Source organism: Streptomyces sp. NPDC029526 (assembly GCF_040637405.1).
Classification (GTDB): domain Bacteria; phylum Actinomycetota; class Actinomycetes; order Streptomycetales; family Streptomycetaceae; genus Streptomyces.
In genome coordinates, this window is the sequence record NZ_JBEZWE010000008.1 from 1 (window position 1) to 57,290 (window position 57,290).

General features: G+C 73.5%; 48 protein-coding genes and 1 pseudogene (1 of these 49 running past the window's edge). 29 read left to right on the forward strand and 20 right to left on the reverse strand.

Translation table 11 applies throughout. The features are described 5' to 3' along the window. Positions 1-260: 260 nt before the first annotated feature. The 4 genes from AB0F01_RS18875 (at position 261) to AB0F01_RS18890 (ending at position 4,639) form a co-directional block, all read left to right on the forward strand. The gene (locus tag AB0F01_RS18875; RefSeq protein WP_362096669.1) at positions 261-1,613 is read left to right on the forward strand and encodes a GAF domain-containing protein; all 1,353 of its coding nucleotides are present in this window, start codon (positions 261-263) and stop codon (positions 1,611-1,613) included. 194 nt (positions 1,614-1,807) lie between these two features. Further along, on the forward strand, positions 1,808-3,331 hold the full coding sequence (locus AB0F01_RS18880) for an aldehyde dehydrogenase family protein (RefSeq protein ID WP_362096672.1): 1,524 nt from the start codon (positions 1,808-1,810) through the stop codon (positions 3,329-3,331). Between the two features lie 557 nt (positions 3,332-3,888). Beyond that, the gene (locus AB0F01_RS18885) at positions 3,889-4,098 is read left to right on the forward strand and encodes a DUF2945 domain-containing protein (protein ID WP_362096675.1); all 210 of its coding nucleotides are present in this window, start codon (positions 3,889-3,891) and stop codon (positions 4,096-4,098) included. Between the two features lie 13 nt (positions 4,099-4,111). Then, positions 4,112-4,639, forward strand: coding sequence for a DUF488 domain-containing protein (locus AB0F01_RS18890; protein WP_362096677.1), 528 nt, complete (start codon positions 4,112-4,114; stop codon positions 4,637-4,639). A 43-nt stretch (positions 4,640-4,682) separates the two neighbouring features. Here the strand turns inward: AB0F01_RS18890 and AB0F01_RS18895 are convergent, their stop codons facing one another. Beyond that, complete coding sequence (locus AB0F01_RS18895; RefSeq protein ID WP_362096680.1) at positions 4,683-5,471, reverse strand: alpha/beta hydrolase; 789 nt, start codon at positions 5,469-5,471, stop codon at positions 4,683-4,685. Positions 5,472-5,639: 168 nt separating this feature from the next. Next, on the reverse strand, positions 5,640-6,623 hold the full coding sequence (locus AB0F01_RS18900; protein ID WP_362096683.1) for a peptidase: 984 nt from the start codon (positions 6,621-6,623) through the stop codon (positions 5,640-5,642). A gap of 242 nt (positions 6,624-6,865) precedes the next feature. On the opposite strand from AB0F01_RS18900, the gene AB0F01_RS18905 reads away from it, so the two are divergent. After that, positions 6,866-7,534, forward strand: coding sequence for a class I SAM-dependent methyltransferase (locus AB0F01_RS18905; protein WP_362096686.1), 669 nt, complete (start codon positions 6,866-6,868; stop codon positions 7,532-7,534). 409 nt (positions 7,535-7,943) lie between these two features. Here AB0F01_RS18905 and AB0F01_RS18910 read toward each other — a convergent pair whose 3' ends face one another. From AB0F01_RS18910 to trkA, 9 genes are all read right to left on the reverse strand, one after another. Next, positions 7,944-8,342, reverse strand: a complete 399-nt coding sequence (locus AB0F01_RS18910) for an ASCH domain-containing protein (RefSeq protein ID WP_362096689.1) — start codon at positions 8,340-8,342, stop codon at positions 7,944-7,946. Between the two features lie 330 nt (positions 8,343-8,672). Then, positions 8,673-9,236, reverse strand: coding sequence for a hypothetical protein (locus AB0F01_RS18915; protein ID WP_362096692.1), 564 nt, complete (start codon positions 9,234-9,236; stop codon positions 8,673-8,675). After that, entirely contained in the window at positions 9,233-10,345 is a 1,113-nt protein-coding gene (locus AB0F01_RS18920; protein ID WP_362096695.1) for an NAD(+)/NADH kinase, read from the reverse strand. The genes AB0F01_RS18915 and AB0F01_RS18920 overlap by 4 nt, the downstream gene beginning before the upstream one ends. A gap of 262 nt (positions 10,346-10,607) precedes the next feature. Continuing rightward, positions 10,608-10,730, reverse strand: a complete 123-nt coding sequence (gene ykgO / locus AB0F01_RS18925) for a type B 50S ribosomal protein L36 (RefSeq protein ID WP_362096698.1) — start codon at positions 10,728-10,730, stop codon at positions 10,608-10,610. A gap of 74 nt (positions 10,731-10,804) precedes the next feature. Continuing rightward, entirely contained in the window at positions 10,805-10,969 is a 165-nt protein-coding gene (gene rpmG / locus AB0F01_RS18930; RefSeq protein WP_164334076.1) for a 50S ribosomal protein L33, read from the reverse strand. A 444-nt stretch (positions 10,970-11,413) separates the two neighbouring features. After that, on the reverse strand, positions 11,414-14,989 hold the full coding sequence (gene putP / locus AB0F01_RS18935) for a sodium/proline symporter PutP (protein ID WP_362096701.1): 3,576 nt from the start codon (positions 14,987-14,989) through the stop codon (positions 11,414-11,416). A gap of 503 nt (positions 14,990-15,492) precedes the next feature. Beyond that, the gene (locus AB0F01_RS18940) at positions 15,493-16,149 is read right to left on the reverse strand and encodes an alpha/beta fold hydrolase (RefSeq protein ID WP_362096704.1); all 657 of its coding nucleotides are present in this window, start codon (positions 16,147-16,149) and stop codon (positions 15,493-15,495) included. Positions 16,150-16,412: 263 nt separating this feature from the next. After that, complete coding sequence (locus AB0F01_RS18945) at positions 16,413-17,894, reverse strand: TrkH family potassium uptake protein (protein WP_362096706.1); 1,482 nt, start codon at positions 17,892-17,894, stop codon at positions 16,413-16,415. Positions 17,895-17,941: 47 nt separating this feature from the next. Beyond that, a complete protein-coding gene (gene trkA / locus AB0F01_RS18950) occupies positions 17,942-19,255 on the reverse strand; it encodes a Trk system potassium transporter TrkA (RefSeq protein ID WP_362096708.1) in 1,314 nt (437 codons plus the stop codon). Between the two features lie 264 nt (positions 19,256-19,519). On the opposite strand from trkA, the gene AB0F01_RS18955 reads away from it, so the two are divergent. From AB0F01_RS18955 to AB0F01_RS18985, 7 genes are all read left to right on the forward strand, one after another. Continuing rightward, entirely contained in the window at positions 19,520-19,954 is a 435-nt protein-coding gene (locus tag AB0F01_RS18955) for a hypothetical protein (protein WP_362096711.1), read from the forward strand. Positions 19,955-20,788: 834 nt separating this feature from the next. Further along, a complete protein-coding gene (locus tag AB0F01_RS18960) occupies positions 20,789-21,151 on the forward strand; it encodes a VOC family protein (protein WP_362096713.1) in 363 nt (120 codons plus the stop codon). A 163-nt stretch (positions 21,152-21,314) separates the two neighbouring features. Continuing rightward, positions 21,315-21,884: a YdeI/OmpD-associated family protein gene (locus tag AB0F01_RS18965; protein ID WP_362096715.1), complete on the forward strand. Its 570-nt coding sequence runs from the start codon at positions 21,315-21,317 to the stop codon at positions 21,882-21,884. A gap of 157 nt (positions 21,885-22,041) precedes the next feature. Then, entirely contained in the window at positions 22,042-24,213 is a 2,172-nt protein-coding gene (locus AB0F01_RS18970; RefSeq protein ID WP_362096718.1) for a hypothetical protein, read from the forward strand. Between the two features lie 227 nt (positions 24,214-24,440). Then, on the forward strand, positions 24,441-26,183 hold the full coding sequence (locus AB0F01_RS18975; protein WP_362096721.1) for an FAD-dependent monooxygenase: 1,743 nt from the start codon (positions 24,441-24,443) through the stop codon (positions 26,181-26,183). Positions 26,184-26,513: 330 nt separating this feature from the next. After that, on the forward strand, positions 26,514-26,966 hold the full coding sequence (locus tag AB0F01_RS18980) for a DoxX family protein (protein WP_362096724.1): 453 nt from the start codon (positions 26,514-26,516) through the stop codon (positions 26,964-26,966). Positions 26,967-27,315: 349 nt separating this feature from the next. Beyond that, complete coding sequence (locus AB0F01_RS18985; RefSeq protein ID WP_362096727.1) at positions 27,316-27,798, forward strand: GNAT family N-acetyltransferase; 483 nt, start codon at positions 27,316-27,318, stop codon at positions 27,796-27,798. 75 nt (positions 27,799-27,873) lie between these two features. On the opposite strand, the gene AB0F01_RS18990 is transcribed toward AB0F01_RS18985, so the two are convergent. The 3 genes from AB0F01_RS18990 to AB0F01_RS19000 form a co-directional block, all read right to left on the reverse strand. Next, positions 27,874-28,350, reverse strand: coding sequence for a VOC family protein (locus AB0F01_RS18990; protein WP_362096730.1), 477 nt, complete (start codon positions 28,348-28,350; stop codon positions 27,874-27,876). 130 nt (positions 28,351-28,480) lie between these two features. Beyond that, positions 28,481-29,674 carry a GDSL-type esterase/lipase family protein gene (locus tag AB0F01_RS18995; protein ID WP_362096733.1) on the reverse strand — a complete coding sequence of 398 codons (1,194 nt, stop codon included), beginning with the start codon at positions 29,672-29,674 and terminating at the stop codon, positions 28,481-28,483. Positions 29,675-29,767: 93 nt separating this feature from the next. Next, on the reverse strand, positions 29,768-30,340 hold the full coding sequence (locus AB0F01_RS19000) for a WHG domain-containing protein (protein ID WP_362096736.1): 573 nt from the start codon (positions 30,338-30,340) through the stop codon (positions 29,768-29,770). Positions 30,341-30,951: 611 nt separating this feature from the next. Between AB0F01_RS19000 and AB0F01_RS19005 the strand changes: the two genes are divergently transcribed. Together AB0F01_RS19005 and AB0F01_RS19010 are read left to right on the forward strand one after the other, a co-directional pair. After that, positions 30,952-32,703, forward strand: coding sequence for a sodium:solute symporter family protein (locus AB0F01_RS19005; protein ID WP_362097190.1), 1,752 nt, complete (start codon positions 30,952-30,954; stop codon positions 32,701-32,703). 17 nt (positions 32,704-32,720) lie between these two features. After that, positions 32,721-32,852 carry a putative transporter small subunit gene (locus AB0F01_RS19010; RefSeq protein ID WP_362096739.1) on the forward strand — a complete coding sequence of 44 codons (132 nt, stop codon included), beginning with the start codon at positions 32,721-32,723 and terminating at the stop codon, positions 32,850-32,852. A gap of 179 nt (positions 32,853-33,031) precedes the next feature. Here AB0F01_RS19010 and AB0F01_RS19015 read toward each other — a convergent pair whose 3' ends face one another. Together AB0F01_RS19015 and AB0F01_RS19020 are read right to left on the reverse strand one after the other, a co-directional pair. Continuing rightward, the gene (locus AB0F01_RS19015; protein ID WP_362096741.1) at positions 33,032-34,237 is read right to left on the reverse strand and encodes a cysteine desulfurase-like protein; all 1,206 of its coding nucleotides are present in this window, start codon (positions 34,235-34,237) and stop codon (positions 33,032-33,034) included. Positions 34,238-34,557: 320 nt separating this feature from the next. After that, complete coding sequence (locus AB0F01_RS19020; RefSeq protein WP_362096744.1) at positions 34,558-35,535, reverse strand: nitrilase-related carbon-nitrogen hydrolase; 978 nt, start codon at positions 35,533-35,535, stop codon at positions 34,558-34,560. 49 nt (positions 35,536-35,584) lie between these two features. On the opposite strand from AB0F01_RS19020, the gene AB0F01_RS19025 reads away from it, so the two are divergent. Both AB0F01_RS19025 and AB0F01_RS19030 read left to right on the forward strand, forming a co-directional pair. Next, entirely contained in the window at positions 35,585-36,511 is a 927-nt protein-coding gene (locus AB0F01_RS19025; RefSeq protein WP_362096746.1) for a LysR family transcriptional regulator, read from the forward strand. Between the two features lie 490 nt (positions 36,512-37,001). Further along, entirely contained in the window at positions 37,002-38,726 is a 1,725-nt protein-coding gene (locus AB0F01_RS19030) for an ATP-binding cassette domain-containing protein (RefSeq protein ID WP_362096749.1), read from the forward strand. A 60-nt stretch (positions 38,727-38,786) separates the two neighbouring features. On the opposite strand, the gene AB0F01_RS19035 is transcribed toward AB0F01_RS19030, so the two are convergent. After that, entirely contained in the window at positions 38,787-39,224 is a 438-nt protein-coding gene (locus AB0F01_RS19035) for an OsmC family protein (RefSeq protein ID WP_362096752.1), read from the reverse strand. 751 nt (positions 39,225-39,975) lie between these two features. Here AB0F01_RS19035 and AB0F01_RS19040 point away from each other — a divergent pair. The 7 genes and pseudogenes from AB0F01_RS19040 (at position 39,976) to AB0F01_RS19070 (ending at position 45,958) form a co-directional block, all read left to right on the forward strand. Beyond that, positions 39,976-41,400, forward strand: coding sequence for an ATP-binding protein (locus tag AB0F01_RS19040; protein ID WP_362096755.1), 1,425 nt, complete (start codon positions 39,976-39,978; stop codon positions 41,398-41,400). A 2-nt stretch (positions 41,401-41,402) separates the two neighbouring features. After that, the gene (locus AB0F01_RS19045) at positions 41,403-41,825 is read left to right on the forward strand and encodes a roadblock/LC7 domain-containing protein (RefSeq protein ID WP_362096758.1); all 423 of its coding nucleotides are present in this window, start codon (positions 41,403-41,405) and stop codon (positions 41,823-41,825) included. After that, complete coding sequence (locus AB0F01_RS19050; protein ID WP_362096761.1) at positions 41,822-42,175, forward strand: DUF742 domain-containing protein; 354 nt, start codon at positions 41,822-41,824, stop codon at positions 42,173-42,175. Before AB0F01_RS19045 ends, AB0F01_RS19050 begins: the two co-directional genes overlap by 4 nt. Beyond that, entirely contained in the window at positions 42,153-42,773 is a 621-nt protein-coding gene (locus tag AB0F01_RS19055; RefSeq protein ID WP_362096763.1) for an ATP/GTP-binding protein, read from the forward strand. The genes AB0F01_RS19050 and AB0F01_RS19055 overlap by 23 nt, the downstream gene beginning before the upstream one ends. Beyond that, positions 42,770-43,990, forward strand: coding sequence for a cytochrome P450 (locus AB0F01_RS19060; RefSeq protein ID WP_362096766.1), 1,221 nt, complete (start codon positions 42,770-42,772; stop codon positions 43,988-43,990). The genes AB0F01_RS19055 and AB0F01_RS19060 overlap by 4 nt, the downstream gene beginning before the upstream one ends. 10 nt (positions 43,991-44,000) lie before the next feature. Then, positions 44,001-45,231, forward strand: a pseudogene (locus AB0F01_RS19065) (cytochrome P450). A 334-nt stretch (positions 45,232-45,565) separates the two neighbouring features. After that, positions 45,566-45,958 (forward strand): hypothetical protein, encoded by a 393-nt coding sequence (locus tag AB0F01_RS19070; protein ID WP_362096769.1) that lies wholly within the window; start codon positions 45,566-45,568, stop codon positions 45,956-45,958. Positions 45,959-46,014: 56 nt separating this feature from the next. On the opposite strand, the gene AB0F01_RS19075 is transcribed toward AB0F01_RS19070, so the two are convergent. Further along, positions 46,015-47,163, reverse strand: coding sequence for a PP2C family protein-serine/threonine phosphatase (locus AB0F01_RS19075; protein WP_362096772.1), 1,149 nt, complete (start codon positions 47,161-47,163; stop codon positions 46,015-46,017). Positions 47,164-47,538: 375 nt separating this feature from the next. On the opposite strand from AB0F01_RS19075, the gene AB0F01_RS19080 reads away from it, so the two are divergent. After that, positions 47,539-48,114: a transferase gene (locus AB0F01_RS19080; RefSeq protein WP_362096774.1), complete on the forward strand. Its 576-nt coding sequence runs from the start codon at positions 47,539-47,541 to the stop codon at positions 48,112-48,114. Positions 48,115-48,145: 31 nt separating this feature from the next. On the opposite strand, the gene AB0F01_RS19085 is transcribed toward AB0F01_RS19080, so the two are convergent. Then, positions 48,146-49,510: an MFS transporter gene (locus AB0F01_RS19085; RefSeq protein ID WP_362096777.1), complete on the reverse strand. Its 1,365-nt coding sequence runs from the start codon at positions 49,508-49,510 to the stop codon at positions 48,146-48,148. A 219-nt stretch (positions 49,511-49,729) separates the two neighbouring features. On the opposite strand from AB0F01_RS19085, the gene AB0F01_RS19090 reads away from it, so the two are divergent. From AB0F01_RS19090 to AB0F01_RS19105, 4 genes are all read left to right on the forward strand, one after another. Beyond that, positions 49,730-50,362: an HAD-IA family hydrolase gene (locus AB0F01_RS19090; protein WP_362096779.1), complete on the forward strand. Its 633-nt coding sequence runs from the start codon at positions 49,730-49,732 to the stop codon at positions 50,360-50,362. A 216-nt stretch (positions 50,363-50,578) separates the two neighbouring features. Further along, on the forward strand, positions 50,579-51,331 hold the full coding sequence (locus tag AB0F01_RS19095) for a TetR family transcriptional regulator (protein ID WP_362096781.1): 753 nt from the start codon (positions 50,579-50,581) through the stop codon (positions 51,329-51,331). A 272-nt stretch (positions 51,332-51,603) separates the two neighbouring features. Next, positions 51,604-53,211 (forward strand): MDR family MFS transporter, encoded by a 1,608-nt coding sequence (locus AB0F01_RS19100; protein WP_362096783.1) that lies wholly within the window; start codon positions 51,604-51,606, stop codon positions 53,209-53,211. 402 nt (positions 53,212-53,613) lie between these two features. Next, a complete protein-coding gene (locus AB0F01_RS19105; protein ID WP_362096785.1) occupies positions 53,614-54,831 on the forward strand; it encodes a 4-hydroxybenzoate 3-monooxygenase in 1,218 nt (405 codons plus the stop codon). Positions 54,832-54,960: 129 nt separating this feature from the next. Here the strand turns inward: AB0F01_RS19105 and AB0F01_RS19110 are convergent, their stop codons facing one another. Next, positions 54,961-55,506 (reverse strand): DoxX family protein, encoded by a 546-nt coding sequence (locus AB0F01_RS19110; protein WP_362096786.1) that lies wholly within the window; start codon positions 55,504-55,506, stop codon positions 54,961-54,963. 384 nt (positions 55,507-55,890) lie between these two features. Between AB0F01_RS19110 and AB0F01_RS19115 the strand changes: the two genes are divergently transcribed. Then, on the forward strand, positions 55,891-57,290 hold the 5' portion of the coding sequence (locus tag AB0F01_RS19115) for an MFS transporter (protein WP_362097193.1). It continues 82 nt past the right edge of the window; 1,400 of the gene's 1,482 nt are visible here — the first part of the coding sequence; it begins with the start codon at positions 55,891-55,893; its stop codon lies off the right edge, out of view.

The window sequence follows — 57,290 nt, forward strand, 5'->3', positions numbered from 1 at the left end:
CCACCCCCCAGGTCATCCCATCGACAGGGGGACACAGTCATGCCGGGCCCGGAGGCCAGCGGCCCTCTTGCAGGACCGCGGAAAACATAACGGGGGCACACGACCTCGTTCCGTCCTCCGCCGCCTCCGCCGTGACGCGCGGCCCCCGCCGCCGCCCGAGGTGGCAGCGGCCGTGGAGGCCACCACGCGTCGGGACGGTTGTCGCCGAGCCGTCCCCGGGCCACGATGTCCCCAGCACGTCGCCCCCACGGGAGGCCAAGGTGACCGATTCCTGGGTGGCCCTCGAACCGGGGGCCGACCCCGCCGAGCGTGTCCGCGCGCTGCACCGGGCGCACGCGGCCTTCACCGAGGCCGGGACGGTGCCGCGCCCGGTACGCGGAGTGGTCGCCGAGTCCTGGCGGCGGTCGGCACGCGCGGGGGTCCAGCCGGACGGCGGTGCCGCCATCGAACTGGCCGACGGCGACCTCGGGACCTACCGTGCCGAGCATCCTCTGGCCCATGTCATGCCGCTCATGCGGGAGTTGCTCGGATCGTTCGCCTCCGACGGGCGTCATCTGCTGGCGGTGTGCGACGCGCACGGGCGGCTGCTGTGGGTGGAGGGCCACGCGACGACGCTGCGGCAGGCGGAGCGGATGAACTTCGTGGCGGGCGCCCGGTGGTCGGAGAGCGCGGTGGGCACCAACGCGCCGGGCACGGCGGTCGCCGTGGGGCGTCCGGTGCAGGTCTTCGCGGCCGAGCACTTCGTGCGGCGCGCGCAGCCGTGGACGTGCGCGGCGGCGCCCGTGCACGATCCGCGGACGGGACGGCTGCTCGGTGCCGTGGACATCACCGGCGGGGACGGGTTGGCGCATCCGCACAGCCTGGGCTTCGTGCAGGCGGTGGCGCGGGCCGCGGAGTCCCAGCTCGCGCTGCTGGCACCCCGGCGTCCGTCGACGGGTGGCCCGGAGCTGGCGGTGCTGGGCCGTGACCGGGCCGTGCTGACGACGGGCGGGCGCACCCTGCGGCTCAGCCGCCGGCACAGCGAGATCCTCGTCCTCCTCGCCACGCACCCCGGCGGTCTCACCGGCGACGAACTGCTCTGCGCCCTGTACGAGGACGAGTCGGTGACCCCCGTGACGCTGCGGGTGGAGCTGGCACGGCTGCGCCACGTGCTGGACTCCCACGGCGTCGGCCACGGCGGCTCCGGGGCTCCGGAAGGGCTGCTCGCCTCGCGTCCCTACCGGCTCACCGCGCGTCCGGAGTCGGATCTCGCCGTCGTGGAACGCCGACTCGCGTCGGGTGCGGTCACCGGAGCCCTGACCGCCTACCCGGGCCCCCTGCTGCCTGCGTCCCGGGCACCGGCGGTCGTACGGCTCAGGCGGCGCCTGCACGACGGACTGCGAGCCGCTCTGGTCAGCGGCGCCGACCCCGATCTGCTGGCCGACTGGGTCCACGCCCCCTGGGGTGCGGACGACCTGGACGTGTGGCGGGCGCTGGCGACGGCCCGCCCCACGGCGGCGCACCGGGCCCGACTCGCCGCTCTGGAAGCGGAGTTGGCCGCACCGAGCGGTCCGTACCGCTCACGGTCCGATGCGGGCGGTCGGTACCGCTCGCGGTTCGAGGGGAGAGGGTGAGCGGGCCCGGTCGGGTGCGGTCGTCGGCCGGGGGTCGCGCCCCGGAGCGGGGTGGGGTCCCCTCCGTTCCTGCCCGTGGACACGCTGCGGTGTGAGGCTCCCGCCACGCAACGTGCCTGCAACGTCCGTCTCCCTACGCTCCGGCGCAGAGCTGTCCAACGGCGGGCAGCGCTGCTGAAGGAGGCCAGTTCCGCATGACCCGATACGCGGCGCCCGGGAGTGAGGGCGCGATCGTCTCCTACCAGTCCCGTTACGACCACTACATCGGCGGGGAGTACGTGCCGCCGGTGCGGGGCCAGTACTTCGAGAACCCGAGTCCCGTCAACGGGCAGCCGTTCGCCGAGGTGGCGCGCGGCACCGCCGAGGACGTCGAGGCGGCCCTGGACGCGGCCCACGCGGCGGCGCCCGGCTGGGGCCGCACGGCGGCGACCGAGCGGTCGGACATCCTGCTGAAGATCGCCGACCGCATGGAGGCCAACCTGGAGGCGCTCGCGGTCGCGGAGAGCTGGGAGAACGGCAAACCCGTACGGGAGACGCTGGCGGCCGACATCCCGCTGGCCATCGACCACTTCCGCTACTTCGCCGGCGCGGTGCGCGCTCAGGAGGGCTCGCTCAGCGAGGTCGACGACGACACGGTGGCCTACCACTTCCACGAGCCTCTGGGTGTGGTGGCGCAGATCATCCCGTGGAACTTCCCCATCCTGATGGCGACCTGGAAGCTGGCGCCCGCGCTGGCGGCGGGCAACGCGGTCGTTCTGAAGCCGGCGGAGCAGACGCCGGTCTCCATCCACTTCTGGCTGAGCCTCGTGGCCGACCTGTTGCCGCCGGGCGTGCTGAACATCGTCAACGGCTTCGGCCCGGAGGCGGGCAAGCCGCTCGCGTCGAGCCCGCGGGTGGCCAAGATCGCTTTCACGGGTGAGACGTCCACGGGCCGGCTGATCATGCAGTACGCGGCCGAGAACCTGAAGCCGGTCACGCTGGAGCTCGGCGGAAAGTCGCCGAACATCTTCTTCGACGACATCTGGGAGAAGGACGACGACCTGCGCGACAAGGCCCTCGAAGGGTTCACCATGTTCGCCCTCAACCAGGGCGAGGTGTGCACCTGCCCGTCGCGGGGGCTGATCCAGCGCGGCAACTACCCCGACTTCATCGCGGCGGCCGTCGCCCGTACGGAACTGATCAAGCCGGGCCACCCGCTGGACACCGACACGATGATCGGTGCCCAGGCGTCCAGCGAACAGCTGGCCAAGATCCTCTCCTACATCGACATCGGCCGCGACGAAGGGGCCAAGGTGCTCACCGGGGGTGAACGCGCCGAGTACGACGGCGACTTGAAGGGCGGCTACTACGTGCAGCCGACCATCTTCGAGGGTGACAACCGGATGCGGGTCTTCCAGGAGGAGATCTTCGGCCCCGTCGTCTCGGTGGCCTCGTTCGACGACTTCGACGACGCCATCAAGATCGCCAACGACACCTCGTACGGTCTCGGCGCGGGCGTGTGGACCCGCGACATCAACACCGCCTACCGCGCCGGCCGCGCCATCCAGGCGGGCCGGGTCTGGACGAACTGCTACCACGCCTACCCCGCGCACGCGGCGTTCGGGGGCTACAAGCAGTCCGGGATCGGCCGGGAGACGCACAAGATGATGCTGGACCACTACCAGCAGACGAAGAACCTGCTGGTGTCGTACTCGCCGAAGAAGCTGGGCTTCTTCTAGAGCCGCAGCAGGCACCGTCTGCCCCGTCGCGGCACGGGACACGAGGGGCGGGCGCCCGACCGGTACTCCACCCGTCAGGCGCCCTGCGCCCTGTGCCGCCGGCAGCCAACCGTGGCGGTGGCGCACGGGTCCTTGGCACCGCCCGCCCCCGTCCGGGGCCGGCCGGCCGCCGACCGGTCACGGATGTCCGGCCGCCTGACGGATTCCCTGAGCCGAGGCTGCCGCTGACGCACCGACGCACCGACGCACCGCGCACCGACGCACCGACGAGGCGACGAGGCGACGCGGGTCCGGTGCAGCGGGAGGAGGAACGCCTGGCGGCGGCACGGACGGGCCACCCGGGCATCGCCGTCCCCTGACCGGGCCGGGCGGGCCGGTGGCGCACGGTGGTCCGAAGGGCCACGCGCCGTACGGCGGGCCGGGCCGGGCTCCACCCTGAGGCAGAGCGGTGGCTGCCCTGCTCAGGAGTATCCCGCCGCTCGGAGGGGTACTCGCCCGGTTCTCGACCGGACCCGGTGCGCCGGCGCACGCGACGACCCGAGGAAGGGGAGCACACCATGCCGCAGCACTTCTCCGTCGGTGATCATGTGCGGTGGAACTCCGAGGCGGGTCATGTCGAGGGCGTCATCGTCAAGAAGCACACCCGCGACGTGACGTTCAAGGGGCGCACCCGGCGCTGTTCGGAGGAGAATCCGCAGTACGAGATCAAGAGCGACAAGACCGACCACGTCGCGATGCACAAGGGTGACGCGCTGACGAAGGTGTAGGGGGTGCGGGTGGATGACGCATCCCGTACACACCGTGGGGCACTCCACGCGGACGTTCGACGAGGTGCTGGAGATGTTGCGCGCCCATGACATCACCTGTCTGGTGGACGTGCGCTCGTTCCCGGCGTCCCGGAAGCACCCCCAGTGGAACCAGGCGGCCCTGACCGAGGCCCTGCCGTCCGACATCGGGTACCGGTGGATCCGGCGGCTCGGCGGCCGGAGGCACACTCCGAAGGGTGTCCCCACCGAGAACGGCGGCTGGCGGGTCAAGGCGTTCCGCGACTACGCCGACTACATGGCGGGTGAGGAGTTCGCCGCGGGGCTGCGCGAGCTGATGGAGCTGGCGGAGGCCGGCAGGCCGGCGATCATGTGCAGTGAGGCGGTGCCGTGGCGGTGCCACCGGCGGCTCATCACCGACGCGCTGCTCGTCGCGGGAGTGGAGGTCGTGCACATCATGTCGCGCACGGCGTCCAGGCCGGCCTCCCTCAACGAACTGGCGCGGGTGCGTGACGGGCGGCTCACGTATCCGCCCCCCGACTGACATCCGGCGTGGCCGGCCCGAGCACGGCTGCCGGGCGTCGTGCTCAGATCACGGTGGTGGCCCGTCGCACGGGGAGCATGGTCTCCACCGGGGTGTTCGCGAGGTGGTCGAGGACGAGCCGGTTCAGCAGGGCCGGCTTCTCGAGCGGGACGGTGTGGGAGCTCCCGGGGACGACGGCCAACTGTGAGCCGGGGATCGCGCGGTAGAGGGCGATGGTGTGCTCCAGGGTGACCAGGTCGTCGTCGCCGACCAGGACGAGCGTCGGCGCCGTGATGCGGGCCAGGTCGCCGGCGGTGAGCAGGGGCTGGGTGCGCCACATGTCGAGGACCTTGCGGGCCACCTCCGGCCAGTGGTCGGGGCCGTCCGGGCTCACGGCCTCGTAGAGCTCCCGGAAGAAGGCAACGTCCGGGCTCTCGGGGCGCATCCGGTCCAGCATGCCGGGGTCCGCCCAGCACTCGCCGCCGGGACGGAAGTTCGCCCCGACGACCACCATGGTGCGGACCAGGTCGGGCCGCGCGAGGGCGACCAGCAGGGCGACGATGCCGCCGTCGCTCCAGCCGACCAGGTGCGCGGGCCCGCCGACGACCGTCTCGACGAAGGAGACCGTGTCGTCGGCCATGTCCTGGTACGACAGGGGCCCCGGCACGTCGGGGGTGTGCCCGTGGCCCCGGCGTTCGGGGAGGTAGAGGCGGTGGACGGCGGCCAGGTCGGCGCGCTGGGCGCCCCAGGTCTCGTTGGTGCAGAACCCGCCGTGCAGCAGGACGAGCGGTTCGCCGCTCCCCTCCGTCTCGTACCAGGTCCTGACACCGGGAAGCCGGACGTATTCGCCCATCGCAGACCCTTCCGACGTGGTGCGTGCCCGCGTCGTCAAGTCTCCGCCGTGGGTCCGGCCTCCCGCAACGCGAGCGGCTGGCGGTGGCGCGCCCGGCCGTGCGGGCGGACGCGTCACCGCTGCCCTGCCGCGCCGCGCCCCGGGTGTGCTCCCGGGGTGCGGTCTCGCCTACGAGGTCTGGGCCCTGTCGTAGAGGGCGCGTGCCACGTCCCCGAAGTAGGGGCCGAACATCCGGTTGGGCAGGAAGGTGTAGCCGAAGCTGTTCACCGACACCTGCAGACCGGTCCCGGTCGCCTCGTCGAAGCCGGTGAACCAGGGGCCGCCACTGGAGCCGCCGGTCATGTTGCAGCCGAGGCTGTGGTCCTGGGAGAAGAGGAAGTCCCGGGAGCTGTTGCCGCTGCAGTGGATGAGTTCCGAGCCGTCGTACGGGGAGGCCGCGGGGAAGCCGAAGGCGTACATCGGCTTGTTGTAGCCTCCGTTGAACTGGAGGCCTTGGGCGCCGACCACCGAGGTGAGGGTGCGCCCGTCCAGCGGGGCGACGACGGCGGCTCCGACGTCGTGGTTGATGTCCTCGCTCGCTTCCCACTGCGGGGTGGTCAGCGTCTTCGTGGCGGTCCACCGACCGTACGGCGCCTCACCGTTGTCGTAGCCGGGCACGAAGACCCAGTTGGTGTGCCAGCTGCCCTGGTACTTCACACAGTGGCCGGCCGTGATGACCGTGCTGGCGTTCTGGCTGGTGACGGCGTTGCCGGAGCAGGAGGCCGTGCGCCCCTGGAAGGTGAAGAACACCCGCCCGGACGTCCGGACCACCGCTCCCCCGCCCGTCCAGGGTGCTCCGGCCTGCGGGAAGGCGGCGGGGGCGGCGCCGGGCACGACGGTGGTGGTCCCGCCGCGGGGCGCGGGCTTCAGGCTCTTGGCCGCGTCGGGCGTGAGGTGGAGGTCGAGCGGAGCGGCGTCGCGCATGCGCTCCGGCGTCCAGTAGGAGCGCGACGCCTGCTGCTGGGCGAGCGGGACGGAGTGGGTGACGGCGGACGGCGGTGCCTCGGCCGGGTGCGGGGCTGCGGCACCCGCGGCGCCGGCGCCGGAGAGTCCGGCGGCCAACAGGGCCCCGAGGGCCACCAGGATGCCCGCGGCGGTGCGGTTGCGTCTCACGCATGCCTCCTTCTGCCGTGCCGGAATCCGTGCGGGCTCCGGCCGGGTGGGGGAACGAAGAGCGGTGCGGATGGACGTGCGTGTCGCAGAGTGCCACGGAACGGCCCACTTGTCAGGGTCGCGACAATCAGCTGTCCGATTGTGAACCACCCGGTTCCGAGCGCGAGTTGACTTTCACCGCTCGTCCGAGGCGGTCTTGCCGTACGGCCTCCCGCGTCCGTGGCGCCCTCTATCGTGGGGCGATGCCCACACGACCCATCGAACGGCCGGCCGACCTCGACGCGGTGCGCGACTCCTACGACCGGGCGGCCGACAACTACGCCCACATGGTGCTGACTACAGGCATCGGCGACATCCGCACGCATCCTTGGCTCAAGGCGTCGATCGACGCCTTCGCCGACAGCGTGGACGGCCTCGGCCCCGTCCTGGACGTCGGGTGCGGCCCCGGAACCGTCACCGCCTACCTCGACGGACGCGGGCTCGACGTGACCGGGGTGGACCTCTCACCACGCATGATCGAGAACGCCCGGCGGCTGCACCCGCAGTGCCGCTTCGCCGTCGCCTCGGCGACCGAACTCGACCTCGCCGAGGCGTCGCTCGGGGGCGTGCTCGGGTGGTGGTCGCTGTTCAACCTCCCGCGCCACGTGCTCCCGCAGGTCCTCGACCGTTTCGCCCATGCCCTCGTACCGGGCGGCTGCTTCATCATCGCCACCCACGTCGGGGACGAGGACGTGGTGCGCACCGAGGCCTACGGCGGGGTGCCCGTCCGCTGGACGACCCACAAGTGGCGGCCGGAACCCCTGGCGGAGCTGATCGAGCAGGCCGGCCTCCGCCCCGTGGCCGAACTGCGGCTCCCGGCCGACGAACACACCGGGCCGGGCGTGGTCGTGATGGCGCGGCGCCCCGGCTGAGGAACCGGGGATCCGAACGCCCGGGGCGGCGGACCGCGTCCCGGGTGAGGCCCTGCCTCCGGGAAGCCACGCGCCGGAACCGCGCCCGCGGCGAGAAGCCTGCCGCCCCGGAGTGACGTCCCGGTACCGCGTCCGGGCGCGGGCGCTGCCGCCCCGGGCGACGTGCGGACCGTGCCCGGCGGTACTGCCACCCGGGGGCGACGTTCGGCGACCCGCGTCTCCGGCGGGGCCTGCCCGGCGGCAAGCCCGCCCGGGAGCCTGCCGGCCGGGGCGCGCGGCGCTCGGCCGTGTCCTGGCGGGACGGAACGCGCGGCGGCCCCGAGTCCTGGCCTGTGACCCGACGCGGGCCGTCCCGCCGAGCCCGGTCCTCCGGGCCCGCCCGGCCGGAACGTCGCCTCCGACCGCAGGGCTACGCGACCGCCACCACGCGGAACGCGATGCACACGACCGGGGTGTCGTCCTCCACGGGTGTGCCCTCGTCGTCCCAGAAGCGGCGGTGGACGGTGCGCCAGTCCTCCAGCGACGTGTCGCCCTCGCCCTCGGCCCGGGCGTGCTCCCAGGGGACGTCGGCGAAGGAGCACCGGGTCACCGAGGTGACCTCCAGCGTGGCGACGGCCCTGCCGTCGTTGCTGAGCAGGGCCAGGCGCTCCCCGGTGTACTCCAGGCCCTCGGCCTCCTCGGCGTACTCCGCCATCAGTCCGGTGGTGGCGGTCTTGCGCCCCTCCAGGACCAGGGAGTTGAGCCGGTCGCGCATCCCACCGGGTGTGCCGAGCTCCAGGGCCCGCATGCCGTCGACCCGTGGCCACATGGCCCTCACCTCACTCCTCGTCCGCGCGTCGGCGCGGGTTGACGGACTCCGACGGATCATGGTGACACGCGGTCGTCGCGGTGCCCGACCGGCCGGCCTCACCGTCCGCAGCACGTCCACGGGTTCGTCGACTCCGGGCACGCAGGTCACCATGGCCATGGACTCCAGCACACACCAGGGGGCCTGCCGCCCGCACCCTCCTTTCGGCTCGGTGCCTGCCAGGACCGACGCCGGAAACCCCGGTCCCGGGAAGGGTGGGCCGTCGGCCGGGGCCCGGTGAAGCCTCCGGGCCGGTGCCTCAGTGGCCGGTGCAGCCTCCGGGCCGGCACCTCAGTGGCCGGCCGCCGCCTTCACCAGGGCGATGGCCACGCCGAGGGCGGCGTCGACCAGGCCGGCGAGGAGGGCCGGGACGGGGCCCGCTCCCATCCGCAGCCCTCCGACGCAGCCCCAGAGGAACAGGGAGGCGACGCCCACGCCCGCCGCCGTGAGCAGCGCGGCGTCCAGCGACATGACGTCCAGGGACGCCAGGGCGATGGTGACGGCCGGACCGACCGCGCAGGACAGCAGCGGGCTGCTGACGTAGAGCATGCGGCGCAGTTCGCCACCGGTGGCGTAGCCGCGGTGGACGGTGCGGTGGGCCTGCTGGTCCGCGACGAACGCCGCGAGCCACAGGGCGAGGGCCGTGGTCAGGACGGTGGCGATGGCGCCCCTGGGGCCGGCGTCGCTGACGGACAGGCCGATCACGACCGCGATCATGGTGATCGTCGCGTAGATGCGTTCCTTGAGGCGGCCGGTGACGGCCGCCACGTCGGTGACGGCCGCCTTCTCCGCCGCTCCGGCCGTTCCGTGACCCGCGGCCGGCCGCGGGTCCTCCGGGCGCTCGTCGTCGGTCATCCGCCGGCCCCGCTCCGCGCTCCGGGAGGGGGTGTCCCTCCGTCCGGGCCGGCTGCGGCGGCTGCCCGGGGCATGGCGAGGTGGGCCAGGTCTCCGGGGGGCGGGCTCTCGTGCGGCCAGAGGGGTGCGGGCATGCCGTCGGCGACCGCGGCGGGGGCGTCGGTGAGGTTCATCCGCTCACGGAGGCGCCCGTAGAAGTCCGTCGGACCGAGGCGGGCGACCCGCAGGCGGCGGGGGGCCGCGTACACGCCGATCCAGTCGCCGGGGCCGAGCACGCCGCGGAGCTGGCCGTCGATGCTGACGGCGGCCGGCCCCGAGCGTTCCAGGACCCGCAGGCCGACGGGCTCGTCCGGGGCGGCCAGCACCGAGCGGTTGAAGGTCATGTGGGCGGCGACCGGGGTGAAGACCAGCATCTCGGCGCGCGGGGAGACCACCGGCCCGCCGGCGGCGAAGCTGTACGCGGTCGAGCCCGTGGGGGTGGCCACCAGGAGCGCGTCCGCGGAGTACGAGGCCAGCAGCCGGCCGGCGATGTAGACGCCGACGGAGACCTGCCGGTCCCGGGCGAGTTTCTCCAGGACCACGTCGTTGAGCGCCGCCACGTCGAGCGGAACGCCCCACTCCCCGCTCGTCTCGCAGTCGGGGCGGACGCCGGTCGGCGGCAGCAGCGGGCCCCGGCCGTACCTCATGAGGGCCCCGATGTCCGAGGGCACCTCCAGGCGGCGGGAGGCGCGCATGGTCAGCAGCATGCGGTGTTCCACGTCGACGTGACCGCCGTGCACGGCGTCCAGGGCCTCCCGCACGGCCGTCATCGGCACCTCGGTCAGGAAGCCCACGCGGCCGAGGTCGACGCCGAGCACCAGCGCGTCGATGGCGGCGGCGAGGCGCGCCCCGCGCAGGAAGGTGCCGTCGCCGCCCAGGGTGACGACGAGGTCGGGGTCGCCCGCCGTGGCGACCTCCTCACGGGCGCTGTGGCGTGCGCCCTCGGTCCACACGTCGATGTCCGTGCAGTCGACGCCGTGCGCGGCGCACCAGGCGCGGACCGTGCGGGCCGCCTCGGCGGCCTCGGGGCGTCCGCCGTGGACGACCATGCCGACCCGGGTCACCGTCATCTCGCCTCCCGTACGTACCGCGCGACGCGGCTCCGTCCGCCGTACCGCCGTCCGGTGCGGAGCCCGCGGGACTCGCCGGACGGGCCGGGTGCCGTCCGGCGCCGTGGCGCCTCACCGTGCGTGCGCCATCCTGGTCGGCAGGGGACGGGCGGGAGCGTGCGCCACGCCGCCGGGCGTCCTGGTCACCCGCTGCCGGCGCACATGCGGGACGGCCCGGTACCGCGCGTGCGGTACCGGGCCGTCCGGTGGGCGGAGCGGCCGGTCAGCCCTGGCGGGCCTTGAAGCGCGGCTCCTTCTTGTCGATGACGTACGTGACGCCCCGGCGGCGCACCACCTGGGCTCCGGGCCTGGACTTCAGTGAACGCAGGGATGCGCGCACCTTCATGGTGACTCCTCGACGAGCGGTCGGGCGGTCTCCGTCACGGGGCGGTGACGGAGACCGCGTGGGGGGGTGGGTCGTCACCGCTCCTCGCGGAAGAGGACGTGCCCGCCCGCGACCGGGTCGTACTTGCGCAGGACGAGCCGGTCCGGGTCGTTCAGCCGGTTCTTGCGGGTCACGTAGGTGACGCCGGTGCCGGCGGTCGACCTCAGCTTGACGACCGGCCGTGTGGTGCTGCGTGCCATGGGTGCTCCTTCCGCCACCGCCCGAGCGCATTGACTCGAACATGTCAGGCATGGTGGACCACGGCGTCGGCGGACGCCGTGTTCCGCTGGTGCGCGGCCGTGGAGGGCGGTCGCCTGCGCGGCGAACGGCTCTGCGGGGCTTCAGCCGGACGATCGTCCCCGCAGGCAAGGGGTGAGGCCCGGGGACACTGTCCCCTCCACGGCCACGCTCTCCCCAACACGCCACCGGTCGCCGTTGTTCCCGGTGGGGTCGGGGCGCTGCGAGGGCCCGGGGCGGCCGGGGCCGAGGACCCGGACCCGGCGGGACCGGGCGGCGCGGGACGGCAGGGAGCGGGGCGCCCGAAGCCCCCCAGGACGGAGCGGACAGGCATGTCCCCCTCGCGGGTCGCGCCTCCCCCTTCGGCCTGCCGCATGCCGCCGAAGGCACCGGAATCCGGCCACGTACTACCACTCGGGCGTGCCGAGGGGCTGCTCGGTCCAGATGATCTTTCCCTGGGGTGTGTAGCGGGTGCCCCAGCGCCCGGCGATCTGGGCCACGATCATCAGTCCCCGGCCGCCCTCGTCGGTGGTGCGGGCGTGGCGCGGGCGCGGGGAGGCGTTGCCGGTGTCGGAGACCTCGCAGATGAGGGTGTCGTCGCGGATCAGCCGGAGGGAGACGGGCGGGGCGGCGTAGCGGATGGCGTTGGTGACGAGTTCGCTGACGATGAGTTCCGTGGTGAACGCCAGGTGGTCCAGGTTCCAGTCGGACAGCTGGCGGACGACGAGACCGCGGGCGTCGGCGACGGCGGCCGGGTCGCTGGGCAGGTCCCAGGAGACGACCCGGTCCGGGGCCAGCGCCCGGGTGCGGGCCAGGAGCAGGGCGGCGTCGTCCGACGGCTGACCGGTCAGCAGGGCGTCGACGGCTCCCCGGCCGATCTCCTCCAGTTCCGGTCCGGGCGCGGTGAGGGCCTCGCTCAGGCGGGCGAGGCCGGCGTCGACGTCGCGGTCGCGGGTGCCGACCAGGCCGTCCGTGAAGAAGGCCAGGAGGGTGCCCTCCGCCAGGCACAGCTCGGTCGACTCGAAGGGCAGGTATCCGAGGCCGAGCGGCGGGCCGGCGGGCAGGTCCATGATCCCGGCGGTGCCGTCCGGAGCGACGACGAGGGGCGGGAGGTGGCCGGCCCGGGCCGCGGTGCAGCTCCGGCTGACCGGGTCGTACACGGCGTAGAGGCAGGTGGCGCCCATGAAGGCGGCTCCCGCGTCCGGATCGGGACCGTCCGCGGTGGTCTTCCCGCCGTCCGGGCGCATCAGCCCGTCGACGAGGTCGTCGAGGTGGGCGAGCAGTTCGTCGGGGGCGAGGTCGAGGTTGGCGAGCGTGCGCACCGCGGTGCGCAGCTGTCCCATGGTGGCCGCCGCGTTCAGGCCGTGGCCGACGACGTCCCCGACGACGAGGGCGACCCGGGTCCCGGAGAGCGGGATGACGTCGAACCAGTCACCGCCGACCCCGCTGGGCGCGTCGGCCGGCTGGTACCAGGAGGCGACCGTGAGGGCGGATCCGCCGGTGAGGCCGCGCGGGAGCAGGGAGCGCTGCATGGAGCGGGCCGCGGTGCGTTCGCGGGTGAAGCGGCGGGCGTTGTCGACGCAGAGGGCGGCACGGGAGACGAGTTCCTCCGCGAGGCGGATGTCGTCGTCCTGGAAGGTGCCGGAGCGGCTGGACCGCGCGAAGGTCGCGACGCCCAGGGTGGTGCCGCGGGCGCGCAGCGGGATCACCATGAGGGAGCGGAAGTCGAACTTGATGAGGGACGCCCCGAGGGTGGGGTCCTGGGTCACCCAGGGACTGCCGACCCGGTCGAGGCTGCGTTCCACCAGGGTCCTGCCGTCCAGCAGGCACCGGGTCACCGGGGAGATCCGGGCCCGCCGGACCGCCTCTCCCACGGCCAGGGTGGCCTCCGGGCAGCCCTCGCGCACCGACGCCTGGCCGGCCCGGCGGATGACGGGTGTCATGCCCACCGGTCCGGGCGCGGGTTCCTCGCCGCGCATCACCGAGTCGAGCAGGTCGACGGCGACGAAGTCGGCGATGGCCGGCACGGCCTCGTCGGCCAGCTCCTGCGCGGTGCGGGTCACGTCCAGGGTGCTGCCGATGCGGGCGCCCGCGTGGTTGAGGAGGGCGAGGCGTTCCTGGGCGCGGTGCCGTTCGGTGGCGTCGATGACCATGTAGAGGATGCCGACGGTGCGGCCGTGGCGGTCCCGCATGGGGAAGAACGACACCGAGGAGGCGCGTTCCCGGCCGGAGTCGTCGGTCCTGGCCCGGATCTCGTAGTCCGTGACGGGGTGGCCGGTGTGCATGACCCGGCGCATCCGCTCTTCCAGGGGTGCGGCCTCCTCGGACGGGAGGATGTCGGCGGCCCGCCGCCCCAGGCGCCGGTCCAGGGGGATCACCCGGTCGAGGGCGGTATTGACCCAGACGTAGCGCAGGTCGGTGTCCAGGACGGCCATGCCGATGGGCGCGTGCATGACGAAGGGGTTGGCCATCAGCTGGCTCACCCCGCCGCCGGGCACGCGCCAGAAGGCCCGTCCGGGCGGTCTGCCGACGTAACGGCCGAAGAGGAGGGCGGCGAGGGTGGCGACGAGGACACCGGGCACCATCTCGTACAGACCCGATTCGAGCGGCCCGAGCAGCGGGTTGACCGACTCCCACAGCAGCACGGTGGTGGCCCCGGCGACGATGCCCGCCATGGCGCCCGCCCAGGTCATGCGGGGCCAGTACAGGGAGAGCAGCACGACCGGCCCGAACGCGGCACCGAACCCGGCCCAGGCGTGGGCGACGATGCTCAGCACCCCGTCGCCGCGCAGCGCGACGAGGTAGGCGACGAGGATCACCAGGACGACGGCACCGCGCCCGATGCGGACCAGGGACCGGTCGGAGGCGCGCCGGTCGAGGAACGCCCGGTAGAAGTCCTCGGTCAGGGCCACGGACGACACCAGGAGCTGGCTGTCGGCGGTGGAGATGATCGCGGCGAGGACGGCGATCAGCATGATCCCGGCGACCCAGGGGTCCAGCAGGGCGCGGCACAGGGCGATGTAGACGGTTTCGGGGTCGGTGAGCGGCACGCCGAGTTCCCCGATGCCCGCGAGGCCCACGAGGGTGGCCGCGGCGAGCACGACGACGACCCAGCCGGTGCCGATGCGCCGGGCCGCCGGGATGTCCCGCACGCTGCGGATGCCCATGAAGCGGGCCAGGATGTGCGGTTGGCCGAAGTAGCCGAGGCCCCAGGCGAGCAGCGAGACGATCGCCAGCGCGCCGAGGGTCCCGTCGGAGGTCCACTGGCCGCCGTCGTAGGCCACGCGGACGCCCAGTCGGGTCAGGCCGGGTTCCGCGCGGTCGAGGTCGTCGCCGAGTTCGCCGAAGCCGCCGAGGGAGGCGACGGCGGTCAGGGAGACCACGACCAGGGCGACGGCCATGAGTGTGGCCTGCAGGACGTGCGTGAGGCTGATCGCGAGGAAGCCGCCGAGGCAGGAGTAGAGGACGATGAGCAGAGCGGTCAGGGTCACGCCGACGCCGAAGCGGACGTCGAAGATGGTCTCGAAGAGCAGTCCCCCCGCGACCAGGCCACTGGCGACGTACACGGTGAAGAACACCAGGATGACGGCGGCCGAGACCATGCGGAGCATGCGGGTGCGGTCCTCGAACCGCTCCTCCAGGTAGGCGGGCAGGCTGACGGCGTTCTCCGCGCGCTCGGTGTAGGTGCGGAGCCGGGGGGCGACGAAGAGCCAGTTCAGGTAGGTGCCCAGGACCAGGCCGACCGCCAGCCAGACGGCGCCGACGCCCGCCGCGTACACGGCGCCCGGAAGGGCGAGGAACAGCCAGCCGGACATGTCGCTGGCCCCGGCCGACAGGGCCGAGACGAAGGGTCCGAGGCGACGCCCGCCGATGGCGAAGTCGGGGAAGGTGCGGGTGCGGTGGTAGGCCCAGAGGCCGGTGCCGATCAGCGCGCCCGCGTACAGCACGAACACCGTGACCGTCGGAGCACTCGTGGGGAACATGAACGTCCTCGTCGGCGAGGTTGACGATCAGGGGTGCGCCGTCTGCTCCACCCGATCAATCGGACTCGGCACCTTGTCCCAAATGTACTCACGCATGTCGCTCCCCAGCATCCGGCCGCACGGTGGCCGCGTCGTGCGGAGCGCGGCGAAGCCCCGAGGGCGCCGCGCTCCCGGCCCGGGGCGCGGCCCGACCGGCCGGGGCCCGGCGAACGACCGGCCGGGTCCCGGCGAACGACTGGCCGGGTCCCGGCGACCGACTGCCCGGCCCGTGCAGCGGGGGTCGTGTGAGTCCTGTGCCGGGGGCGCGGGGAGGGAGGGAGGAAGGGGGCAGCGATGCCCGGGAGGAGGCCGGGCAGCATCTCCGTGCGCCGCGCCCGCGCCCGTCGCCGACCCGCGCCTGCGCTGGCCCGCGCCCGCGCCCCGCGCCTGCGCAGTCCCGTGCGCCGTTCACGCCGGGATCGTCGGCCCGTTGCTCACGCGGTGGTGCGGCCGGAAGCCGGCGCTCACGCGGTGGTGCGGCCGGAGGCCAGCAGCGCCGCCACGGTGGCGGCTGCGGTGCGGTGCCAGTGGCCGCCCCGGCGGAGCATGGCGTGGTCGCCGCCCGGCACGAGCCGCATCTCGGCGCGCGCGCCGGCCTCGCGCGCCCGCCGGACGAACGCCGCCGAGTCCCGGGGGTCGGTGACCCGGTCGCGGTCCCCGTGCAGCACGATCAGGTCCTTGTCCCGCAGCTGCGCCACCGGCTCGCCGTCCGGGCACCACGGCGCGAGGGCCACGACTCCGCGGACCTCGCGGGCCGCCGCGGCACGCAGGGCGGCCCGGCCGCCCATGGAGTGCCCGACCAGCACGACCGGGACGTCCCCGGCGAGAGCGGCCAGCTCCCGCAGCGCCCGGTGGGTGTCGTGGAGAGGGTCGGCGTCGGCACCGTTCCACCCGCGGACGCGGTAGCGCACCTCCGCCAGCAGGACGTCGTCCGGCACGACCGCGGCGACGGCCCGCACGAACGGCCGCATCCGCAGGGGTGCCGGGTACCAGGACCGGGAGGGGGCGCGGCCTACGGCGCTGCCGCCGTGCAGGAAGAGGACCGCCGACCGGGAAGCGCGGGGGACGCGCCGGGGACGCAGTGCGGCGGCGGGCGGCCGTGCGGTCCCGTTCCCTGCCATAGGCCTTCTCCTCATGGGTGCGAGCGGTCGGACGTGGTCCCCGGCGCGGGCTGCGAGGACCGCGGACGGGCGTCCGGGTGTGCTCCCGCTGCGGGACCCGCGTCCCGGCGTGACGGGCGGGACGCCGAGAGCCCGGTGGCCCGGTGACCAGGTGGCCCGGGAGCCCGGTGGCCCTGTGACCCGGTGGCCCGGTGGCCCGTCCGCGGCGTGCGCCGCGGACGCCTTCGTATCACGCGGGCCTGTGGCGGCCGTGACTCCGGTCCTCAGACCCGCCAGTAGCCGCGGCGCAGCAGGACCGCGAGCGGCACGATCTCGATGCGCCCCAGGAACATCAGCGCGGTGAGGATCACCTTCGACAGCCCGCCCAGCGCGGCGTAGGAACCGAACGGACCCGTCTCGCCGAAGGAAGGGCCCACGTTGCCGAGGCAGGAGGCCGCCGCGCCGAGTGCCGTGAACGCTCCGGTGCCCGGCGGGCTGGGTTCGGCGTCGAGGGCGAGTCCGAGTGTGCCGAGCGCGAAGACGAGCAGGTAGAGGACGGCGAACGCGAGCACCGAACGCAGGGCGGCGTCGTCGACGACCCGGCCGCTGACCCGTAGCGGGACGACCGCGTCAGGGTGCACGGCCCGGTCGAGCTCGCGGCGGGCGAAGCGGAACATCACGAGGTGACGGACCACCTTCACCGAACCGGTCGCCGACCCCGCGCAGGCCCCGACGAACATCAGGACCAGCAGGGTGAACATCGCGAGCGTCCCCCAGGTCGACCAGTCCAGGGTCGCGAAGCCCGTGGTGGTCGCCACGGACACCGTCTGGAACGCGGCGTGCCGGACGCCACCGACCCCGTCCACCAGCCCTTCGGCGAAGAGTTCGACGGCCAGCAGGGCGGTCGCGGCCGCCAGCAGCCCCAGGTACAGGCGCAGTTCCTCGTCTCGGGCCGCTGCCCGCACCTGGCGCAGCGCGGCGAGCCGGTACAGCCGCAGCAGGTTCATCCCGGCGACCACCATCAGCGCGCACAGCACCCACTGCGTCACCGGGGCGAGCCCCCGGGCGGAGTCCGCGTCCGGTGTGAACCCCCCGAGGGAGACGGCGGAGGTCGCGTAGGCGAACGCGTCGAAGACGCTCATCCCCCGGTCCAGTCCGGACCAGCTGAGCGCGGCCAGGACGAGGAAGCCGGCCGCCGTCACCGCGACGTACACCTTCCAGAGCCGCTGGGCGGTCCCGCGGACGGTCTCGTCGAGCGACTCGACGGCGACCGGGCCCGGCAGTTCGGAGCGCAGCAGATCACGGCCCCCGATGCGCAGCCGGGGCAGCACCGCGAGGGCGAGCACGATGATGCCCATGCCCCCCAGCCAGTGGGTGAGCTGGCGCCAGAACAGCATGTCGGGTCCCAGTGCGTGCACGTCGGTGAGGACGGTCGCGCCGGTGGCGGTGAAGCCCGACATGGCCTCGAAATAGGCGTCGAGCGGATGACCGAGCTGCGGCACGCGCCCGAACACGAAGGGCAGCGCGCCGAAGGCGGGGACGAGCAGCCACACGGCGACGACGACCAGGAAGCCCTCCCGGACGCCCAGAGCGGGACGCCGACCGGTGGCCCGCTTGAAGGCCAGCCCGGTCACGGCGGTGGCCGCTCCGGCGCCGAGGAAGGGCCACGGGGGCCGGCCGGTGACGAGCGCGGCGACCGCGGGGGCGGCGAAGGCGAGGGAGAACCACAGCAGCAGGGCGCCGACCACGCCCAGCGCGGTCCGCACGTCGGTGCCGGAACGGCGTCGTGCTCGCGCCGCCGGACGGGCCCGCCTCACAGGTCGCGCTCGAGCGCGACGACGTGTTCGGGCTCGGCGAGGACGATGACCCGGTCGCCGGGCCGCAGTTCGTCCCCGCCGTGGGGGAAGACCGCCTCTCCGTCACGGATGAGCGCGCCGACACCGGCCCCGGGGAGCGTGTCGACGGGGCGGTGCGCGTGACGGCTGCCGGGGCGGACGGTGATGTCGAGCACCTCGAAGCGGTCGTCCTCCAGCATCGCGAGCTGGCGGGTGCGCCGGCCGAAGGTGTAGCGCGCCATCTTCTCGGCGGTCTCGTCCCCCGGGTCGACGGTCACGTCGACACCCGCCGCCTCGAAGACGTCCGCCGCGGCCGGATCGTCCAGGACGGTGAGCGTCAGTCCGACCCCGTGGAGCTTGGCGAGCACCCCGGCGTGCAGGTTCCGGGAGTCGTCGCCCTGGGCGAGGACGGCGGCGCCGGCCGCACCGATGCGTTCGCCGCGCAGGAACTCGGGGTCGAGGCCGTCGGCGTGGTAGACCCGTGCCCGGTCCAGTGCGGCGGCGGCCGCCTCGGCTCGGGCCGCGTCGTGCTCGACGATCCGCACGACGAGGCCCTGGTCCAGCAGCATCCGGGCGATCGCGGTCCCCACGCGTCCGGCCCCGAAGACCACCACGTCGCCGATGGGTTCGGCCCCGGACACCGCGCGGCTCCACGCCCGCGCGCCCGCCGGGGAGGTCATGACGACGAGGAGGTCACCGGGCCGGACGGTCTCCTTCCCGGAGGGTCCGATCAGGACGCGGTCCCGTACGACGGCGACCACCCGGGACTCCTCGGGCAGGTCCGCCTCGCGCAGCGGGCGGCCGGCGAACGGCGGCGGATCCGTCTCGGGAACGTGGACGCCGATCACGGCCACCTTTCCGTCGGCGAAGAAGTCCACGTGCCGGGCACCGGGCACCTGGAGCACCCGGGAGACGGCCCGGGCGGTCTCGAACGCCGTCGACACCAGCAGGTCCACGTCGAGGTCGCCCGCGTGCCAGGCGGCCAGGTAGTCCGTGCCGGTGGCCCGGACGACGGTGCGGGCCGACGACAGCTTCCGGGCGAGCATGGCGGTTACCAGGTTGACCTCGTCACGGGAGGTGCAGGCCAGGACGAGTTCCGCGTCGGCCACTCCGGCGTCCAGCAGCGTCTCGCGCCGGGTGCCGCTGCCGTGCGTGACGCGCACGTCGTAGGCGTGCGAGAGGGCGTCCAGGCGCGCCCGGTCGATGTCGACCACTCGGCAGTCGTGCGTCTCGGCGAGCGACTTGACCACGGTGTGCCCGACCTGCCCCGCACCGACCACGACGACTCGCATACCGGCATCGTGGCACGCACCGACGTGACCTGCGACGACCGGCCCGCGCGACACCCCGGCGGATGCCGTGCGGGTGCCTCCCGGGTTGCTGTCCGTCCACCGGGGGCGCCGGTGCCTCCGGACCCGCCGGTGCGGGGCTGTGCGGGTCCCGCCGGTCCGAGCGGTCCGGGCGGTCCGGAGCCGGGAGCACCCCGTCCGTTTGACACCCGGTGCAGGGCTGCGAGTCTGGAAGGCGGGGGCGACGACCTCGTGAGGAGACCCGACATGGGACGGCGACCGGCTTGGCACTCGGTGGCACGGCAGCTTCCGCTCCGGCTCTCGGCCGGCGCGTTCTTCCTGAACTCCGGGCTGGCCAAACGCGGGGCGGACGAGGCCACCGCCGAGGGCCTGCACCAGTTCGCGTCCGGCACCTATCCGGCCCTGGGGAAGTACGACTCCGGCCAGTTCGTGCGGGCGCTCTCCGCGAGCGAGATCGCCATCGCCGGCGCCCTGTTGCTGCCGGTGGTCCCGGCGGCCGTGGCGGGAACGGCGGTGACCGCGTTCTCGGTGGGCACGCTGGGGCTCTACCTGCGGACGCCGGGGATGCGGCAGGACGGCAGCCTGCGCCCCACCGAGCAGGGGCTCTCCCTGGCCAAGGACGTGTGGATCCTGGGCATCGGCCTCTCCCTGATGGCCGAAGGGCTCAGGCGCTGCCGCTGACGGGCCGTCGGCACCCCCGGGGCATCTGGTCCGCCGACGGGCTCTGATCGACGCGGAGCACGGCACCGCGGTCGGCGTGGCCTGCGTCGGGCCGGGCCTGCGGGAGCTGCTGTGGTCGGTGACGGGGGCCACCGCTCCACCGACACCTCCCCGGCGATGTGGCGCGCGGTTCCGGCGTTCTCGACGATCAGCGAGGTGGTGGCCGCGCGCGCCGGGCCATGGGGACCGGCACGGCGGGGGCGGGGTGGACCCGCTCGCCCCGGCAGGGGTCATTCGGGGATACGTCCGGTCCAGTCAAGTCCGGTCCGGTCCAGTGCGGTCCGGTCCGGTCCGCTCCGGTTCTCCCGGCGCACCGGCGTACCGGCGACGGAGCGGTTCTCTGCGGGCGTGGGTGTGGAAGCCACGGCCGGACGTCCTGCCCGGGAGTTCCCCCGGTCGCACAGCCGGGCGGCGAGGCGAGGAGGCCGCGCACCGGCTGCCACGGCGGTGTCCTGTGAGGCTTGCACCTCTGACGACCGCGGCGGCCCCGCTGCGGGGCGCCGGGCGGGACGGTCCGTCCGGCGAAGACCCGCGCTCCCAAGCCCATGGGGTCGGAACGGGTCAGGGAGTCGGGTTCGGAAGCCGTGCGCCTGTGTGATGACAGGGCGGGTCGCCGGAATCCCCGGGTCCCTGTGCGGACTGCCTCGTACGCGGTGCACGGCTCCTCCTGGAGTGGCCCGTTCCGCACGTCCGACGTGTAACACTGCGTGCGGCACGATCTCTTGAGCGCCGCAGAACGCTCATGCACCGCGATGACACCGATGCGTACCGACCGACAGACCGAGAGGTGGATCGATGACAGCCATTGCCGAGCCCGGGGCCGTCACCTTAAGCTGCTCCGACCCCGAAGCGCTCGCGGACTTCTACGCGGCAGCGACCGGCTGGCAGAAAATCTTCAGCAGTGAGTCGGCGGCCTACCTCTCCGGCCGCAACGGCATGCGGATGGGTTTCGTCCGGATCGACGGGTTCGAGCCCCCGTCCTGGCCCGAGGCCCGCAACCGCGTGCACCTCGATTTCAGTGTCGCGGATCTGGAGAAGGCCGAAGCCGAACTGCTGGCGCTCGGTGCCGACAAGCCCGAGCAGCAGCCCGGCGAGGGCAAGTGGACGGTGCTGCTCGACCCGGCCGGCTACCCGTTCTGCATCACCTCGATGGCCTGACACGCTTCCCGACGGCCCGCGGCCCCCGGCGACGGCACCGGCTCGTCCGGGGGCGCGCCCTCGGTACCGGCGCACACCGGGGCCATGTCGACGTCCGTGGGTTCCACGGGGAACCGCGCACTCGACGTCGGGGCCGTCCTCTCGCGTTCCGATGGGATTCAGCATGAGTGAACCGACCCTCACGTTCCAGGATCAGGCCCAGTGGGAGCAGTGGCTGGAGGAGAACCACGACAGCGCGGCAGGGGTGGGGGTGAGAATCGCGAAGAAGGCCAGCGGCCTGCCGAGCATCACCTACGCGGAAGCCCTCGATGCCGCCGTCTGCTTCGGCTGGATCGACAGCCGGCGCGACAAGGTCGACGACCTGTACTGGCAGCAGCGTTTCACCCCGCGCACCAAGAAGAGTCCCTGGTCCCAGGTGAACCGGGAGCGGGCCGAACGGCTGGCCGCGGAGGGGCGGATCCGGCCGGCGGGCCAACGGGAGATCGACGCCGCCAAGGCCGACGGGCGGTGGGAGGCGGCCTACGCCTCCCAGAGCAAGGTGACCGTACCGGACGACCTGCAGGAGGCACTTCTGGAAGTGCCCGGGGCGGCGGAGTTCTTCGCCACCCTGAACAGCAAGAACCGTTACGCGATCCTGTACCGGGTGCAGAGCGCCAAGAAACCCGAGACACGCGCCAAGCGGATCGAGAAGTTCGTCACCATGATGGCCAACCGCGAGTTGATCTATCCGTGACGGCCACAGTCCGGTCAGGCCACGGCCCTTCCGGACCACGGCCCTGCGGGGCGGCCGGGTCGTCCGCACCGACCGCGACGGCCAGCGAGGTCGGGCATTCCGCGCTCCGCCCGAAAACCGGGTGCGGGCGCCGGCGCCGGCTTGGAAGCATGCGGGCATGTCCCTGCGCTTCGAGTCCCTGGTCGTCCGGCACACCCTCCGCGTCCCCGCTCCGTCGGGGCCCGTCGGGGACGGCACCGTCGTGGTGCGGCAGTTCGACGCCGCGTTGATGTCCGTGGGCTTCAAGCTGTCGGCGCGCCTGTTCGGGCGGCTGGCCGGCCTGTCCGAGGGGACGGTCACGGACCTCGCCGTACGGGTCCTCGGCACCGTGCGCGAGATGGTCGGCGACCATGTGCGGCACAACGCGTACTTCATCGACTTCCCCGCCAACGTCCCGGACACCGCGGATTTCTGGCGGGAGTGCGTCGCCGGGGCGCTCGCCGACGACACGACCCGGGCGGGCACGGTGAAGCAGTTGGACGCGGGCGTGGTCGACCTGCTCACCCTGCCGTCGTACGGCACGTACCCGCACGCGTACACGGACCTGCTCGCCCGGCACGACGAGCTGGTCGCCGCGGCGGGCGACCGGGTGACCGTGCTGCACCACGGGGAGCGACTGGAGGACGAAGTCACGTCCCTGTACCTGGCGTTGGCGGGCAGCACCACGCCGCTCGGGGAGGAGGGCCTGCGGGATCTGCGGGAGCTCGCGGGGCACTGCGTGGCGGGACCGCAGCCGGAGCGGATTCCGGTGCGCGAGAACCGTGCCGTGGTCAACCAGGCCCGCCTCCTGGCGGGGGCGGATCTGCTGCTCGACACGGTGACCGACGTCCTCCGGCTGGTCTGCGCGCTCAACGGCGCCGACGTGGGTCTCCAGGAGCCCGTGCGGTTGCGGTCGCTGCCACGCCCGGTGCGCCGGGCGCTGCTGGCGGGCCTCGACGCGGTGGTCGCCGCCTCGCCGGCCAAGGCGGCCGACGTGCACGCGCACCGGGAAATGTGGAAGCGGCTCGGTGAGCGGCTGCACCCGCACGAATACCCGCAGTGGCCGCACGCGGCGGACGTGTTCGCCGTCGCGCGTGGGGAGAAGGAGGCCCGGTCCCTGGAGAGCCGCGCCGAGGAGCTGTTCGCCCGGGGAGACGTCGCCGGTGCGGCCCGGCTGCTGCGGACGGCGCCCGGCAGGCTGCTGCGTTCCCTGGACCGGCTGGTGCGCACCGCGGCCACGGCGGACGACCGTGACGCGGTGGTGTCCGCCGTCGAGCGGGTCCTCCCGGAGGTCTCCGGCCGCGTTCTGCTGTCCGTGGTCGAGCACTTGCGCAACCGTGCCCGGGAGACGGGAGCCGGGCGGGTGTTCGTGAACCGTCTCGGGCGGGGCCGTGTCGCCGACGACACCCGCCGGCCGGTGCCGGGCCCCGTGCGCGAGCGGCTGCTCGCGCTGCTCGACGCGGAGCTGCGCCGTCGGGTGGGCGGTGCGGGGCGCGTGCTGGTCGATCCGGACGTCCTGGACGTGGCACTGCCGCTCAGCGGCCGCGCGAGCACGGCCGGGCTGGGGGTGCTGCCGCGCGGTTCGGTGTCCGCGGTGGACGGTGAGCTGCTGCGCTTCTTCGTGTACTGGCGGGAAACCGCGGCCACCACCGACTTCGACCTGTCGGCGCTGTTGCTCGACGGGCGCTACGCGACCGTCTCCTGGCTGTCGTACACAAACCTGCGGGACGTCGGGGGCAGGCACTCCGGTGACCTCACCAGCGCGCCCGAGGGTGCCTCCGAGTTCATCGACCTGCGGCTGGGCGCGGTACGGGGTGCGTTCGTGGTGCCACAGGTGAACATCTTCAGCGGGGAGGGCTTCGAGGAGGTGGCGGAGTCGTTCTTCGGGTTCATGCTGCGTGAGGGAGAGCAGAAGGGGCGCCCGTTCGAGCCGCGGACGGTGCGCGCCAGGTCCGAGCTGCGCGGTCCCGGCCGGGTCGCCCTGCCGCTGGTGTTCGTGCGCGGCGCCGACGGCCGTTGGCACGCGAAGTGGCTGCACCTGTATCTGCGGGGGGATCCGTCCCACAACCGGGTCGAGGGCAACCGCCTGACGGTCGCGACGCTGGTGCGCGCCATCGTCGAGCGGGAGCAGCTGACGGTCCGCTACCTCACGGGCCTGATGTCGGGGGGCGCGACGACCGTGGACGTCCGGGACGGCGGCCCCCTCCCCGAGGGTCCGGTCACCTACATCGGTCTGGAGCGCCCCGAGGGGCTGCATCCGGACTCGCGCGTCGTGACCCCCGAAAATCTGCGCGACCTGATCCCGGCCTGAGTGTTAGCGTGACCGTGGCGAGGCCATGAGGGGGCTTCCTTCTCAACTTCTATGAACCAGTCCCCTCGCTCTCCTCGCCGTTCCTCTGCGGCCGGTGGCCGCTCCGCAGCACGCGGGGCGGCCACCGGTTCTTCGTTGCCGGGCGCTCCGGGCCCGGGTCGCAGCCCCGGCCGCGCCGGGCGACGATGGAAGCCGGGCCGGTGGGGGGCCGGCTCCCGGGAGGCACCGTGACGCACAGCCGGGCGACGGATGTACTGATCGTGGGTGCGGGCCCCGTCGGCCTGAGCGCGGCGGCCGAACTGCGCCGGCACGGCGTGACCTGTCGGCTGATCGACCGGCTGCCGGCCCGCCGCCCGTACGCCAAGGCGGTCGGGATCCAGCCGCGCACCCTGGAGATCTGGGACCGCACGGGCCTGGTCCGCGCCGTGCTGGAGAGCGCCGTACCGCTGCGCGGTCAGCTGGTCTACGTCGACGGCCGGGAGCGGGCACGCATCGACCTCACCCTGCCGCCGGAGGTACCGTACGGCTTCGCCGCCCTGCCGCAGTACGAGACCGAACGGCTGCTGGAGGAGTGCGTCGCCGGCCTGGGCACGCGCATCGAACGCGGCACGGAGCTGGTGTCGTTCGAGCAGGACGACCAGGGCGTCACCGCCCGGCTGCGCACGGCCTCCGGCGCCGAGGAGGAAGTGCGGGTGGGGCATCTGGTCGGGTGCGACGGCGCGCACAGCGCGGTCCGCAAGGGCCTCGGGATCTCCTTCGAAGGCGGCGCGCTCCCGGACGCGTACATGCTCGCCGACGTCGAGGCGGACTGGGACATGCCGCCGGGGTACGGCATCCGTTCGTCTCGCGGGGGTGAGAACGGTTCCGCGGATGTGCTGGTGTGCATCCCGCTGCCCGGGACCCGCCGGTACCGCATGTCCATGCTGGTCCCGCCGTCGCCCGCTCGGGGGCCCGGGGGTGCGGAGCGTCCTGGGGACGGGGACGGTGGTGTGGCGCACGGCCTGGAGGCGGGCACTCCTCCCCTCCTGTCCGACATCCAGGACGTGGTCGACCGGCTGGCACCCCGGCCCGCCCGCCTGACGTCGATGCGCTGGTCGTCCGTCTTCCGCATCAGCCATCGCATCGTCGACCGGTACGGCGAGGGCCGGGTGTTCCTCGCGGGCGATGCCGCCCACATCCACCCGCCCACCGGTGCCCAGGGCATGAACACGGGCATCCAGGACGCCTGCAACCTCGCGTGGAAGCTCGCCCTGGTGGTGCGGGGGGAAGCGGGCCCGGCCCTGCTCGCGACGTACGACGCCGAGCGGCGTCCCGTCGGCGAGGAGGTCGTGGGCCGCACCGTACGACACGCCACGCAGGGCATCGACACCGATCCCGACGATCCGCGCACGGTACTGCTCCGCGAGGCGCAGTTGCTGGTCAGTCACCGTGGCGGGCCGTTGGCCGCGGCGCCGTACGGGCCCGCCGACGCGCCCCAGCCAGGTGACCGGGCCCCCGACTGCGCCGGGCTGACCGCGCCGGTCTCCGGGCCCGCGCTGCGCCTGCTGGACGTGCTGCGCGGTCGCCCCGGCCACGCGCTGCTGCTGTACGGGGCGGACAAGGCCCGCCTGGCGGACGCGCTGCGAGCGGCCCGGGCGACGGGGGCGGTGGCGCCGTCCCGGGCGGACCGGGCCGGAGATGCGTCCGCCGACGACGTGCCGGGGCCGCACGGGGGCGGCCCCGGCATGGTGGCCGTGGTCGTCCTCGCCCGGGAGGCGGCGGACGGCTGCTGGGAAGGCATGGAAGCCGCCGTCTACCGCGACTCCGCCGGGAAGTTCGACCGCCTGTACCGCCCCGGTCCGGAGGCCGGGCTCGTGGTGCGTCCCGACGGCCAGCTCGGGGCCCGGTTCGGGCTTCGTGAGACGGCCACAGCGCTGACCGAGTATCTCGGGGCACTGTCCGCGAGCCCGCTGGACGCCCTCACTGTCTGACCGCGCGGTCCCGGCCCACCGAGGAGCGGACGGGCGTGCGTGCGTGCGTGCGGGAGAGCGTGCGTGCGCGAGGGCGTGCGTGCGGGAGGGCGCGTCCGCTGCACGGGCTCCCGTACGGGTGGACCGGGTCTCGCGCCGGTCCCGCGCGGGACCGCGGCGGTGACCCGGGTGCGTGCCCGTGCCGCTCTCGGGGTCGCCGCCGGGAATTCCGCCCGCTCTGCCTGAACGCTCCGGACCCCGCGTGCGTAGGGAGGAGGGGACGACGCGCCCCGCCGGGCTCCCGCCTGCCCGAAGTGCCCGGAAACCGAGCGACATCCACGAGGAGCACCGATGAACACCGCACGCCTCAGCGACTGGCTGACGGCCCGTCAACCCCTCGTCCTGGGTCTGTTCCGCATCGTCCTGGGCGTGCTGTTCACCAGCGAGGGCGCGGCCACCCTGTTCGGCGTGCTGGACCGCAAGGCCAGTCCGGTGGGCGAGTGGCCGTTCTGGTACGCCGGGGTGATCGAGCTGGTGTGCGGTGCCCTGATCCTCCTCGGCGTCGGGACGCGCGCGGCGGCCTTCCTCAGCTCCGGGATCATGGCCTTCGCCTACTTCACCGAGCATCAGAAGGACGGGCTGTTCCCCCTGCAGAACGGCGGTCTCGCGCCCGCGCTGTTCTGCTGGGGCTTCCTGCTGCTGGTGTTCTTCGGACCGGGCGCACTGGCCCTGGCGGGCGGCGGGCGTGACCGGGCGGACCTCCCGGCGGGGACCCCGCTCCCCCAGCAGCCGGTGCGGGACTGACGGGGTAAGGGGAGCGTGCCCCGGGGCGGACGGCGCCCCGGACCCGCAGTGCGGCGGCACCCGGGCGGCCCGGTCCAGCCGACCGTGCCGCCGTTGCCCCTCCGGGTCCGGAGGTCCGGCAGGTCCGGCAGGTCCGGAGGGTCCGGTCGTCGCCCCTCCCGGCCCGGCCACCGCCCTTCCGGGGCACAGCGGCACCCCCCGGAGGTACCCTGGCGCCATGGAATGTCTCGCCGCTGGGCGCACGCGTCGCTGAGGGCCTGCTCGCCGCCGGTTGTCCGGCCGCGCGCGGGCCGGCAGAGGTCCCCCGTCTGCCAGGGCCTCGAGCCCTCAGCCCGAGAGGCGCACGTCCATGCACATCCGCGCATTCCACCGGCACGACCTCGTGCCGCTCACCGAACTCACCATCGACACCTTCCGCCCGTTCTACGAGGACTCGTTCCGGCCGCTGGTCGGCGAGGTCGTCTTCGCCAACCAGCACGGTGACTGGCGGGGGGACTACCGTCGGCTGGTTGCCGGTCTGCACGCTCCCGAACAGCACGCCCACGTCGCCGTCGCCGAGGCCGGGGACGGCTGCGCGGGCTACGTGGCGTGGAGCGTCGACCCGAGCCGCAGGAACGGCAGCATCACTCTGCTCGCCGTGTCCGCCCAGCACCGCCGCCTCCACCTGGGCACCGCCCTGTGCGAGCACGCCTTCGCGGCGATGCGTGCCCAGGGGGCCGAGGTGGTGGAGATCGGCACGGGCGGCGACCCGTTCCACGCTCCCGCCAGAGCCCTGTACGAGGCCCTGGGGTGCACACGGCTCCCGACCGCCGTCTACTACCGGCAGTTGTAGCCGGTGACGCCCGGGGTCCCGGGCGGGACCCCGGGCGTCCGGCCGGGACCGGCGGCGAGCGCCGGGCTCCGGCCCTCAGCGGGCCGCGGCGAGCCGGCTGCGCAGCTCCTCCTCGGTGACGTCCTCGACGTGGGTGAGGAAGACCCACAGGTGGCCGAAGGGATCCCCGAGGATCGCGGTGCGGTCACCGTGGAACATGTCCGTCGGCGGTTGGAGCAGTTCCGCCCCGGCCGCCACCGCGCGCCGCGCCAGCTCGTCGACGTCCGGGACGAAGACGTGCAGGGTGACGGACGTGCCACCGAGCGCGGGGGGCGCCGACCAGACGGCGGTGCCCACCCCGTCGGCACCGGCGTCGCCCAGCATGAGGACCGACGGCCCGATGGAGATCTCGGCATGCAGGATGCCGCCGCCCGGCGCCTGGAGCCGGAAGTCCTCGCGGGCGCCGAACGCCCGCCGGTAGAAGTCGATCGCCGCGTCGGCGTCTTCCACCATGATGTGCGGGATCACGGCGTGCCGGTAGTGGTCGGGGATCTCGGTACGGTTGTCGCTCACCGCGTGCCTCCTGATCACGAGGGCCGCAGAGGGATTTCCGCGGCCCGGTCAGGACCGTAGGAACTCGACCTCGGTCGAGGTCAAGCGCCGCCGGGGCCCCGCACCCTTCCGGGACCGCCGTCCGGTGCCGTCAGCGGTTCCCGGAGTCCGCCGGGCCGAACGGGGCTCCGTCGCCGAAGGCCAGGCGGGCGAAGCGTTCGCCGATGAGGCGGTGGGCGGCGGGGGCGGGGTGGAGCGCGTCGGGCAGCGGCTGGGCGGCCTCGTCGGCCTCGCCGTACAGGTCGCGGCCGTCGAGGTAGTGGATCCGGGGGTCGTCCTCGGCCCGCTGACAGACGATCCGGGCCAGTTCCTCGCGTATCACCGCCAGGGTCAGCTTCCCCGCCGAGGTCTCCCGGGGGTCGCCGGTGGCCCGGAACCTCAGGCGCCCCTCGCTCATAGCGTCCAGGTCGGGGGCGGTGGGGCCCGGGGTCGTCTCGTGGAGGGCGCAGTGCACCGGTGAGACGACCAGCAGCGGGGCGGTGGGGTGCCCGTCACGGAGGGTGTCGAGGAAGCCGTGGACGGCCGGGCCGAAGGCGCGCAGCCGCATCAGGTCCGCGTTGACGACGTTGATGCCGATCTTGACGCTGATCAGGTCGGCGGGCGTGTCGCGCATCGCGCGGGCGGTGAACGGGTCGAGCAGCGCGCTGCCCCCGAAGCCCAGGTTGACCAGATCCGCTCCGGCATGGGCGGCGGCCACGGCCGGCCAGGTGCCGGTGGGTGTGGCGGCGTTGGAGCCCTGGCTGATCGAACTGCCGTGGTGCAGCCAGACCTTGCGTCCGCCGGCCGGCACCGGACGGGCCGGTGCGTCCGTGCGCAACCCGACGAGCAGGGTGGCCTCGTCGTGCGGCAGCCAGATCTCGAGGTCCTTCTCCTCGTCCGTCAGGCCGGCGAAGCGCACGGTCCGTACCGGTCCCTGCCGGGTTCCGGCGGCTCCGGTCACCATGTCGAGGGTGAGCGTGTCGCCGTCGGGGACGGTGGCGGAGTCCACGAGCCGCCCGTCGACGAGCAGTTCGTACACCCCGTCGGGGCGCGGCGGCGCTCCGGTGTAGACCCGCTTGGTGGCCACGACGTCCAGTTCGACGACGGTGGCGCGGGTGCGGAGGGCGAGCCGCACGCCGGAGGGTTGTGATTCGGCCATGGCCAGCTGTCCGTCGGGTATCCGGCGGCGCGCGCTCGCGGGCAGGCGGTGGGGCAGGAGGCCCCGGTCGGTGCGTTCCAGTTCGAGGGCGCCGCGGACGATGTCGGTCGTGAGGGGTACGGGGGGCCGGTCGTGCCGGGTGGTCATGGTGCTGGTACCTCTTCGGTTCGTTCGGGGGGCGCACTGGGCGCGCGGGGTGGTGTGAAGGCGGTCTGACGTGGTGTGACGGGTGTGACGGGGTCAGGTGCCGGTGCTCCAGGTGCGCAGCAGGAGGTCGAGCGCGTCGAGGATCTCGGTCCAGCTCTCCTGGGAATCGGGAGCGCTGTGGCTGAATCCGCCCGCCGCCTCCAGTCCGACGAAGCCGCTGAAGACGCTGCCGAGCAGGCGCACGGCGTGGGTCTGCCGGGGTTCTTCCAGGGCGTATCCGCGCAGGAGCGCGCGGGCCATGGCGGCGTGCCGCACACCGGCGCTGCCCGCGGCCTCCTGGGGCGTGAGGGGGAAGGAGGTGGCGGCGAAGCGGCCGGGGTGTTCCCGGGCGTAGTCGCGGTAGGCGTCGGCGAACGCGATCAGGGCGTCCCGGCCCGCACGGCCCGCCATCGCTTCGGAGACCCGGTCGGCCAGTTCCTCCAGCGCCAGGAGCGCGATCCGCACCTTGAGGTCGTGCGCGTTCTTGACGTGCGCGTACAGGCTCGCGGTACGGACGCCGAAGCGCCGGGCCAGTTCGGAGGGCGTGGTGCACTCGAAGCCGATCTCGTCGGCCATCTCGGCTCCCGCCCTGACCAGGCGTTCCGTCGTCAGTCCCACTCGGGTCACGAGGTCCCTCTCTGTCTGCCTCAGCCAGGCGGCCGGGCGAGCGGGCCGCACGGCCCGGCCCCACCCTGTCCCTACATGCATTATGCATATGCCTAATAGGATTAGGCAAGGGAGCAGGCGACCCGGGTGCGGGCGCCGAGCGGCGACACACCCCCTCACGCCCACCCGGAGACCCTCACACCCGGCCGCCGCCCAGTGACGCGAGACACCACCGGTTGATCTCTTTGCCGTAACAAAAGGGGTCAAAATTGCATTCGCAATGAGCAAATACGCACTGTCGCGAGGGAGGGCGAATCACATCACAAGGGGCATACTGCCGCTCGAAATATGTTAGGAACTTGCACAATTCAGACGAGTTCCCAGCGTACAGCCCTGCCGCCCTTCCAGAAGCCTGACCTCCCGCTGGCCTGAAAGAGCTGTTACGGTGCCGACGGTTTGCGGGCCCAAAGCCCGCATCTTTTTGTGAACGTCCCTTGTACAGCGCTGAGCTGCCGGGTCGGTCCCCCCGCTGCACGGCGCGCGGGACGGTGCCGCCGCCTGCCCGTGGAAGACGCAGGTGCGCGGTCGACCCGGGGCTCCTGAAGTCGAAGGAGGTGGCGTGTGTGGGCGAAATGGACACAGCTCAGTTCAACGCCCTGGTCGTCGTCGGTCTGCTGGTCCTCTTCTACGGAGGCACCTTCCTCATCTCGACCCGCATCGGGAAGAAGGAGGAGAACGCCGACGGCTACATGACGGCGGGGAACAACCTCGGATTCGGGATCTCCGCCGCCAGCATGACGGCGACCTGGATCTGGGCCTCCTCCATGTACGCGTCCGCCACGTCCGGTTACACCTACGGCATCTCCGGCCCGATCCATTACGGGTTGTGGGGCGCCCTGATGATCCTCTTCATCTACCCCTTCGGCCGCCGCATCCGGGCCGTGGCACCCAAGGCGCACACCCTCGCCGAGGTGCTCTACGTGCGGCACGGCCGCTCCAGTCAGCTGATGCTCGCCGGCTCGAACATCGTCGGCAGCCTGATCAGCCTGATGTCGAACTTCATCGCCGGCGGCGTGCTCATCTCGATGCTGTCGCCGTTCACCTTCACCCAGGGCGTCTTCGCCGTCGCGGCCGGGGTGCTGCTCTACACCCTGTGGTCCGGCTTCCGCGCCTCGGTGCTCACCGACTTCGTGCAGGTCGTCGCGATGCTCGGCGCCGTCGCCGTCATCGTCCCGTTCATCTTCTTCGCCGCGGACTTCCCCGCCGCGTTCGAGACCGGCGCGAGCAACCTGACCGCCGAGCAGGGCAGCTTCTTCTCCAGCACGGCCTTCATGGAACAGGGCGCCCCGTACATCGCCGCCGTGCTCGCCTACGCGATCGGCAACCAGACCATCGCGCAGCGCCTGTTCGCCGTGAAGGAGAGCCTGATCAAGCCGACCTTCATCACGGCGACCGTCGGGTACGGCGCCATGGTGATCGGCGTCGGCATGCTCGGCGTGCTCGCCCTCTACCTGGGCATCGAGCCGGCCGGCGGGGACCCGAACAACATCATCCCGGGCATGGCCGCCGAGTACCTGCCGCCCGTGCTGCTGGCCGTGTTCTTCATCATGATCGTCGGCGCGCTGTCGTCCACCGCCGACTCCGACCTCGCGGCCCTCTCCTCGATCATGATGGCCGACGTCTACGGCCAGAACGTGGCCGGCAAGGAGAAGGCCAACCCGGCGACGATGCTGCTGGTCGGCCGCATCACCATGGTGCTGGCCACCGCGACCGCCGTCGCCTTCGCCAGCCTCCAGCTGAACATCCTGGACCTGCTGGTCTTCGTCGGTGCGCTGTGGGGCGCCCTGGTGTTCCCGGTCCTGGCCAGCTTCTACTGGGGCAAGGTCACCGGACGCGCCTTCACCACGTCGGTCCTGGCCGCGCTCGCGATGTTCCTGCCCGTCCGCTTCGGCTGGATCCCGCTCGACAACGCGCTGGGCATCGTCGTGGACGTCCTCGCGGTCATCGGCGTCGGCGTGGTCCTGGGCCTGATGGTGTTCGGCTTCTTCGGCGCCCGCCCGGCCCGCGTCGTGGGAGTGGCGGCCGTCGTCGTGACGGCGCCGTTCGCCATCGGCGAGCTGCACGAGTACGCGACGCTCAGCGGTTCGCTGGTCGCCTACTCGGTGTCGACCATCATCTGCTGGTCCATGTCGGTGCGGCAGCGTGAGGACTTCGACTTCGCCGTCATCGCGCAGCGCACCGGTGACTTCGACGACGGCTCCGCCACGGCCGCGGCACCCGTCCCGGCCGGGAGCGGCGCCGCGGTGCCCGCGGGGCGTGCGGCGGAGGACGGCGACAGCGACAGTGACGGCGACCCCGAACCGGCCGCCACCGGCAGCAAGTGATTGACGAAGGAGGCACCGTGTCCACCGCAGTTCTCACCGCGTACGTCCTGATGTGGCCCGTCCTGGTGGCGATCGTGCTGTTCGTGATCAGCCGCGGGTTCTTCCGTGAGTGGGCCGAGGCCCGCCGCAACGGCGAGGACCTCATCTGACCTCACTGACCCCACCGTGAGAGCCCGGTTCCGGCTGCTCTCACCCGTCGCCCCGTTCCCGGCCGGTGCCCCCGGCCGGGGACGGGGCGTTCCGCGTTGCCAGGCGTGGGCGTGGGCGGGAACGGGCCGGGCAGGGGCGGCACGGGGGCCGGCCCGGCCGTGGCAACGCGGTGTGCCCGTCAGGTGCGCAGGAAGTCCGCCAGGCCCTCGATGAGGCGGTCGACGTCATCGGCGTGGTTGTAGGGGGCCAGACCGACGCGGAGGCCGCCGGCGTCCCCGAGACCGAGCCGGCGGGAGGCCTCGACGGCGTAGAAGGAGCCGGCGGGCGCGTGGACACCGCGTTCCGCCAGGAACCGGTAGGCGTCCGGGGCACTGTGCCGGTCGAAGGTCAGCAGGAGGGTGGGCGTGCGCTCGGCGGCGCGGGAGTGCACCGTGACACCGTCGAGGGTGCCGAGACCCTTCTCTATGAGGGTCCGCAAGGTCTCCTCGTGCCGCTCCAGAGCCCGGTAGCCGGCCGTCAGCCGCTCGCGCCGGGTGCCCGTGGCGGCGGAGTCGAAGCCGGCCAGGAAGTCGACGGCGGCGCGCGTGCCGGCGAGGAACTCGTAGGGCAGCGTGCCCAGTTCGAAGCGCTCGGGCACGGCGTCGCTGGACGGCAGCAGCTTGTCGGGGCGCAGCGTCTCCAGCAGGGCGGGCCGGGCGGCCAGCACCCCGTGGTGGGGGCCGAGGAACTTGTACGGCGAGCAGGTGAAGAAGTCCGCGCCCAGCGCTTCCACGTCGACCAGGCGATGGGCGGTGTAGTGCACGCCGTCGACATGGAGCAGGGCGCCCGCCTCGTGCACCGCGCGGGCGATCTCGGCGATCCGCGGGCAGGTGCCGATCAGGTTGGACGCCGCGGTCACGGCGACCAGGCGGGTGCGCCCGGAGAGCACGGAACGGATGGCGTCCGGCGTCAGCTCCCCGGTCACCGGGTCGAAGTGGGCGCGGCGCACGGTGACGTCGGCCTGCTCGGCGGCGTGGATCCAGGGGCGGATGTTGGAGTCGTGGTCGAGGCTGGTCACCACCACCTCGTCCCCCGGTGACCAGGTCCGGGCGAGGGTGCGGGAGAAGTCGTAGGTGAGCTGGGTGGCGCTGCGGCCGAACACGATGCCGGCCGGGTCCGCGCCGAGCAGGTCGGCCATCGCCCGCCGGGCTTCGACGACGATCGCCTCGGCGTTGCGTTCCCCGGCGACCCACGGGCCCCGGTTCGACAGCGGGGCGGACAGGGCGTCGGAGACGGCCTGGATGACGGGGCGGGGCGTCTGGGTGCCGCCGGGTCCGTCGAAGTGCGCGATCCCCTCCCGAAGCGCGGGGAACTGGGCGCGGAGTGCGTCGATGTCGTACGTCACGGTGACTTCCGTTCGTTGGCTCGCGCGCGCGGGGGCGGCTGCGGCGGATGGGCGGCGGCGGTCGTGGTCGAGGGCAGAGGTTGGTGGTCTGTGCCTGGTGATCTGTGCTCGATGGTCTGTGCCCGGTGGTCTGTGCTCGGCGGTGTGTGCTCGGTGGCGTGTGCTCGGTCGGGGTGGAGGCGGGCCGGCCGGGCCTCGGACGGTGGCCGGGGACCGGGGCCGGAGGTCGGGAACGACGGTGGCCGGGACCGGGGACGGGCGGCGTGCCGGGTCCGGATGTCGACGTGGCCGTCACCCTCGCCCGGCTCCGGTCGAGGATGTCACCCGGTGCCGGTCACCGTGCTGGTGGGGGACTCGTCGACGTGGAGCGTGAAGACGTCCGGGCGGGCGTAATGGCCGACGGGGTCGAAGTCGAAGCGGGCGCGGACCAGGTCGTCGAGGTCGAGTTCGGCGGTCAGGATGCCCTCGCCGTCGCGCAGCGGCCCGGCCAGGACCTCGCCGAGCGGGGAGACGATGACGGAACCGCCGCCGATGAGCACCGTGTCCGGTTCGTCGCCCTGGACGGGTCGGACGTCGTCGGGGAGCCCGTCGCGGCGTAGGTACTGGGAGGCGCCGAGGACGAAGCAGCGGCCCTCCAGGGCGATGTGCCGCATGGTGGCCTGCCAGGCGTCCCGGTCGTCGACGGTCGGCGCGCACCACAGGTCGACGCCCTTGGCGTACATCGCGGTGCGGAACAGCGGCATGTAGTTCTCCCAGCAGATGGCCGTGCCGAGGCGGCCGTTGCCGGTGTCCGCGACCGGGAGGGTGGAGCCGTCGCCCTGGCCCCACAGGTAGCGCTCGGCGGCGGTGGGCATCAGTTTGCGGTGCAGACCGAGGTAGCCGTCGGGGCCGAAGAGGAGGGCGACGCAGTACAGGGTGCCGCCGCTGCGTTCGACCGCGCCGATCACCGCGTGGCAGCCCAGCTCCCGGGTGACGGCGGCCAGCGTTTCGACCTCCGGGCCCGGAACCTCGATGGCGGCCGCGTGGTAGCGGCGGAACAGGTCGCGCCCGGCGGGAGTGCGGCTGCCGACCGTGATGCCGAAGTCCAGTCCCTTGGGGTAGCCGCCGAGGAACGCCTCGGGCAGGACGACCACCTCGGCTCCCCGGCCGGTGACGGCCTCCCGGAGCAGTTCCTCGGCCCTGGCCAACGCGGCCGGGGTGTCGAACAGCGGGGCGGACGCCTGGACGACGGCGGCGGTGACCCTCCGGCGGGGCGCGGTGCGATCGGGGCGGCGGGGCTCGACCTCAGCGGCTGTCATGCGCCGACCGTAGGAAGTGGGGCGCTCATCCGGCAAACTCGTCCTCGCGATGATCGACATCTATGAGACCGAATTCCGCAAGGCGGACCTGAATCTGCTGGTGGTCTTCGCGGCGTTGCTACGCGAACGCAGTGTCACCCGGGCCGCAGCCGCCCTGCATCTGAGCCAGGGAGCCACCAGTGCCGCCCTCGGCCGCCTTCGGACGCTGTTCGGTGACGAGTTGTTCACCCGCACCCGGGGCGGTGTCGAGCCGACGCCCCGCGCCCTGGAGCTGGCGCGCCGCATCGAGCCCGCCCTCACCCTGATCCACGGCGCGGTGACGGACCGGGACCGCTTCGACCCCGCGACGGCGCGGCGGTCGTTCACCCTGGGCATGTCCGACGACCTGGAGACGGCGCTCCTCCCCCGGCTGCTGGCCGCCACCGGCTCGTCGCCCGGCATCCGGCTCGCGGTGCGGCAGACCACGCGGAACACCGTCGGCGGCATGATCGACCGGGGTGAGATCGACCTCGGCGTGGCCGCCGCGTCCGCGCACAGCGCCGATCACCGCAGCAGCGACCTCTTCGAGTCCGGCTACACGTGTCTGTTCTCCCCGCGGCTGCTCCCGCTGCGCACGCCCCTCGGCCTCGACGACTATCTGGCCCATCCGCACCTGCTGATCTCCTACGACGGACGGCGCGGCATCGTGGACGACCTGCTGGAGGCCCGGGGGCTGACCCGCCGGGTGATCGCGTCCACCACGCACTTCGCCGGGGCCGCCCTCCAGTTGCCCGCACTGCCCGCGCTGGCCACCCTCCCCACCCACGCGGCCACCGCGTACGCCCAGGCCCTGGGCCTGGCCACCTCTCCCCCACCGCTGCCGATGCCCACCTACACGGTGAGCGCGATCTGGCACGCCACCCGCACCGACGACCCGGGCCTGCTCTGGCTGCGCGGCCTCGTGGAGCAGGCGGCGCACGCCCTGCGGCATCCCTGAGCCGGGATCCGGGAGGCGGGAACCGGGAGCCGAAAGGCGTGGGGCGGGAGCCGGCCGGACGGCGGGACGGCGGGACGGTGAGAGCCGGCCGGACGGCGAAAGGGCGGTGCGGCAGGACGGTGGGCCCGGCGAGGCCGACGACCCGGTGCCCACGCGAAAGCCATGCGCATGCCCATGGGGTAAGCGCACGGGAAAATATGGCGCCAGCGCGGCGATGCCGTGACGCTCGCGTCCCAGCACCGCCGCCCTCGACGGGTGGCACCGCGTCCGATCGGCGCCGCCCACCGGACCGGCGCGAAAACCGGATGATCCGGTGCGCCGGAGCAGCTAGCCTGGTCGGCATGGCACGAGGAATCTGGTCGCAGAAGGTCCGATCCGCCCGCTGACGGCGGCGCCTTCTCCTCTCAATCGACTGCGCGCTCGCCGTTCCGGTCCACGCCGGGCGGCCGACGTGTGCTGCCCGGCTCCCCTGCGAGCCGCGGAGCCTCCCTTGCATTCCACCCCCAGTTCCCGAGCCGTGTCCTTCCCCGCCCTCCCCGTCGGGGCGGGCGGCAGCGCCCACGTCCGGGCCGAGCGCATCACCGTCACGCGCGCCTCCCGGCGGGTCCTCACCGACGTGTCCGTGACCGTGTCGGCACGGTCGCGGATCGCGGTCGTCGGCGAGAACGGCCGGGGCAAGACCACCCTGCTGCACGTCCTCGCCGGTCTGCTCACGCCCGACGAGGGCACCGTGCACCGTGCGGGCACCGTCGGCCTGGCCCGCCAGGAACTCGCCGCGCTCGACGGTGAGACGGTCGGCACGCTCACCTCGGCGGCCCTGGCGGCCTCGCACGCGGCCCTGGCCGCGCTGGACGCGGCGACCACCGCCCTGGCCGACGGCGACCCGGCGGCCGGCGACGCGTACGCGGCGGCCCTGGAGGAGGCCACCCGGCTGGACGCCTGGGACGCCGAACGCCGCGTCGACGTGGCGTTGGAGGCGCTCGGCGCCTGCACCGACCGCGCCCGACCGCTGTCGACGCTGTCGGTGGGACACCGCTACCGCGTCCGGCTGGCCTGCCTGCTGGGCGCCCACCACGACATCCTGCTGCTCGACGAGCCGACCAACCATCTCGACGCCGACGGACTGGACTTCCTCACCCGAAGACTGCGCGGGCACGACGGCGGCCTCGCCGTCGTGAGCCACGACCGGGCCCTGCTCCGGGACGTCGCCGACCGGTTCCTGGACCTCGATCCGACCCGCGACGGCCTGCCCCGCCTGTACCCCGGCGGGTACGACGCCTGGCAGGACGCCCGGCGCCGGGAGCGGGAGCGGTGGGAGCAGGAGTACGAACAGCAGCAGGCCGAGCACGAGCGGCTCCAGGAGGCAGTGTCCACGGCGCGCGACCGCCTCGCCACGGGCTGGCGGCCGGCCAAGGGCACCGGCAAACACCAACGGCAGTCCCGCGCACCGGGCGTGGTGCAGGCACTGCACCGGCAGCAGGCCGCACTCCGGGCGCACCGGATCGATGTACCGCAGCCGCCCCCGGCGCTGAAGTGGCCGCGGCTGGATGTGCGCGCGGGCTCGTCCCTGGTCAGGGCGGAGGGGGTCGCCGTCGACGGCCGGCTGCCGGGGCCGGTGGACATCGTCCTGGACGGTGGTGACCGGCTGTTGGTCACCGGAGGGAACGGGGCCGGGAAGTCCACCCTGCTCGCGGTGCTGGGCGGTGCGCTCCCGCCCAGCACGGGGCAGGTGCGCGCCGCGAGGGACGCCCGGGTGGCCCGGGTCGCGCAGGAGACCTCCGCACACGACCCCGGGCTCCCCGCGCGGGAGGTGTACGCACGGCATGTGGGGCGGCTGGTGAGCGACGGCCTGATCCGTGCGGCGGACACCGTCCCCCTGGGCGCGCTCGGCCTGCTGGACGCCGGGGCGGCCGACACCCCGGTGGGCAGGATGTCCCAGGGGCAGCTCAGACGCCTGGACCTGGCGCTGGCGCTCGCCGTACGACCGGGGCTCCTGCTGCTGGACGAGCCGACGAACCACCTGTCGCCGGTACTCGTCGACGAGTTGACCCGGGCTCTGCGGGAGACCGCCGCGGCGGTCGTCGTCGCCACCCACGACCGGCAGTTGCTGCGCGACCTCGCGGACTGGCCGCGCCTGGCACTCGGCACGCAGACGCCCGCATCCGCGTCGGCAGCGCCGTCGGCCCAGAGCCACAGCCACAGCCACAGCCACTGAGACACGCGACCACGCGGGCACAGACACGGGCACAGCGCCCCGAACCCGGTCAGCGTCGCGTCACGGCTCGTCGACCGTCGTCGTGACCGGCGTGCCGAGTTCGACGGTGCGGCTGACCGTGCACAGGCGCTCGTGGGAGGTCCTGACGGCACGCGGCAGGACGGCGCGGGCGCGTTCCGCGCCGTCCCCGTCCGGGAAGGCGACGGTGAAAGCGACCTTCAGGCCGGTCATGCGGTTGCCGAGTTCGTCGCTGATCTTGTCGCCGGACACGGTGACGGTGAACTCGCTCGGCTCGATGTGCCGGCTGGTCGCGGCGTCGACGTCCGCGGCGGTGCAGCCACCGATCGCGGCGAGCAGGAGTTCGACGGGGCTGAATCCGGTGGTCGGTGCGTCGCCCGGGACGGTGAACTCGATCGTCCCGCCACGGGGGTTGGTCGCCGTGAAACGGCCGGTCGCGGTGCGCCGGACGACGACGGACCGCTCTGTGTTCTCGCTCATGCGGCAGACGGTAACCGCCCGGTGCCCGCAGAGTGGGCTATCCGCTCCCGCGCGGTGCCGCGCGCCGGGCGTGCGCCGGGCGGTATCTCGGCGCGCAACTCGACCTGATCGAACGCTTGTTGGCCGGTCCGGCAGTCGATCGCACGGCGCACAGGAGCCCTTTTCGGCCAGCCGGAGCCCCGAGCGACCCCGACTTCTCGGAGCAAATCCCCGGCGTTCGGGGGCCACCGTCACCAAGCCGGTACAAGACGTGAGCACGAGGGGTATGGTCCGTAGCCGAAGGCCACCAGTGGACCCGGCATGCGCTGGGTCCTCTGCTCGTGCACGCCCTCGTTCCGTTCCTGGGAGATCCATGTCGCACGCCCTCGCCGCTGTCCGCACCGCAGTGTTCCCGGCCCCCGGGGACCGGGGCCGGCGGCCCCTCGGGACGGCGCTGCGCACGCGCGCGGAGGGGTGCCGCCGTGCCCCCTCGATACGGATCGCGGTACACGGGCCGGATCTGGCTTGTTAGGACCCCCGACCGCGATCGGGCGACGCCCCCGGCAACGGCGCCGGAAGGCGGTCGACCCGGCCACCCCGGCCCCGCACACCCGTCCGGTGCCGCACTCCCCCGGGTGGTCCGGGACCGCGCCGCCGTCCGCGACCGCACGTCCACCGGTCGCCGCGCACCCCGGTCACCGACTCGGAGCCGGGCCGTCCCGCTCCGCCCCTCCCCCCGCACCCCGACGGCTTGCTGATCCGTGAGGACCTGATGACTGAACTGTTATGGACCGCCACCGCGTTGCTGACGGTGACCGGCGTCGGGGGCATCTGGCACTTCCGGCGCCGGCGCGAGGAGGACCGGCGCCGGGCCGACTCACTCCAGCGGCACGCCGATCTGCTCACCCAGCAACTCCTCGCCACCGAACAGTGCCTGGACCGGATCACGACGACCGTGCTCCCCTCGGCCCTCGCACCGGGGCCGGACCGCACGCCCCACGACACCGGCCTGATCATCCCGGCGCCCTTGCACGGGACACCGCTCGCCGAACGGCTGCGGGCGCTCCCCGGAGCGGTGACCTCGGCCGTGGAGGAGGTCCGGGCCCAGGAACGCACGGCCGCCGCCCGGGACGCCGAACTCGTCAAGCAGGAGACGGAACGTCAGATCGCGCAGGTGCGCGACGAGTCCGTGGGCGTGGCCCGGGCCGCGGTGCGCGGCTTCGCCAACAACGTGGTGGCGCGCGCGGCGCGGCTCGGCCGGACGGTCAGCCGGGGAGTGCGGCGCCACATCTCCGACGAGGCGTACGCGACGCTGGTGGAGATCGACCACCTCGCCCAGCAGATGCTGCTCACGGCGTCCGGGTACGCGGTGCTCGCCGGGGACAAGCTCTCCCGCCGCTGGCCCGCCACCTCGCTCACCGACATCGTCCGGTCGGCCATGGGCCGGATCGAGGGCTACGAGCGGGTCGAGCATCCCGAGATGGGGTCGGTGGTCGTCGAGGGCCGTGCGGTCGAGGCGGTCGTGCACGCCCTCGCCGTGCTGCTGGACAACGCCCTGCGCTACTCGCCGCCCGCCGCCAAGGTGCACGTCTCCCTCCAACAGGGCCACCACGCCTGCTTCCTGGTCGTGGACGACGCCGGACTGCGCATGGACGACGAGCGGCTGCTGTGGGCCAGCAACGTGATGTCCGGTGAACAGCGCGACGACATCACCCGCCTGGGCGCCCACCCCCAGACCGGGCTGCGCGTGGCGTCGCTGCTGGCCGAGGAGTACGGCTTCCGCGTCGAGTTGACCGCGCCGAACATCTACCAGGGCACCCGCGCCATGCTCGTGCTGCCGAAGAACCTGCTCACCACGCCGGCGCCCGACGCCCCCGTGGCCGCCGCGAAGCCGTCGGTGCCGTCGGTGCCGTCCGTGCCGGGGCCCGCCTCCGAGCCCCGGCCCGAGCGCGGACCCGAGGCGGAGCCCGCCGCACCGGCCACCACCGCCAGCGGGCTGACCGTCCGCAGGCGGTCGGCGGTGCCCGGCCCGGCGCGTCGCGCCGCCGCGGAGCCCGCGCCGGCCGAACCCGGCCGTCCCGCGATCGCCGCGGCCTGGGCCGAGGGCACCCGCCGCGGCCGTCAGGACCATCCGTCCCCGCCCCCCGAAGATCCCGAGGCGACCCCCGCACACGACGCACACGACGAAGGACACTGACCGTGCGAGACACACATTCCAACAGCCTGGGCTGGCTGCTCGACCAGGAACTCGGCACCGTCGAAGGCGTGCGGTACGCCGTCCTCATGAGCAGCGACGGCCTTCTGAAGGCCCGCACCGAGACGATCGGACAGGACGACGGGGAGAAGTTCGCCGCGCTGACGGCGGCGCTGCGGGCCGCGGGGAAGGCCTGGGACGAGTTCACCGGCGGCGACGGCATGCGGCAGCTGCTGATCGAGTCGGTCGGCTGCATCGGTCTGACGACCACCGCGGCCCGGAACACCATGCTCTCGGTGTGCACCACCGGCCCGGACGCCGACGTGGGACTGATCTCGCACCACATGGTGCGGCTGGCGACCCGCGTCGGGCACGAGATGGCCACCGCGGAGCGACAGCCGGCGGTGGACGGCGGCTCCCGGGCATGACGGGGCCGCGGCGTGACCCGGACATGGTCAGGCCCTACGTCCGGACCGGCGGGCAGATCCGGGCCCGCGCCGACGTGCGTCCGGAGAGCGTGGTCGTGGCCGCGAACGGCCCCACGGACACGCTGGGTCCGGACGCCCGCCGGTTGATGCGTCTGTTCGCGGGTTCCCGCGGCGGTCTGGCCGTCGCCGACATCGCCGCCGCGCTGGAGCTCCCGCCCTCGACGGTCCGGATCCTCGTGTCGTCGCTGATGGACTCCGGCCATCTGGCCGCTCCCGTCGCGGAGCCCGGCCACCAGCCCGACTTCGACCTGCTGCAGGAGGTGCTCCGTGGACTTCGCTCCATGGTCTGACCCGCCCGTCACCTACGTCCCGGCCTCGGTGACGCGGTCGGCCAAGATCGTGGTGGCGGGGGGTTTCGGGGTCGGCAAGACGACGCTCATCGGCAGCGTCTCCGAGGTGACGCCCCTGCGGATGGAGGAGCCCATCACGCAGGCCAGCGTCGGGGTGGACGATCTGCGGGGCACTCCGCACAAGACGACGACCACCGTGGCGATGGACTTCGGCCGGATCCACATGGCGGACGGCCGGCTCGCCCTGTACCTCTTCGGGCTGCCCGGGCAGTCCCGGTTCCAGCCGCTGTGGGAGGACCTGGCCGAGGGCGCGCTGGGCTGTCTGGTGCTGGCCGACACCCGGGACCTGGACGCCTCCCACGACGCGCTCACGCTGCTGGACCACGCGGGCATCCCGTACGCCGTCGCCATCAACGCCTTCCCGGGCGCGCCGACCTACCCGGACGACGAGGTCCGCCAGGCGCTCGCCCTGGACGGCGTGACGCCGCTGACGGTCTGCGACGCGCGGGACCGCACCTCCTCCCTGCACGCCCTGATCAAGCTCACCGAGTACCTCACCGCACGACGGTCGGCCCAACCCCTGGAGACCCTCCGATGACGATGCCCTCCGCCGGTGCCGGACCGGCGAGCCCACCGGACCGGTTCCCCCTGTACGCCCCGGAGTTCGCCGCCGACCCGCACGCCTGCTACCGGCGCATGCGCACCGACCACGGTCCGCTGGTCCCCGTGGACCTGGCCCCTGGGGTTCCCGCCACCCTGGTCATCGGCTACTACCAGGCGCGGCGCATCCTCAACGACCCGCTGCACTTCCCCGCCGACCCGAGGGTCTGGGAGAAGTCGGTCCCGGCGTCGTGCCCGGTGCGGCCGATGATGGAGTGGCGCCCCAACGCGCTGCGCTCGGGCGGCGCCGAGCACGCCCGCTACCGGGGCGCGAACACCGCGGCCATCGACCAGGTCGACCAGCACGCGCTGCGCGCCCTGGTGGAGAAGGTGGCGGACGAGGCCATCGACCAGTTCCGCGCCCGCGGCGAGGCCGACCTGCTCACCGAGTACTCCTTCCCGATCGCCTTCCGCGTCCTGAGCGCCCTGCTGGGCTGCCCGGACGAGATCGGACTGCGCGTCGCCGACGGCATGGCGCGGATCTTCGACGCCACGGACGCCGCCGAGGGCAACCGGATCCTCGCGCAGGCCGTCGCCGACCTGGTGACGCTGCGCCGGGAGCAGCCGGGCGACGACATCACCTCCCGGCTGGTCATGCACCCGGCCGGGCTGACCGACGAGGAGATGGGCCATCAGCTCGTCACCCTGTGGGGGGCGGGCATCGAGCCGCTGACCAACCTGATCAGCAACACCGTGCTGAAGATCCTCACCGACGAGGACTTCTCCGCCGACCTGCACGCCGGCCTGTCCACGGTCCGCGACGCGCTCGACACCGTGCTCTACACCGACCCGCCGATGGCGAACTACTGCATCTCCTACCCGCCGTTCCCGGTCGACGTCGACGGGGTGCTGCTGCCCGCCCACCAGCCGGTGGTGATCTCCATGGCGGCCGCCAACAACGATCCGGCCCTCACCGAGGGCGTGCCGGGCGGCCGGCTGTCGGGCAACCGCGCCCACCTGGCGTGGAGCGTCGGTCCGCACACCTGTCCCGCCCGGTCGCACGCCTACCTCATCGCGGAGACGGCCGTCACCCACCTGCTCGACGCGCTGCCCGAGACGGATCTCGGCCGCCCCGCCGCCGAACTCACCTGGCGCCCCGGCCCGTTCCACCGGGCTCTGGAAGCCCTGCCCGTCACGTTCCCGACGCAACGCTAGGAGACCGGTCATGACCGAGCAGTCCTCGGCCCCCCTCGTCCTCGATCCCTCCGGTGCCGACCACACGTCCGAGCAACGCGCCCTGCGAGCCCGCGGGGTGGCGACCCGCGTGGACATACTGGGCGTCGAGGCGTGGTCCGTGTCCGACCCCGCCCTGCTGAAGCAGCTGCTCACCAGCCCCGACGTCTCCAAGGACGCCCGCGCGCACTGGCCCGGCTTCGAACAGGCCGTCAGCACCTGGCCGTTGGCCCTCTGGGTCGCGGTGGAGAACATGTTCACCGCCTACGGTCCGCAGCACCGCAAGCTGCGCCGCCTGGTGGCCCCCGCGTTCAGCTCCCGGCGCATAGCCGCCCTGCGGCCGGCCGTGGAGGAACTGGTGGACGGCATCATCGACCGTCTCGCGGCCCTTCCGACGGACCGGACCGTCGACCTGCGCCAGGAACTGGCGTACCCCCTCCCCATCGCGGTGATCAGCCACCTGATGGGGGTGCCCGAGAACCGCCGCGACGACTTCCGCGCCCAGGTCGACGGCGTCTTCGACACCACGCTCAACCCGGCCGAGGCCCAGGCCAACGCGGCCCTGCTGTACGAGCAGTTGGACCGGCTCATCGACGAGAAGCGCAGCACGCCCGGCGACGACATGACGTCCCTGCTGATATCGGCCCGGGACGACGAGAGCGACGGCTCCCGGCTCTCCCACGACGAACTGCGCGACACGCTGCTGCTGATGATCAGCGCCGGCTACGAGACGACGGTCAACGTCATAGACCAGGCCGTCTTCACCCTGCTCACCCGGCCCGGACAGCTGGACCTGGTCCGCAAGGGCACCATCACCTGGGACGACGTGGTGGAGGAAACCCTGCGCCACGAACCCGCCGTGAAGCACCTCCCGCTGCGGTTCGCCGTCACCGACATCCCGCTGCCCGACGGGCGGACCATCGCCCGGGGCGAGGCCATACTGGCCTCCTACGCCGCCGCCAACCGGCACCCGGACTGGCACGAGGACGCCGACACCTTCGACGCGACGCGTACGGTGAAGGATCACATGGCCTTCGGTCACGGCGTGCACTTCTGCCTCGGCGCCCCCCCTGGCCCGTATGGAGGTCTCCCTCGCACTCCAGCGCCTCTTCGACCGCTTCCCCGAGCTCCGCCTGGCGGAACCGGCGGAGAGCCTCGTTCCGGTCCCGTCCCTAATCAGCAACGGCCACCAGCGCCTCCCGGTGCGCCTGCACGCGGGCTGAGCCGGCCCGCACGACTGACGGCCGGGGCGCTTCCGGGTGGGCGCTTTCCCCGCTTCCCCGTGGGGCGGGCTCGCGGTGGGGCGAGGTCCCGTTGGGGCGAGGTTTCGGTGAGGCACGACGCGGGCCGGGTGAACCCCGCCGCCCCGGCCCGCGTCCTCCTCCACGGACCACGGCCGGAACGGCCGGAACGGAACGGGCTGGGATGGGCGCGGAACGGGCCGGGACGGGCGGGGACGGGCCCGAACGACGTCCCGTCGGCCGGATGCCCGGCCCCCGCACGCCGGCCCGCCCGCCCTGGCCCACGCACACCGGACCCCGAGCAGGAGACAGGACTTTGAGCGAGCAGGACACCGCAGACACGGACGGCCCGGGCGAGGGGCGGGGCGTCCACCATCCGATCGCTCCCTGGTGGGCGGACCTCGGCACGTGGGGCGCCGTCGCCCTGATCGTGCTGGGGGCCGTCGCCGCGGTGTGGATGTTCTTCGGCCTGCCGGGCACCCCGGAGACCCCGGCGGCGGGATACCACCAGGTGGCCAAGGTCGTCGCCATCGGACTGGTGGTCGCCGGCACGGGCCTGCTGGGCCGCCGTCGCGAGCGGCACGCCGGCCGGGACGGCACCGACACCGGCAGCGACACCGACAGCACCGACAGCGACACCCACATCAGCGCGGGCACAAGCACGGGCACAAGCACCGGTACCGGCACCGACCGGACGGAGCGGGTCTGACCGGGCCCGGACCTGAGCCGGACCGCGTCGCCCGGCGCACCCCGTCGGGGCCGCGTCTACGCGCGGCGGTCCCGGCGCGGCTCCCGCGCCGAAACCGGGTGCCGCCCGTCGGTTCCGCCGGGCGGCCGATCGGCCCCCAGGGTGACGGCGAACAGCGCGGCATCGTCCTCCAGGGTGCCGCCCGTGTGGCGGGTGACTTCCGCCAGAAGCGTGTCGAGGATCGCGCCCGGGTCGGGCGGCAAGCGCCGGGACAGGGCGCGGCGGGCGTCGAAGAAGGCGCCGTGGGCGTCGCGTGCCTCGTCGATGCCGTCGGTGAAAAGCACCAGCGTCGCGCCCGGGGGCAGCTGGAACCGGTCGACCGGGGCGTCGGAGGAGTCGAGCAGGCCGAGGCCCAGCGGCAGTGCGGGCGTGGACGGTTCCAGCGGCACCGCCCTGCCGTCGTGGACCAGCAGCGGGGCCTCGTGCCCCCGGTTGACGATGCGCAGCACCGAGTAGTCGGACGGCAGTTCCACGATGACGGCGGTGGCGAACGACTCGGTCTCCGCCCCGGTCGCCTCCGTAACGATCCCCTGCATGCGTTCCTCCAGCTGGAGGGCGACGCCCGGCAGGTCCGGCTGGTGGTAGCAGGCCTCGTGGAACGACCCGAGCAGCGCGTTGACCGTGCGGATCGACTCCAGCCCCTTGCCCCGCACGTCGGCGATGAGCATGCGGATGCCGTACGGAGTGTCCCGGATCGCGAACAGGTCGCCGCCGATCGCCGCCTCCTGGTGGGCGACTTCGTAGCGGGACGCCACCAGGAGACGCCCGACGCGCCGGGGCGGGTCCGGGAGCACCGCGCGCTGGACGGCCGCCGCCACTTCGCGGCTGGTCGCCAGCTGCCGCCGATCGCGGGTCAGGATGACGTTGAGGCCCGCCGCGACGACGGTCAGGAGGATCAGACTGGTGAACGGGGCGACGTCCTCGCGGGTCGGCTCCCGCTCCAGGAACACCAGGGCGAGGCCGACCACATTCGACATCACCCCCGTGGTGATCGTGCCGGGCAGCGAGAGCAGGGGCGCGGCGATCACGGGGGCGGCGGAGAGCGCCGGGAAGGTGTTGACCTCTCCCCGGGTGACGATGTCGATGACGAACGCGCTGAGGATGACGGCGGCCGGCAGCCAGCGGAGCCGCTGCCTCCGTTCCTCGGTCTGGTCCCTGCGGCCCATGCGCATGCGCGTCCTCGTGCCATCCGTCCTGACGGTGGCCCCAGTCTCATCCACTCCCGGGGCCCCTGCCACCACACAGCGGCCGGCCGCACGTGCGCACACGGACGGCCGTCCCTGTCGCGGGTGCCCAGAACGCACGCGGCATGCACGCGCCCCGGCTGAGGAACGGACGGAGCAACACACAGCCGTACGGCGGGCGGGGCCGGCGGGCGGCAGGCAGCAGGCAGACGGCAGACGGCACACACGAGGGCCCGGAGAACTGGGGGCCCGGCTGCGGATCGACGTCCGGTGACCGCGCGGCGGCCTCCGTGCCGACCCGCTCCGGTCCGCACCCCCGGGTCGATAGCATCGCGGTGACCAGGAGGGGGCGGCGGTATGACGACCATGGCACGGCGGGGCGTCCCGGAGCGGGTGGCCGCGGCGGAGCGGTTCGCCGCCGAGACGGGCTTCACCAAGAGCTGCACCCCGGAGGTGGGGCGGCTGCTGCGCCTGGCCGCCGCCGCGAAACCCGACGGTGTCGTGGCGGAGAGCGGTACGGGAGCGGGCGTCGGCACGGCCTGGCTGCACAGCGGACTGGGCGCCGGCGCCCGGCTGGTGACGGCGGAGCGCGACCCGGTGCTGGCCCGCCGGACGGCCGGTGCCTTCTCCGACGACGCGCGCGTGCGGGTCCTGGACGGGGACTGGCGCCTGTTGGAGCGGCACGCCCCCTTTGACGTGTTCTTCTGCGACGGCGGCGGCAAGCGGGACGATCCGCGGCGGGTGGTCGAGCTGCTGGCGCCGGGCGGCATGCTGATCCTCGACGACTTCACGCCGTCGCCGCACTGGCCGCCGGTGTTCGAGGGCGAGGTGGACGAGCTGCGCCTGTTCTACCTCACCCATCCGGAACTCGACGCCACCGAGGTGCTCACCACGCCGGACAGCGCGGCGGTGCTCGCGGTGCGCCGGGGCTGAGCCCGGCACCGCCCCGGGCGGTGCGGGCCTCTCAGGCTCCGGAGACCGGGTCGGCGGCGGGCGCCGGGGGCTCCCCCGCGCTCCCCACGCCCTTGGCGGGCGGGTCCGCCTGCGCGGGACCGCCCGACGCGACCTTGTGGGCGGCGCGGCGGCGCAGGGCGTCCTCGTCCGTCTGCGCGTCGTAGGTCACCAGCCTGGGCAGGGCGGCGGCGAGCAGGCCGACTGAGGCGACGCAGGCGAGACCGCCGGTCCAGAACGCCGGCCGGGTGCCGGTCCAGCCCGCCATCGCACCCGCCCGCACCTGCCCGAGCTGGGGGCCGACGCTGTAGGACAGGACCTCGATCCCCGCCAGCCGGCCGCGCAGCTCGTCGGGGACCGTCTGGTTCCAGATGGTGGAGCGGCCGAGTCCGCTGAGCATGTCCCCCGCGCCGGCGACGGCCAGGCACACCAGGACCAGCCAGATGTCGGTCAGCAGGCCCGCGCCCGCGATGGCCAGGCCCCACCCGGCCGCACCGCACACCACCAGCAGCCCGTGCCGCCGTACCCGGGACACCCAGCCGCTGGTCAGACTGACCACCACCGAGCCGACCGACCCGGCCGCGTACATCAGCCCGAGTGACCAGTCGGCGTCCAGTTCGTCGGCGAGGAAGGGGAAGATCGTGTTCGGGAAGGCGAAGAACATCGCCGCCAGGTCGACGGCGTAGGTTCCCAGCAGAACGGGCCGTGACCAGGCGTAGCGGGCCCCCTCGGCGATCCCGCGCAGGGAGGGCTTGTCGGCGTTCTCCGCGGGGGGCGCGGGTGAGAGCCGCAGGCACAGTACGACCGACACGGCAAAGCAGACCACGGTCGTGCCGTAGGCGGGGGCGTTGCCCGCGTAGGCCACCACCAGGCCGGCCACCGCGGGACCGGCGATCGCCCCGGCCTGCCAGCGCAGGGCGTTCAGGGCGGCCGCCGCCGGCAACTGGTCGTGCGGCACGATGCGGGCCATCAGGGAGTCCAGGGCGGGCCGTTGCAGTCCGGCGAGGGCGGCCACCCCGGCCGCCACGACGTACAGGGGCCACAGCATCGGTTCCGGCAGCAGGGCGTTGACCAGGAGGAGCACCGCGAGCAGACCGAGTCCTGCTTCAGTGAGCAGAATGACCTTGCCCCGGTCCACGGCGTCCGCGAGGGCGCCCCCGTACAGGCCGAAGATCACCAGCGGCACCAGCTCGACCGCGCCCATGGCGCCCACCGCGAGCGGGGAACCGGTCAGCTCCTTGATCTGGAGCGGCAGGGCGACCAGCGCCATGAAGCTGCCGAAGTACGTGATCAGCCCCTGCACCCACAGCAGCCGGAAGTCGCGTGAGGATCGCCAGGGGGAGAGATCCGGCAGGACCGCGGAGATCTTGGAGGTCACGAGCGGTCATCCTGCGTCGGTCCCGAGTCACGGCGCAACTCCTTATCGACTGCTCCGTGCCGAGGCGTCCACTCGGCTCCGTGCCGTCGCGGGTTCCGTGCCGACGCGGGTTCCGTCTCGGCGCGGGTTCCGTCTCGGCGCAGCTCCTTATCGATGCAGCTCCTTATCGATGCGCGGCTTCGCGTCCTGGTGTCCGCACGGGCGTGCTAGGCACGTCCCATGATCACTTCCTCTGCTCCGGCCCGGCCGTTCGACGCGGTGCTGTGCGACCTCGACAACGTGATCCGGTACTACGACATGAGCCGTGTCGCCGCACTGGAGCAGGCGGCCGGCCTGACGGCGGGAACGACGGCGGACGTGGCCTACGCCCCGGAGGTGGACCTGCCGTTGCTGCTCGGCCGGATCGACACCGCGGAGTGGGAGGCAGGTATCGTGCGCGGTCTCGCGGGCCGGGTGCCACACGCCGTGGCCCGCGACCTCGCGGCGGCCTTCGCCCAGGCTCCGTTCCGGGCGGACGAGGAGGTGGTCGCCCTGCTGCGGCGGGCACGGATGCACCTGCCGCTGGTCCTGGTGACCAACGCCACGCTGCGGCTGCACGACGACCTCACGTCGCTCGGACTGACGGACCTCGCGGACCATGTCGTGGGCAGCGCCCATGTGGGGGCGGCCAAGCCGGACCCGGTGATCTACGCGACGGCCGTCGAACGGGCGGGGGTGCCGGCGGGGCGGTGTCTGTTCGTGGACGACCGGGCGGAGAACGTCGAGGCGGCGGTCGCCCTCGGCATGACCGGGGTGCTTTTCCGCGGTCCGGCCGACCTGCGGAGGGCGTTGGCTCCCGTGCTGGGCGGGTGAGGGAGCGCCCCGGCGCCAGAGGCTTCCGGGCCTCGCCGAGAGCCCTCCCCTCGCGCCCTTGCCGTGTGCCGTCCGGCCGCCGGGTGGCGAGTCGTGGGTTGCCAACGCCGCGGGGTCGGCAGCCCACGGGGGTATAGGAGGTGCGGGCGGCGCCCGGCGGTGAGGTGTCGATCGGCACCGCCGCACAATTTTGCAGAGCGTGCATCTTTGCATAGCATGCAGACCATGACGGGGAAGGAAGCTGCGGGCGGCGGGCTGCGCGAGCGCAAGAAGCGGGCCACCCGCGCCGCGCTCACGGAGGCCGCGGTACGTCTGGCCGCCGAGCACGGGGCCGACCACGTCACCGTGGAGGCGATCAGCGCGGCGGCGGGCGTGTCCGTGCGCACCTTCTTCAACTACTTCACCTCGCGCGACGACGCGTTCGTCGTCGTCGACGCGTACGCGGCCGACCGGGTCTGCCGGGCCGTGCTCGACGCTCCGGCCGCCATGTCACCGCTGGACGCGCTGCGCGACGCGCTCGCCACCGAGCTCGCGGAGGCCGAACGGCAGCACGAACTGTGGCGTCTGCACGCCGAGGTGCTCCGGACGTCCCCCCACCTGCTAGTGCGCAGCCTCGTCGCCCACACGGCGGACGAGACGGCCATCGCCGAGGTGATCGGCCGACGGCTCGGTCACGAGGCGGCCACCGGAGCCGCCACGGCGACCGACGCGGCGTCGGTCCCCTCCCCCGTCCCCGAACCCCGCACCGCCGCGCCCTCCGCCCCGGCTCCGCCCGGGAACGGCACGGACGAGCCGGAGCGGCGCCGCGCGCTGGAGCTGTATCCGCGGCTGCTGGCCGCGGTCGCGGGGACGGCGGTCCGGGTGAGCGTGGAGCACTGGTCGCTCCGGCAGGACGAACGCGCCTTCGCCGACGTCTTCCGCGAGGTGTTCGCCCTGCTCGCGGCGGGGCTTCCGGCGCCTCCGCGGTAACCGCGAGCGTCGGTGGGCGTGGGCCCCGGAGCGTCCCGGAGGCCCCAGGGCACCGCAGGGCGTCCGCCGCGAGCCCCGGGCTCGCCGGCCGACCCGTCCGGCGCCGCTCCCGACCGGGCGCCGTCCGCCGCACGTCACCGCCCCGAAGCCCCGGAGCCCCGTGTCCCTCCGCCTCCCGGACGGACCGGCCTGCGCCGTCCCGCGCTTCTCCTTTCCCTGATCTTCCGTCTTCCTGAACCTCTGCCACTTCACCGACCGTTGAGAGAGATGTTGTGACCGCAACAGAGGCGCCGGCACCGGCGTCACCCGCCCCCATGTCCAACCGGCAGATACTCCAGGCCATGTCCGGGCTGATGGCCGGCATGTTCGTGGCGATCCTGGCGGGCACCGTGGTGGCCAACGCGCTGCCCACGATCATCACCGACCTGAACGCCAGCCAGTCCGCGTACACCTGGGTGGTCACCTCGGAGCTGCTGGCCATGACGGCCACCGTCCCGCTCTGGGGCAAGCTGTCCGACCTGTTCGACAAGAAGCTGCTGCTCCAGTCGTCCCTCGGTCTGTTCGTCGTCGGTTCGCTCCTCGCGGGCTTCTCGAACGGCATCGAGCTGCTCATCGTCAGCCGGGTGCTCCAGGGCATCGGCGCCGGTGGCCTGACGGCCCTCGCCCAGGTCGTGATGGCCGCGATCATCCCGCCGCGCAGGCTGGGCAAGTACGCCGGCATCTTCGGTGCCGTGTTCGCCATCGGCACCGTGGCCGGGCCGTTGGTGGGCGGCGTGCTGGTGGACACCCCTTGGCTCGGCTGGCGCTGGTGCTTCTTCATCGGCGTGCCGTTCGCGCTGCTGGCCATCGTGCTGCTCCAGCGCACGCTCCGGCTGCCCGTCGTCCGGCGCAAGGCGAAGATCGACTTCCTGGGCGCCTTCCTGATCGTCGCGGGCGTCTGCGCGCTGCTCATCTGGGTCTCGCTGGCGGGCAACGACTTCGACTGGGTCTCCTGGCAGACCGCGGCCCTCACCGGTGGCGGTGTGCTGCTGCTGGGTGCCGCCGTGTTCGTCGAGGCCCGGGTTCCCGAGCCGGTCATCCCGCTGTCCATCTTCCGCAACCGCACCGTCACGCTCACCACGGTGGCCAGCCTCCTGGTCGGTGTGGCGATGTTCGGCGGCACCGTCTTCCTGTCCCAGTACTTCCAGGTGTCGCTGGGCAAGACGCCGACCGTGGCCGGTCTGATGAGCCTGCCGATGATCTTCGGTCTGCTGGTCTCCTCCACCGTCGCCGGGCAGGTGATCAGCCGGACCGGCGTGTGGAAGCGCTACCTGGTCGCCGGTGCGGTGATCATGACCGCCGGTCTCGGCCTGCTCTCCACGATCGACGCGGACACCTCCTTCACCCTGCTCAGCCTCTACATGGCGGTGCTCGGCGTCGGCGTCGGCATGCTGATGCAGAACCTGGTGCTGGCGGCCCAGAACGACGTGCCCGCCGCCGAGCTGGGCGCCGCGACCTCCGTGCTCTCCTTCTTCCGCAGCATGGGCGGCACGATCGGTACCAGCGTCCTCGGCGCGATCCTGGCCAACCGGGTCACGAGCGAGATGACCAAGGGTCTGGCCGAGGCGGGCGTTCCGGCGGGCCAGGCGACCGGCGGCGACTCCAGCGTCCCGGACATCCATTCCCTGCCCGCGCCGATCCGGGAGATCGTGGAGCACGCCTACGGCATCGCCACCGCCGAGCTGTTCCTGATCGCCACCCCGTGCGCCCTGCTGGCGCTGTTCACGGTGCTGTTCCTCAAGGAGAAGCCCCTGAAGACGACCAGCGGCATGGAGCGGCTCGCCGAGGAGGCCGGCCCCGGGACCGTCGTGGAGGCCGAACCGGCGTCGCCCCGCGGCTGACCCCTCCGCCCGACGGCACGCCCCTCCCCCGGCGCCCGCACCGCTCGGCCCCGCTCACCCCGTGAGCACCGGCCGGTTGGTGCGGGCGCCGAGCGCTGCCTCGCCGCCGCGCCGGGGCGGCGGTCCGGCGCCGGGGAGGCCGCGTGATGCGCTGATCGGCTCGCCCAGGGCCTGAGCGCCGGGACCGAGGCCGGAGGGCCGGGACGAAGGCCGGGACCGAGGCCGTACCGGGAGCGGACCGGGCGTTCCCGGTACGGGCCGGACCGGTACCGGCACCGGCACCGGCACCGGCCGTATACCGACCGCACCGGGACCGGCCGGACGGACACCGACCGCACCGGTACCGGCCGGACGTGCCGAAGTGGTCGCGGTGCCGGGCGCGCCGGCCCGACAATGCGGCCCATGGCCTTCTCCCCGTCGTCCGCGTCCTCCTCACCGGTCCGCAGCCGTACCCGGATAGCCGTGGTCGGAGCCGGACCCGCCGGGCTCATGCTCTCCCACCTGCTGGCCCGCGCCGGGATCGACTCCGTCGCCGTGGACGTGCGCACCCGCCACGAGATCGAGCACACGCCACGAGCCGGGATCCTCGAACAGCGCTCCGTCGACCTCCTCGCCGACAGCGGTGTCTCCGACCGCGTGCACCGGGACGGAGCGCGTCACGACGGCATCGTCCTGGCCTTCGGCGGGGGCGGTCACCGCATCGATTTCCAGGCCCTCGTCGGTGCCTCGACCCTGCTCTACCCGCAGACCGACGTGTTCGCCGACCTGGCCGACGCCCGTGAACGCGACGGCGGGGACGTGCGGTTCGGGGTCCGGGACGTGGCGGTCGACGAGCTGCTCTCCGACACGCCGGTGCTGCGGTTCACGGACGCGGACGGCACCCGTCACGCCGTGCGCGCGGACTTCGTGGTCGGCGCCGACGGCTCGCGCGGCCCGTGTCGGTCTCAGGTGCCCGAGGCACGGCGCACGCGGTTCGCCCGCGCCTACCCCTACGCCTGGTTCGGCATCCTCGCCGAGGCCCCGCCCAGTGCGCCGGAGCTGATCTACAGCCACTCACCGCGCGGTTTCGCCCTGATCAGCCAACGCACCGACACCGTGCAGCGGATGTACTTCCAGTGCGACCCCGCCGAGAACGTCGCCGACTGGTCCGACGACCGGATCTGGACGGAGCTGCAGGAGCGGGTCGGCGCCAACGGCCACCGGCTGAAGGAGGGGCCGATCACCGCCCGGTCCGTGCTGCCGTTCCGCAGTTTCGTCCAGGAGCCGATGCACCACGGCCGGCTGGTGCTGGCCGGCGACGCCGCGCACACGGTGCCGCCGACCGGCGCCAAGGGCCTCAACCTGGCGCTCGCCGACGCCCGCGTTCTGGCCGAGGAACTGGAACGGGCCGTCACGCACGGGAGCACCGCCCCGCTGGCCGCGTACAGCGAGCGTGCGCTGCGCCGGGTCTGGCGGGCCCAGCACTTCTCGTACTGGATGACCACGATGCTGCACACCCCGCCCGACGCGACGCCCTTCGACGTGCGGAGGCAGGAGGGGGAACTGGCCGCGCTCACCGGTTCCGCCGCGGGATCCGCCTACCTCGCCGAGGGGTACACCGGGTGGCCCCGGGAGCGCTGAGCCCACGGTGCCGCCCCGCTCACCGCGCGGTGCGGCGGGCGGGGCGGGGGCCCGGTGCGCGGGCTGCGCCGGCTCGGTCGCGGACGACCGGCTCGGTCACAGCGCCCGGCTCAGGGGCGCACGACCGGCTCAGTTGCGGACGAGCAGCACCACCCCGGCGGTCACCACGCCCAGCAGGACGGCGGCCGCTCCGCGCAGCAGGCCGTGGGCCCGCAGGCCCGGCAGGAAGCGGTCGGCTGCGTAGCGGCCGGGGCCGGTCAGGGTCAGTGCGGCGGCGCCCGCGGCCAGCAGCAGTTCGTACTCGACGCCGTCGGGGGCGAAGAAGCCGCCGCCCCACTTGACGGCCATGGCATTGATCATGGTGCCGAGCACGGCCGCCCCGGCGAGCGGGGTGAGCAGGCCGACGGCGAGGGCGAGTCCGCCGAGGGTCTCGGTGAGGCCGGCGACCATGGCCATGGTCTCGCCCGCCGGATAGCCGCTCATCGTGAAGAACTGGCCGGTGCCCTCGAGTCCGCCGCCGCCGAACCAGCCGAACAGCTTCTGGGCGCCGTGCGCGGCCATCGTGAGGCCGAGCGCCAGGCGCAGGACCAGCAGTCCCGCGTCGTAGGGGCGGGCGGCCGGACTCGCGGTGCCGGCCGGGGCGGAGGTACGGGGGCGGTCGAGCGTGGACGTCATGGTGTGGGGGCCCTTCCGGGGAGGGGGACGAACAGGACGGACGGAGGCCCGGGGTACCGGGCCCGTCACTTGAACCTTCAAGCGAAGACGACGACGACCCTAACCGACGCGTGAAAGTTCAACAATTCCTCCGTGGGCTCTCTCACGGAACCTTCATCCGCCGGTCACGCCTCCCCGCACCCGAGAAAACCGGCCGAGGAGGACGCGCGGTGGCGTGCGCGCCGACAGCGGACGGCCGGGGCGGTCCCGCCAAGTGGTGACCAACGAAGGCCGGGCGTACGTTCGTCGGGTGGCTTCTCGAACGGGAGGCCCGTCGTGACCCAGGGTCCACGGTCGGCCTCCGCTGACACCACCGCCCGGCGCACCGGCGGTGGCGGAAGCGCGATGGCCCTGCTGGTCATCGCCTCGTGCCAGTTGATGGTGGTGCTGGACATCACCATCGTGAACATCGCGCTGCCGCACATCCAGACGTCGTTGGACTTCTCCACGACCAGCCTGTCGTGGGTGGTCAGCGCCTACACGCTCACCTTCGGCGGACTGCTCCTGCTCGGCGGACGCGCCGGGGACATCCTCGGCCGACGACGGGTGTTCATGATCGGTGTGCTGCTCTTCGTGCTGGCGTCGCTGCTGGGCGGACTCGCGCAGAGCCCCTGGCAGTTGCTCGCCGCGCGTGCCCTTCAGGGCGTCGGAGGTGCCATCGCCTCGCCCACGTCCCTCGCCCTGATCAGCACGACCTTCCGGGAGGGCCCCGAGCGCAACCGCGCCTTCGGGGTGTTCGCCGCGGTGTCGGCGGGCGGCGGGGCGATCGGCCTGCTGGCCGGTGGCGTCCTCGTGGAGTGGCTGAACTGGCGCTGGGTGCTGTTCGTCAACGTCCCGATCGGGCTGCTCATCGTGCTCGCGGCGCCCCGCTGGATCAGGGAGTCCGAACGCCGTCCGGGGCGCTTCGACCTCACCGGTGCCCTCACCTCCACGGCGGGCATGGTCCTGCTCGTCTACGGGTTCATCCGGGCCGCGCAGGACGGTTGGCGGGACCCGCTCACACTGGCCTCGTTCGGCGTGGCCGTGGTCCTGCTGCTGCTGTTCGTCCAGGTGGAGAGGCGCTCCCGGCAGCCGATCACCCCGCTGCACATGTTCGCCGACCGCAACCGCGCGGGCACGTACGGCATCATGCTGTGCCTGGCCGCGGCGATGTTCGGCATGTTCTTCTTCCTGACCCTCTTCGTGCAGAACGTGCTCGGCTTCAGTCCCCTGCAGGCCGGGCTGGCGTTCCTGCCGGTCAGTGCCGTCATCGCGATCGGCGCCGGTCTGGCGTCACGGTTCCTGCCCGTGTACGGGCCGAAGCCCTTCATGGTCCTGGGCGGTCTCCTGGCGGCGGCCGGGCTGGGCTGGCTGACCCTGACCGACATCCACTCGACCTACGCGGGCAGCGTCCTGGGGCCGATGCTGGTCTTCAGCCTCGGCATGGGCATGAACTTCGTCTCGCTGACGCTGATGGCGCTGTCCAACGTCCGCACCGCCGAGACCGGCGCCGCCTCCGGCCTGCTGAACGCCACCCAGCAGGTGGGCGGTTCCCTCGGGTTGTCCATCCTGGTCACGATGTCCGGTACCGCCAGCGCCAACGAGGCCGACCGGCAGATCCCGCGTTTCCTCCAGCAGGCCGACCCGGCGGAGATCCTGCGCTTCCGTCGCACCGGGGAGCTGCCGCCGCCCTGGTCCGACCAGGTGCTCACCGCCGGGGTGTCGGCCGCCTTCGTCACGGCGGGGGTCTTCGCCGTGCTCGCCGC

Bases quoted from the DNA above. Each gene is read 5' to 3' on its own strand.
- AB0F01_RS19060 (WP_362096766.1), top strand. From the start codon at position 42,770: ATGACGATGCCCTCCGCCGGTGCCGGACCGGCGAGCCCACCGGACCGG.
- AB0F01_RS19005 (WP_362097190.1), top strand. From the start codon at position 30,952: ATGGACACAGCTCAGTTCAACGCCCTGGTCGTCGTCGGTCTGCTGGTC.
- AB0F01_RS18885 (WP_362096675.1), top strand. From the start codon at position 3,889: ATGCCGCAGCACTTCTCCGTCGGTGATCATGTGCGGTGGAACTCCGAG.
- AB0F01_RS19095 (WP_362096781.1), top strand. From the start codon at position 50,579: ATGCAGACCATGACGGGGAAGGAAGCTGCGGGCGGCGGGCTGCGCGAG.
- AB0F01_RS19110 (WP_362096786.1), bottom strand. From the start codon at position 55,506: ATGACGTCCACGCTCGACCGCCCCCGTACCTCCGCCCCGGCCGGCACC.
- AB0F01_RS18970 (WP_362096718.1), top strand. From the start codon at position 22,042: ATGTCCCTGCGCTTCGAGTCCCTGGTCGTCCGGCACACCCTCCGCGTC.
- AB0F01_RS18890 (WP_362096677.1), top strand. From the start codon at position 4,112: ATGACGCATCCCGTACACACCGTGGGGCACTCCACGCGGACGTTCGAC.
- AB0F01_RS19050 (WP_362096761.1), top strand. From the start codon at position 41,822: ATGACGGGGCCGCGGCGTGACCCGGACATGGTCAGGCCCTACGTCCGG.
- AB0F01_RS18895 (WP_362096680.1), bottom strand. From the start codon at position 5,471: ATGGGCGAATACGTCCGGCTTCCCGGTGTCAGGACCTGGTACGAGACG.
- AB0F01_RS18995 (WP_362096733.1), bottom strand. From the start codon at position 29,674: ATGACCACCCGGCACGACCGGCCCCCCGTACCCCTCACGACCGACATC.
- AB0F01_RS18980 (WP_362096724.1), top strand. From the start codon at position 26,514: ATGAACACCGCACGCCTCAGCGACTGGCTGACGGCCCGTCAACCCCTC.
- trkA (WP_362096708.1), bottom strand. From the start codon at position 19,255: ATGCGAGTCGTCGTGGTCGGTGCGGGGCAGGTCGGGCACACCGTGGTC.
- AB0F01_RS18910 (WP_362096689.1), bottom strand. From the start codon at position 8,342: ATGTGGCCACGGGTCGACGGCATGCGGGCCCTGGAGCTCGGCACACCC.
- AB0F01_RS18920 (WP_362096695.1), bottom strand. From the start codon at position 10,345: ATGACGGTGACCCGGGTCGGCATGGTCGTCCACGGCGGACGCCCCGAG.
- AB0F01_RS19035 (WP_362096752.1), bottom strand. From the start codon at position 39,224: ATGAGCGAGAACACAGAGCGGTCCGTCGTCGTCCGGCGCACCGCGACC.
- AB0F01_RS18880 (WP_362096672.1), top strand. From the start codon at position 1,808: ATGACCCGATACGCGGCGCCCGGGAGTGAGGGCGCGATCGTCTCCTAC.
- ykgO (WP_362096698.1), bottom strand. From the start codon at position 10,730: ATGAAGGTGCGCGCATCCCTGCGTTCACTGAAGTCCAGGCCCGGAGCC.
- AB0F01_RS19105 (WP_362096785.1), top strand. From the start codon at position 53,614: ATGGCCTTCTCCCCGTCGTCCGCGTCCTCCTCACCGGTCCGCAGCCGT.
- AB0F01_RS19020 (WP_362096744.1), bottom strand. From the start codon at position 35,535: ATGACAGCCGCTGAGGTCGAGCCCCGCCGCCCCGATCGCACCGCGCCC.
- AB0F01_RS19040 (WP_362096755.1), top strand. From the start codon at position 39,976: ATGACTGAACTGTTATGGACCGCCACCGCGTTGCTGACGGTGACCGGC.
- AB0F01_RS18915 (WP_362096692.1), bottom strand. From the start codon at position 9,236: ATGACCGACGACGAGCGCCCGGAGGACCCGCGGCCGGCCGCGGGTCAC.
- AB0F01_RS18940 (WP_362096704.1), bottom strand. From the start codon at position 16,149: ATGGCAGGGAACGGGACCGCACGGCCGCCCGCCGCCGCACTGCGTCCC.
- AB0F01_RS18965 (WP_362096715.1), top strand. From the start codon at position 21,315: ATGAGTGAACCGACCCTCACGTTCCAGGATCAGGCCCAGTGGGAGCAG.
- AB0F01_RS18985 (WP_362096727.1), top strand. From the start codon at position 27,316: ATGCACATCCGCGCATTCCACCGGCACGACCTCGTGCCGCTCACCGAA.
- AB0F01_RS18955 (WP_362096711.1), top strand. From the start codon at position 19,520: ATGGGACGGCGACCGGCTTGGCACTCGGTGGCACGGCAGCTTCCGCTC.
- AB0F01_RS18905 (WP_362096686.1), top strand. From the start codon at position 6,866: ATGCCCACACGACCCATCGAACGGCCGGCCGACCTCGACGCGGTGCGC.
- AB0F01_RS19075 (WP_362096772.1), bottom strand. From the start codon at position 47,163: ATGGGCCGCAGGGACCAGACCGAGGAACGGAGGCAGCGGCTCCGCTGG.
- AB0F01_RS19090 (WP_362096779.1), top strand. From the start codon at position 49,730: ATGATCACTTCCTCTGCTCCGGCCCGGCCGTTCGACGCGGTGCTGTGC.
- putP (WP_362096701.1), bottom strand. From the start codon at position 14,989: ATGTTCCCCACGAGTGCTCCGACGGTCACGGTGTTCGTGCTGTACGCG.
- rpmG (WP_164334076.1), bottom strand. From the start codon at position 10,969: ATGGCACGCAGCACCACACGGCCGGTCGTCAAGCTGAGGTCGACCGCC.
- AB0F01_RS19080 (WP_362096774.1), top strand. From the start codon at position 47,539: ATGACGACCATGGCACGGCGGGGCGTCCCGGAGCGGGTGGCCGCGGCG.
- AB0F01_RS19025 (WP_362096746.1), top strand. From the start codon at position 35,585: ATGATCGACATCTATGAGACCGAATTCCGCAAGGCGGACCTGAATCTG.
- AB0F01_RS18960 (WP_362096713.1), top strand. From the start codon at position 20,789: ATGACAGCCATTGCCGAGCCCGGGGCCGTCACCTTAAGCTGCTCCGAC.